The sequence below is a fragment of the Streptomyces clavuligerus genome, from assembly GCF_005519465.1.
GTDB lineage: Bacteria > Actinomycetota > Actinomycetes > Streptomycetales > Streptomycetaceae > Streptomyces > Streptomyces clavuligerus.
In genome coordinates, this window is sequence record NZ_CP027859.1 from 975,571 (window position 1) to 1,033,241 (window position 57,671).

At 71.1% G+C, this 57,671-nt stretch carries 49 protein-coding genes and 2 riboswitches (2 of these 51 only partly in view); of the genes, 29 read left to right on the plus strand and 20 right to left on the minus strand.

Translation table 11 applies throughout. The features are described from left to right. Positions 1–1,063, plus strand: the 3' portion of a protein-coding gene (locus tag CRV15_RS32505; RefSeq protein WP_009999371.1) for an LLM class flavin-dependent oxidoreductase. Its footprint begins 68 nt before the window's first position; only the last 1,063 of its 1,131 coding nucleotides appear in the window; its start codon lies off the left edge, out of view; it ends in the stop codon at positions 1,061–1,063. 130 nt (positions 1,064–1,193) lie between these two features. Here CRV15_RS32505 and CRV15_RS32510 read toward each other — a convergent pair whose 3' ends face one another. Then, complete coding sequence (locus tag CRV15_RS32510) at positions 1,194–2,060, minus strand: NmrA family NAD(P)-binding protein (RefSeq protein WP_003963364.1); 867 nt, start codon at positions 2,058–2,060, stop codon at positions 1,194–1,196. Positions 2,061–2,147: 87 nt separating this feature from the next. Here CRV15_RS32510 and CRV15_RS32515 point away from each other — a divergent pair, with 87 nt between their 5' ends. Then, positions 2,148–3,122, plus strand: a complete 975-nt coding sequence (locus CRV15_RS32515) for an AraC family transcriptional regulator (RefSeq protein WP_003952850.1) — start codon at positions 2,148–2,150, stop codon at positions 3,120–3,122. Here CRV15_RS32515 and CRV15_RS32520 read toward each other — a convergent pair. Beyond that, positions 3,116–3,454, minus strand: coding sequence for a hypothetical protein (locus tag CRV15_RS32520; RefSeq protein ID WP_003952851.1), 339 nt, complete (start codon positions 3,452–3,454; stop codon positions 3,116–3,118). The genes CRV15_RS32515 and CRV15_RS32520 overlap by 7 nt on opposite strands. 300 nt (positions 3,455–3,754) lie before the next feature. Here CRV15_RS32520 and CRV15_RS32525 point away from each other — a divergent pair, with 300 nt between their 5' ends. Beyond that, positions 3,755–4,243 (plus strand): DUF4265 domain-containing protein, encoded by a 489-nt coding sequence (locus CRV15_RS32525; RefSeq protein WP_003952852.1) that lies wholly within the window; start codon positions 3,755–3,757, stop codon positions 4,241–4,243. Between the two features lie 78 nt (positions 4,244–4,321). On the opposite strand, the gene CRV15_RS32530 is transcribed toward CRV15_RS32525, so the two are convergent. After that, complete coding sequence (locus CRV15_RS32530; protein WP_009999372.1) at positions 4,322–5,545, minus strand: cytochrome P450; 1,224 nt, start codon at positions 5,543–5,545, stop codon at positions 4,322–4,324. 650 nt (positions 5,546–6,195) lie between these two features. On the opposite strand from CRV15_RS32530, the gene CRV15_RS32540 reads away from it, so the two are divergent. From CRV15_RS32540 to CRV15_RS32555, 4 genes are all read left to right on the plus strand, one after another. Beyond that, entirely contained in the window at positions 6,196–7,653 is a 1,458-nt protein-coding gene (locus tag CRV15_RS32540; RefSeq protein ID WP_003952856.1) for a carotenoid oxygenase family protein, read from the plus strand. 781 nt (positions 7,654–8,434) lie between these two features. Further along, on the plus strand, positions 8,435–8,803 hold the full coding sequence (locus tag CRV15_RS32545) for a metalloregulator ArsR/SmtB family transcription factor (protein ID WP_003952857.1): 369 nt from the start codon (positions 8,435–8,437) through the stop codon (positions 8,801–8,803). Beyond that, complete coding sequence (locus CRV15_RS32550) at positions 8,800–9,318, plus strand: SRPBCC family protein (RefSeq protein WP_003952858.1); 519 nt, start codon at positions 8,800–8,802, stop codon at positions 9,316–9,318. Before CRV15_RS32545 ends, CRV15_RS32550 begins: the two co-directional genes overlap by 4 nt. Positions 9,319–9,358: 40 nt before the next feature. Further along, positions 9,359–9,517 (plus strand): hypothetical protein, encoded by a 159-nt coding sequence (locus CRV15_RS32555; protein WP_230864381.1) that lies wholly within the window; start codon positions 9,359–9,361, stop codon positions 9,515–9,517. Positions 9,518–9,748: 231 nt separating this feature from the next. Here CRV15_RS32555 and CRV15_RS32565 read toward each other — a convergent pair whose 3' ends face one another. Then, positions 9,749–11,149: a short-chain fatty acyl-CoA regulator family protein gene (locus tag CRV15_RS32565; RefSeq protein WP_003952860.1), complete on the minus strand. Its 1,401-nt coding sequence runs from the start codon at positions 11,147–11,149 to the stop codon at positions 9,749–9,751. A gap of 372 nt (positions 11,150–11,521) precedes the next feature. Here CRV15_RS32565 and aceA point away from each other — a divergent pair, with 372 nt between their 5' ends. From aceA to metF, 6 genes are all read left to right on the plus strand, one after another. Continuing rightward, on the plus strand, positions 11,522–12,838 hold the full coding sequence (gene aceA, locus CRV15_RS32570; RefSeq protein ID WP_009999377.1) for an isocitrate lyase: 1,317 nt from the start codon (positions 11,522–11,524) through the stop codon (positions 12,836–12,838). Between the two features lie 158 nt (positions 12,839–12,996). Next, complete coding sequence (gene aceB, locus CRV15_RS32575; protein ID WP_003963371.1) at positions 12,997–14,595, plus strand: malate synthase A; 1,599 nt, start codon at positions 12,997–12,999, stop codon at positions 14,593–14,595. Further along, positions 14,592–15,464, plus strand: a complete 873-nt coding sequence (locus CRV15_RS32580) for a 3-hydroxybutyryl-CoA dehydrogenase (RefSeq protein ID WP_003952862.1) — start codon at positions 14,592–14,594, stop codon at positions 15,462–15,464. The genes aceB and CRV15_RS32580 overlap by 4 nt, the downstream gene beginning before the upstream one ends. A gap of 134 nt (positions 15,465–15,598) precedes the next feature. Next, a riboswitch (cobalamin riboswitch) is annotated at positions 15,599–15,824 on the plus strand. A 168-nt stretch (positions 15,825–15,992) separates the two neighbouring features. Beyond that, positions 15,993–18,311 (plus strand): 5-methyltetrahydropteroyltriglutamate--homocysteine S-methyltransferase, encoded by a 2,319-nt coding sequence (metE, locus tag CRV15_RS32585; RefSeq protein WP_003952863.1) that lies wholly within the window; start codon positions 15,993–15,995, stop codon positions 18,309–18,311. Between the two features lie 98 nt (positions 18,312–18,409). Further along, a complete protein-coding gene (locus tag CRV15_RS32590; RefSeq protein ID WP_003952864.1) occupies positions 18,410–18,763 on the plus strand; it encodes a THUMP domain-containing protein in 354 nt (117 codons plus the stop codon). A 193-nt stretch (positions 18,764–18,956) separates the two neighbouring features. Next, positions 18,957–19,868: a methylenetetrahydrofolate reductase [NAD(P)H] gene (gene metF / locus CRV15_RS32595; RefSeq protein WP_003952865.1), complete on the plus strand. Its 912-nt coding sequence runs from the start codon at positions 18,957–18,959 to the stop codon at positions 19,866–19,868. 40 nt (positions 19,869–19,908) lie between these two features. Here the strand turns inward: metF and cobF are convergent, their stop codons facing one another. The 8 genes from cobF to CRV15_RS32635 all read right to left on the minus strand — a co-directional run bounded on the left by cobF (position 19,909) and on the right by CRV15_RS32635 (position 28,487). Continuing rightward, entirely contained in the window at positions 19,909–20,730 is an 822-nt protein-coding gene (gene cobF / locus CRV15_RS32600) for a precorrin-6A synthase (deacetylating) (RefSeq protein WP_003952866.1), read from the minus strand. A 200-nt stretch (positions 20,731–20,930) separates the two neighbouring features. Further along, entirely contained in the window at positions 20,931–21,272 is a 342-nt protein-coding gene (locus tag CRV15_RS32605; protein WP_003952867.1) for a hypothetical protein, read from the minus strand. Positions 21,273–21,355: 83 nt separating this feature from the next. Next, a complete protein-coding gene (locus tag CRV15_RS32610; RefSeq protein WP_003952868.1) occupies positions 21,356–22,147 on the minus strand; it encodes an enoyl-CoA hydratase in 792 nt (263 codons plus the stop codon). Continuing rightward, the gene (gene mmsB / locus CRV15_RS32615; RefSeq protein ID WP_003952869.1) at positions 22,144–23,058 is read right to left on the minus strand and encodes a 3-hydroxyisobutyrate dehydrogenase; all 915 of its coding nucleotides are present in this window, start codon (positions 23,056–23,058) and stop codon (positions 22,144–22,146) included. Before mmsB ends, CRV15_RS32610 begins: the two co-directional genes overlap by 4 nt. After that, positions 23,055–24,338 (minus strand): enoyl-CoA hydratase/isomerase family protein, encoded by a 1,284-nt coding sequence (locus tag CRV15_RS32620; RefSeq protein ID WP_003952870.1) that lies wholly within the window; start codon positions 24,336–24,338, stop codon positions 23,055–23,057. The genes mmsB and CRV15_RS32620 overlap by 4 nt, the downstream gene beginning before the upstream one ends. Then, positions 24,335–25,483: an acyl-CoA dehydrogenase family protein gene (locus tag CRV15_RS32625; RefSeq protein WP_003952871.1), complete on the minus strand. Its 1,149-nt coding sequence runs from the start codon at positions 25,481–25,483 to the stop codon at positions 24,335–24,337. The genes CRV15_RS32620 and CRV15_RS32625 overlap by 4 nt, the downstream gene beginning before the upstream one ends. A gap of 6 nt (positions 25,484–25,489) precedes the next feature. Further along, entirely contained in the window at positions 25,490–27,013 is a 1,524-nt protein-coding gene (locus CRV15_RS32630; RefSeq protein WP_003963374.1) for a CoA-acylating methylmalonate-semialdehyde dehydrogenase, read from the minus strand. 235 nt (positions 27,014–27,248) lie between these two features. Further along, positions 27,249–27,422: riboswitch (cobalamin riboswitch) on the minus strand. Between the two features lie 471 nt (positions 27,423–27,893). Further along, entirely contained in the window at positions 27,894–28,487 is a 594-nt protein-coding gene (locus CRV15_RS32635) for a TetR/AcrR family transcriptional regulator (RefSeq protein ID WP_003952874.1), read from the minus strand. Between the two features lie 97 nt (positions 28,488–28,584). On the opposite strand from CRV15_RS32635, the gene CRV15_RS32640 reads away from it, so the two are divergent. The 5 genes from CRV15_RS32640 to CRV15_RS32660 all read left to right on the plus strand — a co-directional run bounded on the left by CRV15_RS32640 (position 28,585) and on the right by CRV15_RS32660 (position 35,312). Then, positions 28,585–30,012 (plus strand): MFS transporter, encoded by a 1,428-nt coding sequence (locus CRV15_RS32640; RefSeq protein WP_003952875.1) that lies wholly within the window; start codon positions 28,585–28,587, stop codon positions 30,010–30,012. A 2-nt stretch (positions 30,013–30,014) separates the two neighbouring features. Then, positions 30,015–31,202 carry an FAD-dependent monooxygenase gene (locus CRV15_RS32645; RefSeq protein WP_003963376.1) on the plus strand — a complete coding sequence of 396 codons (1,188 nt, stop codon included), beginning with the start codon at positions 30,015–30,017 and terminating at the stop codon, positions 31,200–31,202. A 107-nt stretch (positions 31,203–31,309) separates the two neighbouring features. Then, positions 31,310–31,867, plus strand: a complete 558-nt coding sequence (locus tag CRV15_RS32650) for a toll/interleukin-1 receptor domain-containing protein (RefSeq protein WP_003952877.1) — start codon at positions 31,310–31,312, stop codon at positions 31,865–31,867. Then, positions 31,864–33,330 carry a TIR domain-containing protein gene (locus tag CRV15_RS32655; protein WP_003952878.1) on the plus strand — a complete coding sequence of 489 codons (1,467 nt, stop codon included), beginning with the start codon at positions 31,864–31,866 and terminating at the stop codon, positions 33,328–33,330. Before CRV15_RS32650 ends, CRV15_RS32655 begins: the two co-directional genes overlap by 4 nt. Positions 33,331–33,362: 32 nt before the next feature. Beyond that, positions 33,363–35,312, plus strand: a complete 1,950-nt coding sequence (locus CRV15_RS32660; protein WP_230864302.1) for an SPFH domain-containing protein — start codon at positions 33,363–33,365, stop codon at positions 35,310–35,312. A 50-nt stretch (positions 35,313–35,362) separates the two neighbouring features. On the opposite strand, the gene CRV15_RS32665 is transcribed toward CRV15_RS32660, so the two are convergent. Further along, positions 35,363–35,905 carry a DapH/DapD/GlmU-related protein gene (locus tag CRV15_RS32665; protein WP_003963378.1) on the minus strand — a complete coding sequence of 181 codons (543 nt, stop codon included), beginning with the start codon at positions 35,903–35,905 and terminating at the stop codon, positions 35,363–35,365. A 77-nt stretch (positions 35,906–35,982) separates the two neighbouring features. On the opposite strand from CRV15_RS32665, the gene CRV15_RS32670 reads away from it, so the two are divergent. The 3 genes from CRV15_RS32670 to CRV15_RS32680 all read left to right on the plus strand — a co-directional run bounded on the left by CRV15_RS32670 (position 35,983) and on the right by CRV15_RS32680 (position 38,596). Further along, the gene (locus CRV15_RS32670) at positions 35,983–36,642 is read left to right on the plus strand and encodes an MSMEG_1061 family FMN-dependent PPOX-type flavoprotein (protein WP_029183264.1); all 660 of its coding nucleotides are present in this window, start codon (positions 35,983–35,985) and stop codon (positions 36,640–36,642) included. Between the two features lie 237 nt (positions 36,643–36,879). Further along, entirely contained in the window at positions 36,880–37,830 is a 951-nt protein-coding gene (locus CRV15_RS32675) for an AraC family transcriptional regulator (protein ID WP_003952882.1), read from the plus strand. Between the two features lie 232 nt (positions 37,831–38,062). Next, positions 38,063–38,596: an RICIN domain-containing protein gene (locus CRV15_RS32680; protein WP_009999384.1), complete on the plus strand. Its 534-nt coding sequence runs from the start codon at positions 38,063–38,065 to the stop codon at positions 38,594–38,596. Between the two features lie 273 nt (positions 38,597–38,869). On the opposite strand, the gene CRV15_RS32685 is transcribed toward CRV15_RS32680, so the two are convergent. Continuing rightward, complete coding sequence (locus tag CRV15_RS32685) at positions 38,870–39,235, minus strand: hypothetical protein (protein WP_003952884.1); 366 nt, start codon at positions 39,233–39,235, stop codon at positions 38,870–38,872. 379 nt (positions 39,236–39,614) lie between these two features. After that, positions 39,615–40,523, minus strand: coding sequence for an alpha/beta hydrolase family protein (locus CRV15_RS32690; RefSeq protein WP_003952886.1), 909 nt, complete (start codon positions 40,521–40,523; stop codon positions 39,615–39,617). A 103-nt stretch (positions 40,524–40,626) separates the two neighbouring features. Between CRV15_RS32690 and CRV15_RS32695 the strand changes: the two genes are divergently transcribed. After that, positions 40,627–41,196 (plus strand): TetR/AcrR family transcriptional regulator, encoded by a 570-nt coding sequence (locus CRV15_RS32695; protein WP_003952887.1) that lies wholly within the window; start codon positions 40,627–40,629, stop codon positions 41,194–41,196. A gap of 672 nt (positions 41,197–41,868) precedes the next feature. Beyond that, positions 41,869–42,243 (plus strand): peptidase inhibitor family I36 protein, encoded by a 375-nt coding sequence (locus CRV15_RS32710; protein ID WP_009999386.1) that lies wholly within the window; start codon positions 41,869–41,871, stop codon positions 42,241–42,243. 15 nt (positions 42,244–42,258) lie between these two features. Here the strand turns inward: CRV15_RS32710 and CRV15_RS32715 are convergent, their stop codons facing one another. Then, positions 42,259–43,686, minus strand: a complete 1,428-nt coding sequence (locus CRV15_RS32715) for an MFS transporter (protein WP_003952891.1) — start codon at positions 43,684–43,686, stop codon at positions 42,259–42,261. A gap of 1,036 nt (positions 43,687–44,722) precedes the next feature. On the opposite strand from CRV15_RS32715, the gene CRV15_RS32720 reads away from it, so the two are divergent. Further along, positions 44,723–46,048: a chymotrypsin family serine protease gene (locus tag CRV15_RS32720; RefSeq protein WP_003963380.1), complete on the plus strand. Its 1,326-nt coding sequence runs from the start codon at positions 44,723–44,725 to the stop codon at positions 46,046–46,048. A 198-nt stretch (positions 46,049–46,246) separates the two neighbouring features. Next, a complete protein-coding gene (locus CRV15_RS32725; RefSeq protein ID WP_003963381.1) occupies positions 46,247–48,544 on the plus strand; it encodes an ATP-binding protein in 2,298 nt (765 codons plus the stop codon). Between the two features lie 41 nt (positions 48,545–48,585). Here CRV15_RS32725 and CRV15_RS32730 read toward each other — a convergent pair whose 3' ends face one another. Further along, complete coding sequence (locus tag CRV15_RS32730) at positions 48,586–49,197, minus strand: peptidase inhibitor family I36 protein (protein ID WP_003963382.1); 612 nt, start codon at positions 49,195–49,197, stop codon at positions 48,586–48,588. A gap of 566 nt (positions 49,198–49,763) precedes the next feature. Here CRV15_RS32730 and CRV15_RS32735 point away from each other — a divergent pair. After that, complete coding sequence (locus CRV15_RS32735) at positions 49,764–50,579, plus strand: DUF4253 domain-containing protein (protein ID WP_003952896.1); 816 nt, start codon at positions 49,764–49,766, stop codon at positions 50,577–50,579. 291 nt (positions 50,580–50,870) lie between these two features. Here CRV15_RS32735 and CRV15_RS32740 read toward each other — a convergent pair whose 3' ends face one another. Next, the gene (locus CRV15_RS32740) at positions 50,871–51,125 is read right to left on the minus strand and encodes a hypothetical protein (RefSeq protein ID WP_009999390.1); all 255 of its coding nucleotides are present in this window, start codon (positions 51,123–51,125) and stop codon (positions 50,871–50,873) included. 427 nt (positions 51,126–51,552) lie between these two features. Further along, entirely contained in the window at positions 51,553–52,413 is an 861-nt protein-coding gene (locus tag CRV15_RS32745) for a hypothetical protein (protein WP_003952899.1), read from the minus strand. A gap of 476 nt (positions 52,414–52,889) precedes the next feature. On the opposite strand from CRV15_RS32745, the gene CRV15_RS32750 reads away from it, so the two are divergent. Continuing rightward, positions 52,890–54,959, plus strand: coding sequence for a hypothetical protein (locus CRV15_RS32750; protein WP_009999392.1), 2,070 nt, complete (start codon positions 52,890–52,892; stop codon positions 54,957–54,959). Between the two features lie 20 nt (positions 54,960–54,979). Here the strand turns inward: CRV15_RS32750 and CRV15_RS32755 are convergent, their stop codons facing one another. Then, the gene (locus CRV15_RS32755; RefSeq protein WP_009999393.1) at positions 54,980–55,612 is read right to left on the minus strand and encodes an HAD family hydrolase; all 633 of its coding nucleotides are present in this window, start codon (positions 55,610–55,612) and stop codon (positions 54,980–54,982) included. A 707-nt stretch (positions 55,613–56,319) separates the two neighbouring features. On the opposite strand from CRV15_RS32755, the gene CRV15_RS32765 reads away from it, so the two are divergent. Beyond that, entirely contained in the window at positions 56,320–57,486 is a 1,167-nt protein-coding gene (locus tag CRV15_RS32765) for an MFS transporter (protein WP_230864301.1), read from the plus strand. Between the two features lie 100 nt (positions 57,487–57,586). Then, a protein-coding gene (locus CRV15_RS32770) for a glycosyltransferase family A protein (RefSeq protein ID WP_003952905.1) crosses the window boundary here: on the plus strand, positions 57,587–57,671 show its start. 995 nt of this gene lie beyond the right edge of the window; 85 of the gene's 1,080 nt are visible here — the first part of the coding sequence; the start codon lies at positions 57,587–57,589; its stop codon lies beyond the right edge, outside the window.

Here is a 57,671-nt window from a genome sequence, read left to right on the forward strand (position 1 = left end):
GCTGCGCGACACCATCGACCTCGCCCGGCAGACCGAGCGGTTCGGCTACGCCCGCTACTGGTTCGCCGAGCACCATCTCAACCCGGGCGTGGCCGGAGCCTCCCCCGCCGTCGTCCTGGCCCTGACCGCCTCCGCGACCTCCACCATCAGGATCGGCTCCGGCGCCGTGCAGCTCGGCCACCGCACCGCGCTGTCCACGGTCGAGGAGTTCGGACTGATCGACGCCCTGCACCCGGGACGGCTCGATCTGGGCCTCGGCCGCTCCGGCGGACGCCCCTCCGGTCGGACGGCGGCGCCCCGGCCGTCCGCCACCACCCCCGTCGTGGACGGACGCGCCCCCAACGGTCTGCGCATCCCGCCGCGCTTCTCCTTCGAACACCTCCTCGGCTCGCCCCGGTTCCGGCTCCAGCACACACTGCTGCACCAGCCGGGCGCCGGTACCCAGGACTACGGCGAGCAGGTCGACGACATCCTCGCGCTGCTGCGCGGCGACTACCGCTCCGCGGACGGGACCGAGGCGCACGCCGTCCCCGGCGAGGGCGCCGATGTGCAGATCTGGATACTCGGCAGCAGCGGCGGGCAGAGCGCCGACGTCGCGGGCCGCAACGGTCTCCGTTTCGCCGCCAACTACCACGTCAGCCCGGGGACCGTCCTGGAGGCCGCCGAGGGCTACCGCGCCGCCTTCCGGCCCTCCGCCCACCTCGACAAGCCCCATGTCAGCGTCTCGGCCGATGTCGTCGTCGCCGAGGACGACGCGACCGCCCGCGAACTGGCCACCGGCTACGGCCCCTGGGTCCGCAGCATCCGTACCGCCGAGGGCGCCATCCCCTTCCCCACCCCGGCGCAGGCCCGCGCCCTCACCTGGACCGACGCGGACCGGGCCCTGGTCGCGGACCGCGTCGACACCCAGTTCATCGGCTCCCCGGGACGCGTCGCCGACCAGTTGGAACAACTCCAGGAGGCCACCGCGGCCGACGAACTGATCATCACCACCATCACCCATGACCACGCCGACCGGGTGCGCTCCTACCGGCTCCTGGCACAGGAGTGGGAACGCCGATGAGCCCGCGGTCCGGTGCCGGTCGGCGGACCGGCCGGGCGCGCGTGACGGGCGCGCGGCGGGTGTGGACGACCGGAGCGGGCCCGGACCGGCGGTCACCGGCCGGGCCCGCCCGCACAGGACGCGTACGGGGTCAGGACCAGGCCCCGGCCGCCGCCGCACGGCGCGCGTAGGTGCCGAAGTCGATCGGTTCACGCCCCAGGACGCGCTGGACGCCGTCGCCGGGCTCGGCGTAGTGGCCCGAGCGCAGGCCCTCGAAGAGGAGGTCGAACTCGCCGACCGCTTCCTCGGGCAGCCCGGCGGAGCGCAGTTCCTCCCGGTACCGCTCCGGGGTCAGCTCGACGAACGTGATCGGACGCCCGGCCTCCCGTGCCATCGTCGCGACGGCCTCCTCGAAGGTGACCGGACGCGGCCCGGAGAGGTGGTACACCTCGCCCTGCCGGTCGCTGTCCCCGGTCAGCAGTGCCGCCGCGACCTCCGCGATGTCCTGGACGTCGATGAACGGGTCAGGGACACCGGCCGTCGGCAGGGCCAGGCGGCCGGCCCGGAGCTGGTTCCGCCAGATGGCGTCGTCGTCGAAGTTCTGGTTGAAGTTGTTGGGGCGGAGGATGGACCACTCCACACCGGAGGCCCGTACCGCCCGCTCGGCGGCGGTCATGCCCAGGAAGAGGGTCGGGGGCAACTCCTCGATCCCGCGCCCGGAGAGCACGACGAAACGGCGGACCCCCGCCCCGGTCGCCTGCTCGACGAAGTCCGCCACCGGGGACGGGTCATCGGGGGCGATCAGATAGACGGCCCCCGCGCCCTCCAGCGCGGGCCCCCAGGTGCTCCGCTCGAACCAGTCGAACACCGTCTCCCCCCTGCGGGACGCGGAGCGTACCCGCCGTCCTGCCTCCCGCAGGGTCCGGACCAGCGGACGCCCGGTCTTCCCCGTACCGCCCAGGACCAGAATCGCCTTGTCGTCAGTGCCTTGGGTGCTCACCGTGCTCTTGTTCGTCATGGCAGTCAGTCAACCGGGCCGGTGACCGTGGACCCATGGCCGGCCGTACGGGGAACATGTCCGATCGTCCTGCCGTTGGGAAGGAACATGGACCCGTTCGACGACCTGCTGCGCGGCATCCGCGCGGACGGCGCCGCCTTCAGCCGACAGGAGCTGTCACCGCCCTGGGCTCTGCGGTTCGCGGAGGCCGGCGAGACGGAGCTGACCCTCGCCACACCGCTCCGGGGCGAGGGCTGGATCTGCTCCGAGGAGGGCGGTGGGGAGCCCCGTCCGCTGCGGACCGGTGATGCCCTGATCGTCCGGGGGCCGCAGCCACGCCTCCTCGCCGACCGGCCCGCCGCGCGTTCCGGGGGTCCCGCGCCGCTGCCCGTCACCGGCCGGACGACGCTGTTCGTCGGCACCTACCGGGTGCGCGGCGCGGTGTCCCGGCAACTGTTCGGGGTACTGCCCCCGCTGATGGTGATGTCAGGCGACGGCTGCCCCGCCGTGCTCGACCTGCTGGACGCGCTGGCGGGCGGGGTCCCGCCGGAACGGCAGGTCGTCCAGGACCGCCTGCTGGACTGGCTGCTGGTGTGCACGCTCCGCGGCTGGTTCGACCAGCCGGACGGCCCGCCGACGGGCTGGCTCGGCGCACTGACGGACGACACCGTCGGCCCGGCCCTGCGCGCGATGCACGACGCACCCGAGCGCCCCTGGACACTCGCGGCCCTGGCCACCGCGTCGGGCGTGTCCCGCACCACGCTGGCCCAGCGCTTCACCCGGCTGGTGGGCCGCCCGCCGCTGACCTATCTGACCGACTGGCGGATGGCGCTCGCCGCCGACCTGCTGACCGAGTCCACCGCGACCCTCGCCGCCGTGGCCCGCCAGGTGGGCTACGCGGACGCCTTCGGTTTCAGCGCCGCGTTCAAACGGGTCCACGGAGTCAGCCCCAGCGCCTACCGCGACAACGGCGGGACGCGGACGGGGGCGCTGCGCGCGGAAACCGGGGGAGCCCCGGACCACGCAGGTCCGGGGCTCCTTCCGGCTGGTTCCGCCATCAGTGGGTCAACGCGTCATCAGTAGATGTTGACGTAACCCCAGATACCGCGGGTGGCATACGACCGGCAGTACCCCCGGGTCGCCGGGGTGGCGTCGACGTGCAGCTGAACACCGGCCAGGCACTGGGACATCGTCTGGTACGGCGACAGACAACGGTAGCCCGGGTCGGCCGCGGGGGCCCCGGACGGACAGGACAGGATCACCACATCGGATGCCTGAGCCGGTGCCTGCACCGACACGGCCTGAGCCTTCGCCTGAGCCGGGGCGGACGGGGCGGCCTGTGCCGTCCCCGTCATCAACCCGGCGGACAGGGCGGCTCCCAGCCCCAGACCCATCAGAGCGTGCCGAACGCGCATGACGTACTCCTTTCGGAGAAGTTCGAGCGGGCAGCGAACGGAGATCAACGTGCCACACGGCAGAAGCGCTGAACAGATACCCCCGGCGGGGATAACCCCCCGACCGGACCCGCTACCCGCGCGTACCCGCACGCTCGTCCCCGGGACAGGCGCGGCAGGGCGGCGGGCATCACCGGGTGATGGACCGGCGCCCGCCGGGCGCCGGGTGTGTGGGAACGGTGCCGACATCCGGCTGACCTGCGATGGCGCCGGTCGCGTTCCGGTCCGGCCCCGGGAAAGGATGTTAGGGGCGCCCGGCGGATGATGGCCTTCATGGAGGGTGCGGTCGAGCAGATCAAGGTCTGGTTCCGGTTCGTCCCTCGTGAAGGGTGGTTGCCGCAGGACACCGAGGGTCTGTGGGCGGTGAGGCTGAGCGACGGTACCGCTCGGGTGGAGAACGCCGCTTTCCTTCAGGACGGGGTGGCCGAGGGCGATGTGGTGCGGTACCGGACCGACTCCGACGGGCACCACTGGGCCGTCGGGCGGACCAGCTCCTCCGGCAACTGCACGATCCGTGTCGTGCCCGTCCCCACGGGCCCTCTCGGCAGCAGTGCTCAGCCGGTCCGGCAACGGCTTTCGGTGTTCGGACTCCGGGGTGAGGTCTTCAGCGAGGACTTCCCCATGGTGGCCTTCACCGTGCCCGCGGGCGCGGATTTCGCCGGAATCAAGGCTCTCCTGGCAGAGGGGCGGGCACAGGGCTGGTGGCACTACGAAGTCGGCTGCGGCACCGACGAGTGGTGGGCCGCTTGACCGGGGTCCTCGCCGGGCCCGGGGGACCGGTCGGCCCCCCAAGGAGGCCGACGGTGGGCTCGTTCGGCTACTGTCCTGTCACCAACGCGCCGGCAGCCCGTTGAGGCCGTGGACGGCCGCCGCTCCCCGGAACGGGAGCTCTTCCAGGGGCTGCGCGAGCCGGAGGTTCGGCAGTCTGCGGAAGAGGGTTTCCAGGGCGATCTCCATTTCGAGCCGGGCCAGCGGTGCCCCGAGGCAGAGATGCGGGCCGTGGCCGAAGGAGAGATGGCCCGTGGCACGGCCCTCTTCGCCGTCGAGGACCAGTTCGTCCGCGCGGTCGAAGGCCCGGCTGTCGCGGTTGGCGGTCGACAGGGCCACGAGGACTCCCTCCCCGGCGCGGACGGTGCAGCCGTCGACCTCGACGTCCGCCACGGCGGCCCGGCTGATGCCGTGCTGGCCCAGGGGGCTCACCTGGCGCAGTAACTCGTCGGCGGCTGTGGCATACCGCTCGGGCGCGCCGCCCCGGAGCGCTGCCGTTCGCTCAGGGTGCTCCAGCAGGACCGCCACCGACAGGGCGATCGCCGACGCCGTGGTGTCGTGACCGGCGACGAGCAGCAGCCGGCACATGGAGGCCACCTGGGCGAGCGTCAGATCGTCCCGGGCCGCGAGATGGCTGATGAGGCGGTCGTCGGGCTGCTCCCGCTTGGCCGCCGCCAGCTCGCTCAGATACGCGTGCAGATCGGCCCAGCACCGCGACGTCTCCTCCGGCGTGGCGTTCCACCGCGCCAGCCCCTCGGTGGTCCGCTCGAAGAACTCGTGCTCCTCGTAGGGGACGCCGAGGATGTCGCAGATCACCAGCGACGGCACCGGCAGGGCGAACTCGCTGTACAGGTCCGCCTGCCCGTGCGGTTCGATCCGGTCGATGCGCTCGTCGACGAGGGCCTGCACCGCCGGGCGCATGGCCCGGACCCGGCGGGCCGTGAACCAGCTCGTCAGCATTCTCCGCTGCCGGGTGTGCTCCGGGGCGTCCATCCGGACGAACGAGGGTTCTCCCTGGGCGAAGAAACGTTGTTGCGGATTGATCAGGGGGAAGCCGGGGGCGTTGATGTCCGCGCTGAACCGGGGGTCGGACAGGACCAGCCGGGCGGTGGAGTGCCGGGTGGCCAGCCACGCCTCGCTCCCGTCGTAGAGCGTGACCCGGGTGAGGGGGCCCTCCTCACGCGCGGCCTCGTACACCGGCGGCGGGGAGAAGGGGCAACTGCCCCGGGGCGCCGGAACGGGGATCGTGGAGCCGGACACATCGGAACCCAGGGGGCTCGACATGGAGGGACCTCGCCTTCTGCTCGCCTGCGGCAGGCGCGCCGCACGTCCCTGCCCGGCAGCGCCTGGTACGGAGACATCGCCCACGGGGGCGCCGGAACGGCGGCACGCCGCACGGCGACGGCCCGGCCGTTCCTCCGCGCGGCCCGGGGACGGGGCGGTCGGCACCGTTTCGCGACGGTGATCCCGGCGCCCGTCCCCTCCGGTCCGCGCGTATGTCCTACGTACACCTGTCTCACCTGACCGCACGGCTGTGATCACCGAGATGGTTCAACAATCATCGAATTCTGTCCCCCTCGGTCCGCCTCTTCCGCGCCGCGCCGGGGGCGCCCCACCGGCGCCACCGGGGAACCTCGGGCCGCAGTCGGCGCCGCCGGGGCGTCCCAGGTGAGCGTGAGCCCCGCGTACACATGGCGGCCGGCCTCGATGGCGAGCAGCAGGGCCGTGTCGCCGGGCCGGACACGGCCGGCCGTCCAGCCCGCGTCGAGGGCCAGAGGCACCGCGGGTGAACCCGTGGCGCCCCGTCGGCGAGGGGCAGTTCCGTACCGCCGCCGAACCCTCCCGCCCGCGCGGCGCCATCGCCGCCGCACACCGGGGCCGCTCCGCGTCCCCCGACCCGCTTGCGGCCCGGCCCGTCAGGGAAGGCACCGATGATGGGCAATGAATACGTTGAGGGCAACTACGCACCGGTCCGTACGGAGCACACCGTCACCGAGCTGAAGGCGACCGGTCGCATCCCGGAGTACCTGGACGGCAGGTATGTGCGCAACGGACCCAATCCGATAGCCGATGTCGACCCGGACGCCTACCACTGGTTCATGGGCGACGGCATGGTCCACGGTGTGCGTATCCGGGACGGCCGGGCCGAGTGGTACCGCAACCGCTGGGTGCGGACCTCACGCATGAGAATGGCCGCCGGAGAGATCTCCCGGCCACCGAACCACCGGGCGGGCGTCGAGCTGTACGGGGCGAACACCAATGTCATCCGCCACGCGGGCCACGATCTCGCCCTCGTCGAAGGCGGTATCGCCAGCTATGAGCTGGATCATGAGCTGGACACCATGGGCCCCTGGGACTTCGGCGGCACCCTGCCGGGCGGCTACACCGCGCACCCGAAGGCCGATCCGGTGACCGGCGAACTCCATGCCGTCACCCACTATTTCGGACAGGGGAACCGGGTACGGTACTCGGTCATCGGCACGGACGGGCGGGCCCGCAGGACCGTGGACATCCAAGTGCCGGGGATGCCGATGATGCACGACTTCTCGCTCACGGAGAAGTATGTGGTGCTCTATGACCTTCCGGTGACGTTCGACGCCCGGCAGGCCGCCCGTATCGCCGTCCCGCGTCCGCTGCGCCCGCTGCGTCCGGCCGCCGCGCTGGTGCTGTCCGCGCTGGTCGGCCGGGTCAGGGTGCCCGACCCGATCGCCGCGATGGTCGGGGCACGGATGCGGGCCAACGAGAACCTGCCGTTCCGGTGGAACCCGCGCCACCAGGCCCGTATCGGCCTCATGCCGAGAGAAGGGGGCTCCTCCGACGTCCGCTGGTTCGAGGTGGAACCCTGTTACGTCTTCCACACGCTCAATGCCCATGACGCCGGTGACACCGTCGTCCTGGACGTCGTGCGCCACCCGAGGATGTTCGTCAAAGACCTGCACGGGCCCAATGAGGGAACAGCCGCCCTCCACCGCTGGACGGTGCACCCGGCCGCGGGCAAGGTGGTCGAAGCACGGCTGGACGACCGGCCCCAGGAGTTCCCGCGCGTCGACGACCGGGTCGTGGGCCGACCGCACCGCTACGGCTATGCGATGGGCGCGCTGACCGGGGCGATCCCCACCGACGCGGTCCTCAAGCACGACCTGAGGGCCGGAACGGTCACCTCCCGCGCCCTGGGCCGGGGCAAGGAGGCGGGCGAGTTCGTCTTCGTACCGAGCCGGCCCGACGCGGCGGAGGACGAAGGCGTCCTCATGGGCTTCGTCTACGACGCGACCACCGGGCACAGCGATCTCGTCCTGCTCGACGCCGCCACCCTGGAGACCGTGGCGACCGTGGGGCTTCCCGTCCGGGTCCCGCACGGCTTCCACGGCAACTGGCTGGCGACCGGGTCCTGACCGCGCCTCCCGACAAGGCGGAATCCCGTGAAGACCATGTCCATGACGGAGGAGCTCCACACCCACGCCGTCGCCCACAACCGCCCGTGACACTCTTCCAGAGCCTCCACCTCAAAAAATAACGATTCCTCGCCCATGAGCTTCCTCACCAAAACCGGCGGAGCACTTTCAAGGGCGCCTGACGGGATCATCCCGGTTCAGGCGCCCTTTCCAGCTCCTGGTCCGTGAGGGGGGAGAGGCCGGAAGGGCACACGGCTCCGCGCGGGGTGGGGGACTGGCACCGGCAGCCGCGCCGCCGCGCTCGGATGACCACACCGGTGGGAACGCGGTCCAGCCGCATGGGGCCCACGCCGGTGGGGAGGACGCGATGTGGTGTTCGCGGTCATCTCCCGCGAGCGGAACACTGGAAGGGGGATACGGGCCCCCTTCCGCCCGGCGCGAGACTGCTCACCGAGGACTGCGCGGTCCGGGACGCGTTCGGAATCCCGCGTTCCTTCGGGCCGGATGCCGAGGTGGGCAGTACCGGGGAGGCGGTCTTCCCGGATGCGTCGACCGGGGCGGCCGACTCGATGTCGACGCCCTCCGGGAGGCGATGCCGACGGGGCGTGCCGTCCTGCGCGCCCAGAGCCGATCCGTCCCTTTCCGGTCATCGCAGCGCCGACCAGTCGGTCATGCGGGGCCCGTCAGGTCTGCCGCGGTGGGCAACGGCTCGGCGGCGGAGGGTACTTCGCCGAGCCGTTGCCACTGAACCATTCGTAACCCATGGGTTACACTTGCTGGCATGGATGAGGTCACCAACGCGATAGCGGACCCGGTACGCCGGGACATCCTCGTCATGCTGCGCGGGACGACGCTCACCGCGGGGGAGATCGCACGGCACTTCCCCATCAGCCGGCCGGCGATCAGCCGGCACCTGCGGGTGCTGCGCGAGAGCGGCTTGGTGCGGGACGAGCTCGCGGGTACTCGGCGGCTCTACCGCCTTGAACCGGCAGCCCTGGCGGAGCTCGCCGAGTGGATCGCCGTACTGCGTACCCCGGCCGGGTGGGGGCACCGCCTGGACGCGCTGGAGACCGAGGTCCGCCGCGCCGGCCGGGAGCGGGCCGGACACCGTACGACTCAGGACCGGGACCACACGGAGGACATCGCATGAATCCCACGCCCACCGGCCGGCTCACGCCCACCCCCGACGGCCACGACCTGATACTGACGCGTACCTTCCGGGCCCCGATCGACGACGTCTGGGCCAGCGTCACCGAGCCCGGGCGCACCGCACGATGGTTCGGTCCCTGGGAGGGCGACGCCGCGGTCGGGCGCACGATCAGGGTCCGGCCCGCCTTCGAGGAGAACGCGCCGTGGTCCGACGCGCGGATCGAGGCGTGCGAGCCGCCGCACCGGCTGGCCCTCTCCCTGCTCGACGGGGCGGGCGACTGGCATATCGAGCTACGCTTGTCCGTCTTGTCCGCCTTGGGCGGGGCGACGGAACTGCGGCTGATCCACCACCTCACGGACCCGAAGGGCGTCGGGGAGGTCGGACCGGGCTGGGAGTACTACCTCGACATGCTCCGTGCCTCCCGCGGCGAAGCCGGTGAGCCGCGTTTCGAGGACTACTACCCCGCCCAGCGCGACTACTTCGCGGCCCTTGCCGCCGAGGGTTCCGCCCGGTAGGCGATTCCGGCCGGTGCGACGCGATCACGAGGAGATGCGCGTGATCAAGAGCCCCGCCGCGAAGCGGATGGCCGCGGTGGCACAGGGCAGGTGTGTGTCCGCCCACCAAAGCGGCGGGCACCCGAAGGAGATCTCTCCGAGCATCGGCATCAACGCTCAGCAACAGATATCTGTAGGTCAGCGCGGCGCCAAACCATGATCGACGAGCGCAGTTCCAGCGTCGGGACATCGCTCATGGAACGCTGCACGGCGGAGGCTGGTCCCTGAGGTTCCTGAGGTCCCTGAGGTCCCTGAGGTCCCTGAGGTCCCTGAGGTCCCTGAGGAGGGCGCGTCACACCCGGGTCCTGGCCCGGAAACGCCAAGGATTCTCGTCTGCCGGCGGCACCGGGGCGACGGCGCTGCTGACCGGCGGCCATGGGCTTCCACGCCGTCACATCCGCTCCCCCTCCACCGGATAGGGGATGAAGGTGCTGCTGTTCTGGTCGATCAGGAGGGGATGTCCGACGGGCGGGGCCGCGCGCTGGGGACAGGCGAGTCGTTCGCAGGCGCGGCAGCCCATGCCGATGGGGGTGGGGGCGGAACCGGTGAGGTCGAGGCCGTCGGAGTAGACGACGCGGTGAGCGTGGCGGATCTCGCAGCCGAGTCCGATGGCGAAGGTCTTGCCGGGGTCGCCCCAGCCGCCGTGGTGGCGGGTGAGGGCACGGGCCGTCCAGAGGTAGCGCGAGCCGTCGGGCATCTCGGCGACCTGGACGTGGATGCGGCCGGGGGCGGTGAACGCCTCGTACACGTTCCACAGAGGGCAGGTGCCGCCGGTCCGGGAGAAGTGGAACGCGGTGGCCGACTGGCGTTTGGACATGTTGCCCGCGCGGTCGACGCGGACGAAGGAGAAGGGAACGCCGCGCAGCCGAGGGCGCTGAAGGGTGCTCAGGCGGTGGCAGATGGTCTCATGTCCGAGGCCGTAGTGGTCGGTGAGGCGTTCGATGTCGTAGCGCACCTCCTCGGCGGCCTTGTGGAAGGTGCGGTAGGGGAGGATCAGCGCCGCCGCGAAGTAGTTGGCGATGCCGATCCGGGCCAGGGCGTGGGCGGGTGAGCCCGCCGGGAAGTCCTCGACGGCCTGGCGGTCCAGTCCGTCGCCGTATTCGAGGAGGGCGAGCTGGGTCGCCATCCGGAACGCCTGCTGTCCGGGGCGCAGCCGGGAGGAGAGGTGCAGGGTCCGGCTGCCCTCGTCATAGCGGTGCAGGTGATCACCGGCCCCGGTGCTGACGCGGACGCGGTGACGAGCGGCGAGCCGGTCCGCGAGGACGCGCAGAACGTCACCGGGCCGGATGCCGATCTCCTGTGCCAGTTGCTCGGCCGCGATGTCGGTGTCGTGGAGGTAGTTGCCCCGGCGGTGGAAGAAGTCCCGGATCTCCTCATGGGGGGAACGGGCGGCCTCGGCGGTGTCCCGGCCGTCCGTGGCGTGGGCGAGCCGCTCGGAGAGCTGTTGGTCGCGGCGGCTGAGGTCGAGGAGTACGCGGGCGACGGCTGGCAGCCGTGCGGCGAGTTCGTTCAGATCGGCTGCCGATACCCGGGCCTCGGTGAGTTCGCCGGCCAGTGCCTCGCGGAGGTCCGCCACCAGGCGGGTCGTGTCGTGTGCGGAGAAGAAGCCGGGTTCCACTCCGAAGGCTTCGGTCAGCCGCAGCAGGACGGGGACGGTGAGCGGGCGGGTGTCGTGCTCCATCTGGTTCAGATAGCTGGGGGAGATGGCCAGCAGGCGTGCCATCTCGGCCTGGTTCATTCCGCGCTCCTCGCGCAGCCGCCGGAGTCGTGCTCCCGCGTAGGTCTTGCCCACCGCGTTCTCCTTCCCCGGCCGGGCTCGGTCGGAATCGGCGATCGGATGATCCCTCCCGCGGCCTTCGCAAGGTTGGCAGACAGCACGCGGAAGATTCGCACAGCTTGGCCATCATCCACGGTTGTTGGCACTCGGTGCCAGTGTCAGAGTCTGAGCACGGCCCGCCGCGCTCCCCGCGGCAACCGTCGGGAACCGGGCGCGATTCATGCCCTGACGTCGGTGATCCCGGTAGCGACGGTGCTGATGAAGCGCCCTTGCCCAGGTCGGAAGTACCGGGGTGGCGGCGGGCCGCATCCAAGAAGACGACACCGAGTGCCCTGCTCTTCCCGCCATGGCGAGATGGGCATCCCGGCAGTAACCGAGGACACGGTGATGGAAATGACAGAGACCGGGACAGAGACAGAGACGGCCGGGGCGCCGGCAGAGACGGCCGAGACGCTGGCGGAGCGCTGGGCCACCGAACCTCGCTGGCGGGACATCGAGCGGACCTATGGGGCCGAGGAAGTGATCCGGCTGTCCGGCAGTGTCCGGGAGGAGCACACCCTCGCCCGGCGCGGCGCCGACCGGCTCTGGCGCCAACTGCACGAACTGGACTACGTCCACGCACTCGGCGCCCTGACCGGCGGGCAGGCGGTCCAGCAGGTCAGAGCGGGGCTCCAGGCCATCTACCTCTCCGGCTGGCAGGTCGCGGCCGACGCCAACCAGGCCGGGCACACCTATCCCGACCAGAGCCTCTACCCGGCCAACTCGGTGCCCCAGGTCGTCCGCCGGATCAACAACGCCCTGCTGCGGGCGGACCAGATCGCCACCGCCGAGAACGCCGGGGACGGCACTGACTGGCTGGCGCCGATCGTCGCCGACGCGGAGGCCGGTTTCGGCGGCCCGCTGAACGCCTTCGAACTGACCAAGGCGATGATCGAGGCAGGCGCCGCCGGGATTCACTACGAGGACCAGCTCGCCTCGGAGAAGAAGTGCGGCCACCTCGGCGGCAAGGTCCTGGTGCCGACCGCGCAGCACATCCGCACCCTCAACGCCGCGCGGCTCGCCGCCGACATCGCCGATGTCCCCACGGTGATCATCGCCCGTACGGACGCGCTCGCGGCCTCCCTGATCACCAGCGACGTGGACGAGCGCGACGCCGAGTTCCTCACCGGGGAGCGGACGGCGGAGGGCTTCCACCGGGTGCGGAACGGCATGGCGCCGGTGATCGCGCGCGGACTCGCCTACGCCCCGTACGCCGATCTGCTGTGGATGGAGACCGGAACGCCGGACCTCGCCCAGGCCCGGGAGTTCGCCGAGGCGATCCACGCCCAGTACCCGGAGCAGCTGCTGGCCTACAACTGCTCCCCGTCCTTCAACTGGAGGGCCGCCCTGGACGACGACCGGATCGCCAAGTTCCAGCGAGAGCTGGGGGCGATGGGGTACCGGTTCCAGTTCATCACCCTCGCCGGGTTCCACTCCCTCAACCACGCCATGTTCGATCTCGCCCGCGGCTACGCGGAGCACGGCATGACCGCCTATGTCGACCTCCAGGAGCGGGAGTTCGCCGCCCAGGCCGACGGATTCACCGCGGTCCGGCACCAGCGCGAGGTCGGCACGGGGTACTTCGACCTGGTCTCCACGGCCGTGAACCCCGCGTCGTCCACGACCGCGCTCTCGGGCTCCACGGAGGAGGAGCAGTTCCACTAGCCACCCGCCGTGATCCGGGCCGCCCCTCGCCCGCCGCGGTCCGGACCCCGCTGCCCGCAGCGGCCCGGGACCACTGCCCCGGCGCGGTCCGGACCGCCACCCACCCACCGCGGTCCGGACCGCCCGCCGCCCCGCCGGGCGAATTCCAGGAGACAACGATGACCACCACTGCCCTGACCCACCCCGTCCATGTCCTCGCGGCGCCGGGCGACCGGCACGACGAGATCCTCACCCCCGCCGCCCTGGAGTTCGTCGGCCGCCTGGCCGATGCGTTCACAGAGCGCCGGGAGGACCTGCTCAGGGAACGCCGTCGACAGGCCCTGCGGCTGGTCGACGGTGCTCCGCTCGAATTCCCGATGGTGACCTCCGCCGTCCGCGCCGATCCCTCGTGGCGGGTGGCGCCGCCCGCCCCCGGGCTGGCCGACCGCCGGGTCGAGATCACCGGCCCGCCCGACCGCCGGATGACGGTCAACGCCCTCACCTCGGGCGCCCGCGTCTGGATGGCCGACTTCGAGGACGCCACCGCCCCGACCTGGAGCAATATCGTCGGCGGCCAGCTCAATCTCCTCGACGCCGTCGAACGGCGGATCGACTTCACCGCCGAGAACGGGAAGGAGTACCGGCTGCCCGCCGACGGACCGCTCGCCACGATCATGGTCCGCCCGCGCGGCTGGCATCTCGACGAGGAGCATCTGTCGTACCAGGACCGGCCGCTGCCCGCCGCGCTCGTCGACTTCGGTCTGTACGTCCACCACTGCGCCCAGCGGCAGATCGACGCGGGAGCCGGTCCGTACTTCTATCTGCCGAAGCTGGAGAGCCGCCACGAGGCCCGCCTCTGGAACGAGGTCTTCGTTCTCGCACAGGACCTCCTCGGCATTCCCCGGGGCACGATCCGGGCCACCGTCCTCATCGAGACGATCACCGCCGCCTTCGAGATGGAGGAGATCCTCTACGAGCTGCGCGAGCACAGCGCGGGGCTCAACGCCGGACGGTGGGACTATCTGTTCAGCCTGATCAAGAACTTCGGCCACCGTCCCGACTTCGTCCTGCCGGACCGGGCGAAGGTCACCATGACCGCCCCCTTCCTGCGGGCCTACACCGAACTGCTGGTCCAGAGCTGCCACCGGCGCGGAGCCCACGCCATCGGCGGCATGGCGGCCCAGGTCCCGGGCCGTGATCCGGCCGCGCGCGAGGCGGTGCTCGCCACCGTCCGGCTGGACAAGGAGCGTGAGGCGGAGGACGGATTCGACGGCTCCTGGGTCGCCCACCCCGGGCTCGTCCCGGTCTGCCGGGCCGTGTTCGACGGTGTGCTGGGCGAACGGCCTCATCAGATCGAGCGGTCCCGCGATGATGTGGAGGTCACGGCGGCCGACCTGCTGTCAGTGCGGCGGATCAGCGGACCGCCCACCCCGCAGGGGCTCCGCGTCAACGTCGCCGTGGCCCTGCGCTACTTCGCCGCCTGGCTGGACGGCCGGGGTGCCGTCGCGCTGAACGGGCTGATGGAGGACGCGGCCACCGCCGAGATCGCCCGGGTCCAGATCTGGCAGTGGCTGCGCCACGGCATGACCGACCGGGGGACGGTACGGGACCTGGTGGACGAGGAACTGTCGGCGCTCGGCGCCGCCTACCCGTGGGCGCCGCTGGACGAGGTGCGCGCCACGTTCGAACGTACCGCCCTCGCAGGCGAGTTGATTCCTTTCTTCACCCCGGACGCCTACAGCCGTCACCTTGTCCGCCGAGAGGGGCAGACTTCATGAGCACGGACATCCGACGCGTCGGCGTGGTCGGCGGCGGACAGATGGGCGCGGGCATCGCCGAGGTCTGCGCGCGGGCCGGACTCGACACCGTGGTCTGCGAGGCGGACGACATGGCCGCGCGGGCGGCGCGGAAGCGGGTGGCCGCCTCACTGGACCGGGCCGTGCGACGCGGCAAGCTGAACCAGGAGGTGGCCGAGGACGCCCTCGGCCACCTGGTCTTCACCAGCGGTCTGGAGCGGCTGGCCGACCGGCAGCTCGTCATCGAGGCGATCATCGAGAACCCCGAGGCGAAGAACGAGCTGTTCGCCGCGCTCGACAAGATCGTCACAGCTCCGTCGGCCATCCTGGCCAGCAACACCTCCGCCATCCCGATCATGAGCCTTGGGATGGCGACCGGCCGTGCCGACCGGGTCGTCGGGCTCCACTTCTTCAACCCGGTACCGGTGCTGCCGCTGGTGGAGGTCGTCACCTCCCTGCACACCGCCCCGGACACCGTCGCCACGGTGGAAGCCTTCGTCACCACCACACTGGGCAAGACGGTCATCCACGCACAGGATCGGGCCGGTTTCGTCGTCAACGCGCTGCTGATCCCCTACCTCCTGGCCGCCGTCCGAATGGCTGAATCCGGCCTTGCCACCGCTTCCGACATTGACACGGGCATGGAGCTGGGCTGCGCCCACCCCATGGGACCCCTGAAACTGGCCGACCTGATCGGCCTCGACACCGTGGCCTCGATCGCCGTCTCGCTCTACGACGAGTTCAAGGAGCCGCTCTACGCCCCTCCGCCGCTGCTCCAGCGGATGGTGGCCGCGGGGCTCCTGGGGCGCAAGACGGGGCGCGGATTCCATGTGTACGACGGGGCGCGGTGAGGTGGGACGCGAGCGGACGGGGAACGTGATCAGGGCGTACCCCGTCCACCGCCCGGCGACCCCTCCCGGCGGCGTGTCTCATCTCACCGTCCGGATTCTGGACAAGTTGCGGCACACCGGCAAACCGGGAGCTTAGAGTGACCGGTGCAGCTGGTTCGCCCCGTCCGCCAGACGGGTGCGTCGTAAGAGGGAACCCGGTGGGAATCCGGGACTGCCCCGCAGCGGTGAGCGGGAACGACCGCCGTCATACGCACTGGGTCCGGGAGGGCCTGGGAAGCGACGGCCAGTAGGTGTCCGCCGGAGAACGCTCCGGCGGGTGTGCCCGTGAGTCCGAAGACCTGCCCGTTGCCCGTACACGGACCCAGTGCCGGGTACGGATATCCGGTGACCTCGTGGGCGGGTCGGCGTTCATACCAGGCGGACGACCGCGCCTTGCCGCGCGAGGTCGTACCCGTCCGGTTCGTCACCCCTTCGCGTCCTCGTCCCGTCGCCGGGTTCTCAGGGATTCATCTCGCGAAGGAGATCTCCGTGACCACGAAGTCCGCAGCCGCGGCAGCACGGTCCACCGTGTACGGCTACCCCCGTCAGGGGCAGGGCCGGGAGCTGAAGAAGGCCATCGAGGGCTACTGGAAGGGCCGTGTCACCGCCGACGCCCTCACCGCCACCGCCGCCGAACTGCGCCGGAGCAACTGGCGGGAACTGGCCGACGCCGGGATCGACGAGGTCCCCACCGGCGACTTCTCGTACTACGACCATGTCCTCGACACCACCGTCCTGGTCGGCGCGATCCCCGAGCGGCACCGGGCGGCCGTCGCCGCCGACGCGCTCGACGGCTACTTCGCCATGGCCCGCGGCACCCAGGAGGTGGCGCCGCTGGAGATGACCAAGTGGTTCGACACCAACTACCACTACCTGGTCCCCGAGCTGGGTCCGGACACCGTCTTCACCGCGAACCCGGCCAAGCAGACCGCCGAGCTGACCGAGGCCCTGGAACTGGGACACACCCCCCGCCCGGTCCTCGTCGGACCCGTCACCTATCTGCTGCTCGCCAAGCCCGCCCCCGGAGTGGCGGCGGACTTCGACCCGCTGACCCTCCTGGACCGCCTCCTCCCCGTCTACGCGGAGATCCTCGCCGCGCTCAAGGCCGCCGGAGCGGAGTGGGTGCAGCTCGACGAACCCGCCCTCGTGCAGGACCGCACCCCGGCCGAGCTGAACGCCGCCGCCCGCGCCTACCGCGAGCTGGGCGCGCTCACCGACCGTCCGAAGCTGCTGGTCGCCTCCTACTTCGACCGCCTCGGCGAGGCGCTGTCCGTGCTGGCCAAGGCCCCCGTCGACGGTCTGGCGCTGGACTTCACCGAATCGGCCGCCGCCAACCTGGACGACCTCGCCGCCGTCGGCGGACTGCCCGGCAAGCGCCTGGTCGCCGGAGTCGTCAACGGCCGCAACATCTGGGTCAACAACCTGGAGAAGTCCCTGTCCACCCTGGGCACCCTCCTCGGGCTCGCCGACCGGGTCGACGTCGCCGCCTCCTCCTCGCTGCTGCACGTCCCCCTGGACGCCGCCCTGGAACGGGACATCGACCCGCAGATCCTGCGCTGGCTCGCCTTCGCCCGCCAGAAGACCACCGAGATCGTCACCCTCGCCAAGGGACTGGCCCAGGGCACCGCCGCCATCGAGGGCGAACTCTCCGCCAACCGCGCCGCCCTCGCCTCCCGCGCCACCTCCCCCATCACCCGCGACCCCGCCGTCCGCGCCCGCTCCGAAGCGGTCACCGACGCCGACGCCCGCCGCTCCCAGCCCTACGGGCAGCGCACCGTCGCCCAGCGCGAACGCCTGGGTCTGCCCTTCCTGCCGACGACCACCATCGGCTCCTTCCCGCAGACCGACGAACTGCGCGTCGCCCGCGCCGACCTGCGGGCCGGACGGATCGACACCGCCGGGTACGAGGACCGCATCCGCGCCGAGATCGCCGAGGTCATCTCGTTCCAGGAGAAGACCGGCGTCGACGTCCTCGTCCACGGCGAGCCCGAGCGCAACGACATGGTGCAGTACTTCGCCGAACAGCTCACCGGCTACCTCGCCCTGCGGCACGGCTGGGTCCAGTCCTACGGCACCCGCTATGTCCGCCCGCCGGTCCTCGCCGGGGACATCTCCCGCCCCGAGCCGATGACGGTCCGCTGGACCACCCACGCCCAGTCCCTCACCGACCGCCCGGTCAAGGGCATGCTGACCGGCCCGGTGACCATGCTCGCCTGGTCCTTCGTCCGCGACGACCAGCCGCTGGCCGACACCGCCCGGCAGGTCGCCCTCGCCCTCCGCGACGAGGTGAACGACCTGGAGGCCGCGGGCACCGCCGTCATCCAGGTCGACGAACCCGCCCTGCGGGAGACCCTGCCGCTGCGCGCCGCCGACCACGCCGACTACCTCGCCTGGGCCACCGAGGCGTTCCGCGTCACCACCGGCGGCGTGGCACCGGGCACCCAGATCCACACCCATATGTGCTACGCCGAGTTCGGCGACATCGTCCAGGCCATCGACGACCTCGACGCGGACGTCATCAGCCTGGAGGCGGCCCGCTCCCATATGCAGGTCGCCCACGAACTCGCCGCCCACGGCTACCCCCGTGAGGCCGGACCCGGTGTCTGGGACATCCACTCCCCGCGGGTGCCGAGCGCCGAGGAGGCCGCCCGCCTCCTGCGCACCGGCCTCAAGGCCATCCCCGCCGAACGGCTCTGGGTCAACCCCGACTGCGGCCTGAAGACCCGCGGCTGGGCCGAGACCCGGGCCTCCCTGGAAAACCTCGTCGCAGCCGCCCGCACCGTACGGGGTGAGCTGCCCGAAGCCTGATCCGGCACACCGCCGGGCCGGGGCACCCACCGGTGCCCCGGCCCGGTCCGACGGACCGCGCCCCATGAGGCCGCGGCTCCGACCGCCCTCGGGCCTGTGTGCCGCTCAAGCACGGAGAGATCTTCCTCAAGGGCCGCAACGGTCACCGGTTCACCGAACGGCTCCACGACAACCTCCGGGTGGCCCTGCGCGGTATCGGCGGATCGACCTGGACCAAGGTCGCGCGGAACGCCACCGTGCCGGGCGGACAGGTCCCGCAGGAGGCCCTGGTGGAGCGGGCCCGCCGGCTCATCGGCGGCAACTCCGTGGAACCGGCGGTCCGGGTGCCCAGCACCGTGGACGACATCTCCGCCGCCGCCGTCGAAACGCTGCGCCCGCCGACGGCCGGGGGCGGGCGCACCTCCGTGCCCGCTCCGGCCCGCGCCACCCCGGCAGCCACCGCCGGTGGCTGAACCCCGTCCCCGCCCATGACGCGGACCCCGTCCCCGTCCATGACGTGGCGACATCCCCGGCCGGGGAGACCGGGAAAGGGATTGCGACGGGCATTCATCAATCGGTTCTTTTCCTTTCGCACACCGGCAGGACATCCCGTATCAGCAGGTGGACGGCGGTCCTTCCGGCTTCGACATTCGATAACCTGAGTCAATGGCACTCGGAATCCCCAGCACAAGAAACGACCACGCACATTCCATCCGCGAACTGCTCAGTCGGGGAGGCCGTTCCTACTCGTTCGAGTTCATGCCGCCCCGCAGTGAATCGGCCGAAGTGGGACTCTGGGCGGCCATCCGCCGACTGGAGGCGCTGTCCCCGACGTTCGTCTCCGTCACCTACGGCGCGGGCGGCAGCACCCGCGGACGGACCGTCAACGTCACCGGGCGGATCGCCCAGGAGACCACCCTCACCCCCGTCGCCCACCTCACCGCGGTCGACCACAGCATCGCCGAACTGCGCAATATCCTCGGCCACTACGCCGACCAAGGGGTGCGCAACATCCTCGCGCTGCGGGGCGACCCGCCCGGCGACCCCCTCGGCCCGTGGACGCGGCACCCGGAGGGAGTCCGGTACGCGGCCGAACTGGTCGAGCTGATCAAGGAGTCGGGCACCTTCTGTGTCGGGGTGGCCGCCTTCCCCGAGATGCATCCCCGATCAGCCGACTGGGAGGCCGAAATCCGCCACTTCGTCGACAAGTGCCGGGCCGGGGCCGATTACGCCATCACTCAGATGTTCTTCGATGTCGACCAGTATCTGCGCTTCCGTGACCGGGTGACGGCCGCCGGATGCGAGACACCGATCATTCCTGAAATCATGCCCGTCACCACCATTCGATCGCTGGAACGCATTCCCACCCTCTCCACCGCCGCTTTCCCTGCGGATCTGGCCGAAAGAATGCTCGCGGCACAGAACGATCCGAAGGCGGTCAGGGCACTCGGCATCGAGCACGCCACCGCCATGTGCCGCCGCCTGATCGCGGAGGACGCACCCGGACTGCACTTCATGACCATGAACCGCTCCAAGGTGACCACCGAGATCTACCAGGATCTCGGGCTGCACCTCTGAGCCGGGGAACGACCCCGCCGTGCGCACGCGGGTGGTGACGTCAGGCGCCACCGCCGGGGCGGGGCGCTCCTGGCGGCGCCTCCCCCGGGGCCACGATCCGCAGCAGATAGGTGTCCATGATCCACCCGTGCCGGGCCCGCGCCGCCGACCGCGTCCGGCGAATCCGGTCCGACACCTCACGCAGCGGGCCCGCCACGAGGAGTTCGTCCGGGGTGCCCAGATAGGCGCCCCAGTAGATCCAGACATCCTCCCCGTCCACCCGGGTGAACGACTCGTCGGCGTCGAGCATGACGACGATGTCCCCGTCGTCGTTCTGCCCCACCTCGGACAGCCGCCGCGCGGGGGTGATGTGCACGGGACGGCCGACCTGGTTCAGCGGGATGCGGTGCCGGGCGGCCAGCGAGGAGACGCTGCTGATCCCCGGGACGACCTCGACCACGGCCGAGACCGTGCCGCGCGCCTCGATGTCCGCGAGGATGGCGAGCGTGCTGTCGTACAGCGTCGGATCGCCCCACACCAGGAAGGCACCGGTCTCCCCTTCGGCCATCTCCTCGCGCATCAGCCGCTCGAAGACGTCCGCCCGCCGGGTCCGCCAGTCCTGGACGGCCCCGGTGTAGTCGGAACGGTCCATCGGACGGCGGTCCCGGCTCGGGTCGTCGGCCTCCACCACCCGGTACGGGGCCCGCGCATGCTCCTCGATCATGCTGAGACGCAGGTCCGTCAGCGCGGACTTGTCCGGCCCCTTGCCGATGACGAAGAAGACGTCCACCCGGCGGATGGCCTTGATCGCGGCGAGCGTGAGATGGTCCGGATCGCCTGCTCCGATGCCGATGACGAGTATCGCGCGCTGTTCCGTGCTCATCGGGCCAGTCTCGCAGGGTCCGCTCCACGCCGGGGAGCCGACCCGGCCCGGACCGGCCGGACCGACCCGGCCCGGCCGGAGGGCCGTCGGCACCGGGCGGGGGGCCGTCGGCACCGGGGGGCGGCCGGCCGTCGACCAGGACCGGCGGACGTAGGTGCCGTACCCGGTGGCGGGCACGCGGCCGCCACGGAACGGCATGCTCAGACGGCCCCCTCCTGATGGTGGCGGATCAGGGAGGCCAGCGCGCCACGCAGGCACTCCTCGCCCTTCCGGTCCGTCGGCTCCGCCGGCCGGACGGTGGGGCAGAGCACCTGCTCCCCGTCCTGCCGTGGGCAGTCGCACACCGCCTCCTCGACGAGTGCTTCCAGCTCCCGCAGCAGCAGCCGGGACTTGCGTATCTCTTGGGAGAGCACCCGGATACGGGCGCTCTGGCCGCCGATCTGCCGCCGGTTCGCGAGGAGCTGCTCGTACCCCCGTACGGTGAGAGCCACCGCTTCGTGTCCCCCGACGGTGATGCGGTGCGGCTCGGGATGTCCGGCCACGGCGTGTGTTCCCCCTTCCCCGTGCGGTCGTGGGAAGAACGGACGGAGGCGGGGGATGGTTCCCCCGCCCCGCCTCGCGGTGGTCAGCGGTGGTGGAAGTCCGGTGGCCGTTTGTCGATGAAGGCGCTCATGCCCTCTTTCTGGTCGGCGGTGGCGAACACCGCGTGGAAGAGCCGCCGTTCGAAGCGGACTCCTTCGGCGAGGGTGGTCTCGAAGGCCCGGCCGACGGCTTCCTTGGCCATCATCGCCGTCGGCAGCGACATGGCGGCGACGGTCCCGGCGACCGCCAGTGCCTCGCCCAGGAGTTCGTCGGCGGGCACGACACGGGAGACGAGTCCGGCGCGTTCCGCTTCGGCGGCGTCCATGGTGCGTCCGGTCAGACACAGGTCCATCGCCTTGGCCTTGCCGATCGCCCGGGTCAGGCGCTGGGAGCCGCCGATGCCCGGGATGACGCCGAGCTTGATCTCCGGCTGGCCGAAGACGGCCGTGTCGGCGGCGATCAGGATGTCGCAGAGCATGGCGAGTTCACAGCCGCCGCCGAGGGCGTAGCCGGAGACGGCGGCGACGGTGGGGGTGCGGGCCTGGCCGAGGCGGTCCCAGGCCGTGAACCAGTCGGACAGATACATGTCGAGGTAGCCCTGCGGGTGCATCTCCTTGATGTCGGCGCCCGCCGCGAACGCCTTCGCGGAGCCCGTGATCACGATGCAGCCGCACCCCGGGTCGCGGTCGAGTGCTTCGACGGCGGCCACCACGTCCTCCATGACCTGGAGGTTGAGGGCGTTGAGGGCCTGGGGGCGGTTGAGGGTCAGGAGGGCGGCGCGGCCTTTGCGTTCGACGGTGATCGTCTCGTACGCCTCCGGGGAGGTGGTGGTCACGGCTGTCCTCCGTCGTGGTCTCTGCTGGTGGCGTGGTTTCTGATGGTGTGGACGATGCCGGAGAAGTCCTCCGTGGCACCGGAGTGCTCGGCGTAGGCGGCGTAGAGTTCGGCGGCGCGCAGCCCCAGTTCGGCGCGGACGCCGCCCGCCCGGGCCGCGTCGGCCGCCAGGCCCAGGTCCTTGGCCATCAGGGAGGCGGCGAAGCCCGGCCGGTAGTCGCGGTTGGCGGGGCTGGCGGGGACCGGTCCGGGGACGGGGCAGTTGACGGTGAGGGCCCAGCACTGCCCGGAGGCGGTGGAGGCCACGTCGTAGAGCGCCTGGTGGGAGAGGCCCAGACTCTCGCCGAGGACGAACGCCTCGCTCACGGCGATCATGGAGACGCCCAGGATCATGTTGTTGCAGATCTTGGCGGCCTGTCCGGCCCCGGCGCCGCCGCAGTGGACGGCCTTCTTCCCCATGGCCGCCAGCAGGGGCCTGGCCTCGGTGAACTCCGCCTCCCCGCCCCCGGCCATAAAGGTCAGGGTGGCGGCTTCGGCGCCGACGACTCCGCCCGACACCGGTGCGTCCAGGGCGCGCATCCCGGCTGTGACGGCGCGCCGATGGGCTTCCCTGGCGTCGGCGACGTCGATGGTGGAGCAGTCGACGAGGAGGGTGCCGGGGCGGGCGGCCGGAAGGATCTCCTCGTACAGGCCGAGGACATGGCGCCCTGCGGGGAGCATGGTGATCACCACGTCCGCGCCGGTGACGGCCTCGGTGGCGGAGCGCGCGGCCCGTACCCCGGTGGCGACGGCGGCGTCCAGGGCCGGGGCGAGCAGGTCGTATCCCCGGACCCGGTGGCCGGCCGTGACGAGGTTGGCGGCCATGGGGCCGCCCATGTGGCCCAGGCCAAGGAAGGCGACGGTCCGGTTCACCGCTCCACCTCCGCTGTGCCGCCGGGACCTGTGAGGCGGAGTTCACGGTCGCCGAGGGGTCGGAAGAACCGCTCGACGTCGGCGTCGGTGACCTCGGTGAGAACGGCCGGGGACCAGCGCGGGTTCCGGTCCTTGTCGACGACCTGGGCACGGATGCCCTCGACCAGGTCGGGGCCGGTCAGGGCCGCACAGGAGACGCGGTACTCCTGCTCCAGCACCCGTTCCAGCGGCCCGAGGCCCCGGGCGCGGCGCAGGGCGGCCAGGGTGACCTTGAGAGCGGTGGGGGACTTGGTGAGCAGGGTCTCGGCGGTCTCCTTCGCGGCCGGGGCGCCGTGGGTGAGGAGCCGTTGGACGATCTCCTCCACGGTGTCGGCGCCGTAGCACGCGTCGATCCACTCCCGTCGCCCGGACAGTTCCCCGGGGGGCGGTGGCTGGACATGCCGGGTGAGCGCTTCCCGTACGGGCCGGTGGGTGAGGTCGTGGACGAGGTCCGGGAGGGACTGGGACGGGACACAGTGGTCGGCGAGTCCGCACAGCAGGGCGTCACCGGCGCCGATCGCCTCGCCGGTGAGGGCGAGATGGGTGCCCAGCTCGCCGGGGGCGAGTGCCAGCAGATAGGTGCCGCCGACGTCCGGGACGAAGCCGATACCGGTCTCGGGCATCGCGATCCGGGACCGTTCGGTGACGATCCGTACGCTGCCGTGGGTGGAGACGCCGACGCCGCCGCCCATCACGATCCCGTCCATGACGGCGACATACGGTTTGGGGTAACGGGCGATCCGGGCGTTGAGGCGGTACTCGTCCCGCCAGAAGGCGGCCGAGGCGGTGCCGTCGCCGTCGCGGGCGTCGTCGTAGATGGCACGGATGTCGCCGCCCGCGCACAGGGCCCGGTCCCCGGCGCCGGTGATCACGACGGTTTCGACGGCCGGGTCGTGGGCCCAGTCGGCCAGCGCCCGGTCGATGCTCCGGACCATGTCATGGGTGAGGGCGTTGAGGGCCCGGGGACGGTTGAGGACGATGCGGGCGGCCCGTCCGGTGGTGCTGAGGAGGACGTGTTCCTCGGCGGCGTCAGCCGTCCGGTCGGCGGCGGTGGCGGTGGCGGTGGCGGTGGCGGTGGCGGTGGTGAGGCGGGCAGGGCCAGTGGGGTCGGTGGGGCCGACAGGGCTGGTGGGGTCGGCAGGTTCTGAGGGGTGGACGGGTCCAGTGGGGCGAACGGGGTCTGAGAGGTGGGCAGGTTCTGTGCGGCGGGCAGGGCCTGAGGGATGGGCGGGGCCGGTCATCCGAACGCCTCCGTCAGTCCACGGGCCACGATGACGCGCATGATCTCGTTCGTTCCTTCCAGAATCCGGTGGACCCTCAGGTCCCGGACGATCTTCTCGATGCCGTACTCGCTGAGGTAGCCGTAGCCGCCGTGGAGTTGGAGAGCGCGGTCGGCCACCGTGTAGCCGGTGTCGGTGGCGAACCGCTTCGCCATCGCGCAGAGGTACGGGGCCTGGGGGTCGCCCCGGTCGAGGGCCTGCGCCGCCTGCTGGACCAGGGCGCGGGCGGCGGCGAGTTCGGTCGCCATGTCGGCGAGCCGGAAGCGCAGCGCGTCGGCGTCGAGCAGACGGCGGCCGAACGCCTCCCGGTCGGCGAGGTGGGTGAGGCTGCGGTCCAGCGCGCTGCGGGCGCCGCCGAGGGAGCAGGCGGCGATGCCGAGACGGCCGCCGTTGAGGCCGTTCATGGCGATGCGGAAACCCTCGCCCTCCCGGCCGAGGAGCCGGTCGGCGGGCAGGCGTACGCCGTCGAGGACGACCTGCCGGGTGGGCTGGGCGTTCCAGCCCATCTTCCGCTCGTCGGGTCCGAAGCCGACACCGGGGTCGTCCTTCTCGACCAGGAACGCGGAGACTCCGGCGGCTCCCTCGCCGCCGGTACGGGCCATCACCACATACAGCTGGGAGGCGCCCGCGCCGGAGATGAACTGCTTGACGCCGCTGAGCACCCAGCCCTCCCCGTCGCGGACGGCGCGGGTGGCGAGGGCCGCCGCGTCCGATCCGGCGCCCGGTTCGGTCAGGCAGTAGCTGGCGAGGTCGTCCATGGAGCACAGCCGGGGCAGTCGGCGGTCGCGCTGGGCGGGGTCGCCGTAGTGGTCGATCATCCAGGCGACCATGTTGTGGATGGAGAGATAGCCCGCGATGGAGGGGCATCCGGTGGCCAGGGTCTCGAAGACGAGGACGCCGTCGGCGCGGCTGAGGCCGGAGCCGCCGGACTCCTCGCCGACATAGACGCCGCCGAGGCCGAGCCCCGCGGCCTTGCGGAGCACGTCGACGGGGAAGTGCTTGTCGCGGTCCCAGTCGAGGGCGTGGGGCGCCAGGTGGTCCTGGGCGAAGTCGAGGGTGGTCTCGACGAGGGCCTGCTGCTCCTCGGTGAGCAGTGTGGTGGTCATGGCGGGTCAGCCCATCGTGGGGATGGTGAAGCTGGCGCCCTCCTTGACCCCGGAGGGCCAGCGGGAGGTGACCGTCTTCGTCCGGGTGTAAAAACGGATGGCGTCCGGTCCGTGCTGGTTGAGATCGCCGAAGCCGGAGCGCTTCCAGCCGCCGAAGGTGTGGTAGGCGACCGGGACCGGGATGGGCACGTTGACGCCGACCATGCCGGTGTCGACACGGCGGGTGAAGTCCCGGGCGGTGTCCCCGTCCCGGGTGAAGATGGCCACGCCGTTGCCGTAGAGGTGTTCGCTGGGCAGCCGCAGGGCCTCCTCGTAGTCGGCGGCGCGGACCACGCACAGGACCGGCCCGAAGATCTCCTCACGGTGGATGGCCATGGCGGGGGTGACCCGGTCGAAGAGAGTCGCACCGGCGAAGAAGCCGTTCTCATGGCCGGGCAGGACGAAGTCCCGCCCGTCGACCACGAGCTCCGCGCCCTCCTCGACCCCGAGGTCCACATAGCGGCGGACCCGTTCGACGGCGTCCGGGCCGACCAGCGGGCCGAAGTCCGCCTCCGGGTCGTCGCTGCGGCCGATCCGCAGCGCGGAGACGCGTTCCTTGAGACGGGCGACGAGCGCGTCGGCGGTCTCCTCGCCCACGGGGACGGCGACGGAGACCGCCATGCAGCGTTCCCCCGCCGAGCCGTATCCGGCGCCGATCAGGGCGTCCACGGCCTGGTCGAGGTCGGCGTCCGCCATGACGACCATGTGGTTCTTGGCGCCGCCGAAGCACTGGGCGCGCTTGCCGTGGGCGGCGGCGGTGGCGTAGACGTGCGCGGCGACGGGGGTGGAGCCCACGAAGCCGAGGGCGGCGACGCGGGGGTCCTCGACGAGGGTGTCCACGGCCTGTCGGTCGCCGTTGACGACATTGAGCACCCCGGGCGGCAGCCCGGCCTCAAGGAAGAGTTCGGCGAGCCGCAGCGGGACGGACGGATCGCGTTCGGAGGGCTTGAGGATGAAGGCGTTCCCGCAGGCGAGGGCCGGTGCGGCCTTCCAGAGGGGGATCATCGCGGGGAAGTTGAACGGGGTGATGCCCGCGACGACGCCGAGCGGGGAGCGCAGGGAGTGGACGTCGATGCCGCCGCCCGCGTTGTCGGTGAACTCCCCCTTGAGGAGATGCGGGATACCGGCGGCGAACTCCACGACCTCCAGTCCGCGCTGGATGTCGCCGTGCGCGTCGGCGATCGTCTTGCCGTGCTCGGAGGAGAGCAGCCGGGCCAGGGTGTCCTTCTCCTCCTCGACCAGCCGGAGGAAGCGGAGGAGGACCCGGGCCCGGCGCTGCGGGTTCCAGCCGCCCCACTCGCGCTGTGCGCGGACCGCGTCGGCGATGGCCGCCCTGGTCTCGTCCCGGCCGGCGAGGGGTACCCGCGCCTGGACCTCCCCGGTGTTGGGGTCGTACACGTCGGCATGCTCCCCGGAGGTGCCCGGGACGGCCTTGCCGCCGATGAAGTGGGTCAGTTCGCGCACGGTGGCGCGGTCGGACGCTCGGACCATGTCTGCCTGCTCTCGTCAGGTGATCCGGATGGCGCGCCGTCCGGCGGGCACGCGGACACGGTGGTGTCCGCGTGCGGGGGGCGGCGCGAGAGCGCGTATGGCGGGGAGCCGTCAGGCGGCGGACCGTCGGCAGCGGGCCGCCGGGAGACGCACCGGTGTACGGACGTCCGGAGCGGGGCTGCCGGGATCGTGGAGGCGCGGCGGTGCCATGCGTGTCAGCTCCATCCTCGTGGACAACACGGAACATCCCGCGGCCGGTATCCTGACTCCCGGATCAGCGCGCGCCGTCCGCCTTCCCGACGTCCAACTCGTCAGTGGCGTAACGCTCGACGGCATACTCCCCGGTCACAGTGGCGGGACCGTGCCGGAATCACACCGGCTTCCCTGCACCGCGGGCCTTGCTCGCGACTATATAGTTGGACGTCCTAGTAAATCCAGTGTGCGATCCGTCCGGCCGTCGTTCTTTCCGTCGCCGTCGCCGTCGCCGTCGCCGTCGCCGTCGCCGTCGCCGTCGCCGTCGCCGTCGCCGTCGCCGTCGCCGCGGCGTGGATCTCGGCGCGGCCCGCCGGGCGGAACGGCGGCGGTCTGGCACGGCCCGCGCGTTCCGGGCCTGCGTGACTTCTGTCTGGCGGGCGGCTGGGCTGTCCGCAGGGTCCCGCCGTGCGGGGCTGCCCGGGCGGCGGGCCCGGCTCCCGGGCAGCGGCGGCCTCGCCCCGGTCGCCGGCAGGGGAGAGTGCGTCGCCCGGTACATCTGCCGTGAGGACGGCGAGGGATGCACGACCACGCTGGGCGGCACCCGCCCGCCGCCGACCCTCATCACCGTTCCTGTGGGCCCTCGCCCACCTCGCGCCAACCGCGTGGAAGGCTGATCCGCTGCCCCTCAGTCAGATGACCGGTCCCCGTCGGCGGGGCGGACCAGCGGGAGGAAGATCGTGTCGACGATCTCCTCGATCACCTCGGGGGCGACCGGACGCAGCGTCATCATCGTCTCGCCCCGCAGCAGGTCGAAGGGGAGCGCGGCGATCCGCGGTGTGAGCCTGGACGGGTCGATCTCGCCGCGCGCGATGGCGCGCTCCATGATCTCATCGCGTCCGGAGCGGCGTCCGGCGATGATCATTTCGCGCAGTTCGGTGAAGCTGGTCTCGGTCTCGGCGAAGTATCCGGCGAGCAGCAGGCTGAGCTGGGCGAGGACCGGGCCCTGCCGCTCGCTGGCCCCGGTGAGCGTGGCGATCAGGTCGCCGCGCAGGGACCCGGTGTCGGCCGGGACGGTCAACTGGGTGACGTTGCGGCGGACGACGGCCGCCTCCACCAGCTTCCGCTTGTCCGCCCAGCGCCGGTAGAGCACCGGTTTGCTGGTGCCCGCGCGCCGGGCGACGGAGTCGGTGGTGAGGTTCGTGTAGCCCCGCTCGTTCAGCTCGTCCCAGGCCGCGTCGAGGATCGCCGCCTCAAGCGCTTCGCCGCGCCGTCGTCCCACAACTCTCCTTGGAGCCTTTGACGTTTCTTGTCGGGGCACTCTACTGTCGAGATAAGAAACCTGCACGTATCTTATAGATCGAGGGGGCGTCGTCGTCATGCAGTCCTCAACACGGCAGAGCGGGACCGGAAGCACGGACGCCAGAGCGAACGGGCGGCTCATCGGCCTGGTGACCGTCCTGGTCCTGGTGAACTTCGTGGTCGACTCGGCCATCACCGCGCCCCTCGTCGTCCTCCCGGAGATGCTCGACCACTTCGGCACCGACCAGGCGGCATGGCTCAACGCCACCGCCATGCTGGCGGGCGTCATGTGGGCGCCCCTGCTCGGCAGGAGCGCCGACATCCACGGCAGGCGCAAGGTGCTCGTACTCACCCTGCTGCTGAGCTGCGCGGGCGCCCTGGTCTGCGCCGTGGCCCCCGGGCTCTGGCTGTTCGTGCCGGGGCGCATGCTCCAGGGCGCCTCCCTCGCCGCGATCTTCCTCTCCGTCGCCATCGTGCGCGGGGCCTGCGCGCCCCGTACCGCGATGATCGCCGTCGGCGTCGTGACCTCCGGCTCCGCGGTGCTCAACATCGCGTCCCGCTTCCTGATCGAGGAACTGGCCTCGGAGTTCGGCTTCCAGGTGCTGTTCCTCGTCTCGGCCGCCGTCGCGGTCGCGATGGCCGGGTGCGTGCACAAGGTCGTTCCCGAGTCCCCGGCCGGAGCACCGGGCAGGATCGACTTCGGCGGCGCCCTCCTCCTCGGCGCGGGACTCGGCGGGGTCCTCGGCTATGTCAGCCTCGGCTCCGACTTCGGCTGGCTCGCCGTCGGCCCGCTGGCCCTCCTCGCCGTCGGCGTCACGGCCTCGGCCCGGTGGTTCCTGGTGTCGAGCCGAAAACCCGACCCCCTGATCGACGTCAAGGACCTCCACGGCCCCCTGGCGCTCCTGCTCCTCGTCGTCTTCCTCGCCGCCGGCTCGTACCAGAGCATGCTCCAGCTCATCCCCCTCATCGGCGATGTCTCCTCGGACCAGGGGCTCGGCTACGGCCTCGCCGACCGGGGATCGACGGCCCTGCTCCTCGCCGCGCCCGGACTCGGCGTCACCCTCGGCGGCCCGGCCGCCGGCTGGCTCGCCGCCCGCGTCGGACCGGCCCCGACCCTGGCCGGGGCGGTGACCCTCGGCACGGTGGTCACCCTCGGGATGTTCCTCGGGGTCTCCCGCCTTCCCGCCGCGCTCTGCTGCGCCTTCCTGCTGGGGGTCACCGTGGGAGCGCTCGGCACCTCCGGGTTCAACATGGCGGGCGGCCTCGCACCCCCCGAACGCCAGGGCATCGTCTCCAGCCTGGTCATGGTGATGGTCTCGATCGGTTCCGTCGCCCTGAACTTCGTGGGCGCCGCCGTCCTCGCCTCGACCGCCGTCGTCATCGACGGCGAGACGGTCAACTCCGCCACCGGGGTCCTCAGCTGTATCGCCATCGCGTCCGGCGCCTTCACCCTCGCCGCCGTGCTGGCCGCCCTGCTCGCACGCACCACCTGGATGAAGGATTGAGGATGGACAGGAGAACAGCACCCATGGGTACGGTCCTGATTTCCGGCGCGGGTATCGCCGGGCCCGCCGTCGCGTTCTGGCTGAACCGGTATGGATTCGCGGTGACGGTGGTGGAGAAGGCCAGCACCGTGCGGGACGGCGGATATCCGGTCGACGTACGGGGCACCGCCGTGGAGGTGGCCCGCCGGACGGGAATCCTGCCGGCCCTCCGGGAGGCCCATATCGAGACCCGTCGGCTGACCTTCCTCCACGCCGACGGCCGCGAGGTCGCGGCCGTCCATCCACAGGCCGTGGCCGGTGGCGTCGAGGGACACGACGTCGAACTGCCGCGCGGGCGTCTCATGGAGATCCTGTACGGGACCGTCCGCGACGACGTGGAGTTCAGGTACGGCGACTCCATCGACACCCTCACCGAGGACGGGCACGGTGTCGACGTCGTCTTCCGCAGCGGCGCCCAACGCCGCTTCGACCTGGTCGTGGGCGCGGACGGGCTGCACTCGCACACCCGGAGGCTCGTCTTCGGCCCCGAGCGGCGGTTCCACCGCTATCTCGGCCACTGCTTCACCGTCTTCACCCTGCCCAACACCTGGGGGTTCTCCCACGAGGGACTCATCTGGAACACCCCGGGACGGGCCGCCGCGCTCTACGCAGTCGAGGACAGCGACCAGTTGTACGCCTTCCTCACCTTCGCCCACCCCGACCCGCCGGAGCGCCTCCGCGACCCCCGTGACCTCGTGGCCACCACCTTCGCCCACGACGGCTGGAACATCCCCGCCATGGTCGCCGCCCTGCGCCGCGCGGACGACCCTTTCTTCGACACCGTGAGCCAGATCCATATGCCCCGCTGGTCCCGGGGCCGCGTCGCGCTCGTCGGCGACGCCGCCCACGCCCCGTCGTTCCTGACCGGCCAGGGCACCAGCCTCGCCCTGGTCGGCGCTTTCATGCTCGCCCGTTCCCTGGCCGAGCACCGCGACCACGCCAGGGCCTTCGCCACCTATGAACGCGCCATCCGCTCATTTGTCGAACTGAACCAGGCCGAGGTCGGCGCGGGCGCCGCCGCGCTCTTTCCCACCACCGCCGAAGCCCTGGAACAACGCAACGACCGACTTCGCGGCCTCACCACCCTGCCCCCGGCAGCCGCGCGCCCGGCCCACACCGCCCTCACCCTGCCGGGGTCGCCGCCCGCGTGAGGGGGGGGCTGGGGTCGGGGGCGGGTGGCGCCGGTCCGTGGGCGGACGCGCCGGACGAAGGTGTCGTTCGACGGACTTCGAAGAAGCCGCCTGGCTACCATGTGCCCATGGGACTTGACGGGTGGGAGCTGGCAATCGCAGCCCTCGGTACCGCCGCTGCCGTCCTCACGACCGGTTTCGAGGTCCGGGCCCGGCTCAGCCGCAGACGACGTCCCGCGCCGCCGCGGCCTTCCCTGGAGCCCGGGGAGAGCTATGACGTGTTCATCTCCTACACCGAGGCGGACGCGGAGGTCGCGGAGACGCTGGCCTCCAGACTGCGGGCCGAACAGTTGAGGGTGTTCCTGGCCCGCTGGATCGGCCCCGGCCTGGTGGAGAGCCTGGAGAAGGAAGAAGCCCTGCTGGCCTCGGCCAATGGCCTTCTGGTCTTCAGCGGCGCGACCATGGCCGACGCGGCGATCCGGGACGAGTACGCCGCGTTGCTCCAGCGCGTCCACTCCGGTGGGCGGCGGTTCGTCCCCGTCCTGGTGGAGGACGTGGAGCTGCCACCGTTCGCGCGCATCCGCAGGCCGGTCGATCTCCGCGCCCCCGGCACCGCCGGGTACGACGAGGGGCTGACCGCCCTGGTACGAGCGGTACGCCCGCGCGCCGGGGGTACCGCCTCGTGACCGAAGTCTTCGTCTCCTACGCCCACGAGGACGAGGAGTGGGCGCGAGGACTGGCACACGAACTCTCCCGCCATGGGCTCAGAGTCTTCTTCGACGCGTGGGACGTCCTCCCCGGCGACGTGATCGTCCATCGGACGGACGCCGCCATCAGCGCCGCCGCGAGCGCCCTCGTGGTCATCAGCCCGGCCTCGGCCCGCTCGCCCCGTGCCCTGGAGGAGTACGCGGCCCTCGCCACCGCCGCGGCGGAGCGGAACCTGAGGTTCATTCCCGTGCTGATCGGCGAGGCCGTACTTCCGCCGTTCGCTGCCAACCGGGTCTGGCGGGACTTCCGCGGTGTCGACGGGACGGCGTACGACGACAAGATCGCGGAGCTGGCCTCCGTCCTCCTGGACGAGGCCGCGCAGGTCGGTCCGGCCGGTCCGGTCCGCCGGTCCGGTCCGGCCGGTGCCACCGGCCCGGCGCCGGAGAACCTCGCGGCGGTGCTGCCGACGCCACCCCGCCCGGTGACCGAGCCGGCCCGGCCCTCCCTCGTCGTCTGCTACGTATCGGCCGACGCGGGCTATGCGCTGGCCCTGGTCGACCAGTTGCGGACGGCCGGGCTTTCCGTATGGTCGGCCGACGACCTACGGGCGGGGGACCCTCAGTTCTGGATGGTCCGGCAACAACTGGCCTTCGCGACCGCCGTCATCGTCCTGATGTCACCGCAGTCCCAGGACTCCGACGACATCACCCGCATGATTCTGGAGGGGATGCTGCACCAACGCCCCTTCTTCCCGCTTCTGTTGGACGGGCGACGCAACTACCACCTGGCACACACCTGGTACGTCGACGCACGGGACGGCCGACTGCTGAACCCGTCCGAACTCGATCTGCTGCGCGACCTGGAGGCGGCGAGGGGCGGTGGCGTGCTGCCGGACGAACCGCCTCTGGCGTTCCCGGCACCGCGCACACGACCGTCCGTGGCCGCGGTACGGGTTCCGGCGGCGGTCTCGCTCAAACGCCTCGACACCTACCTTTCCGAGGGGGAACTCGCCCACGCCGACCTGCACACCACGGCGATCCTCCTGGAGGCCGCGGACCGGCTCGACGAGGGATGGTTCGGCACGCGGCACGTACGCGCGCTCTCCGCCGAAGTCCTCGCCGGTGTCGACGCGCTGTGGTCGGACCACTCACGCGGCAGGCAAGGTCTGCGTGCGCAGGCGGAACTGGCCCCGGTGAGCCGGGCACGCCACACCGACTTCCTCGCGCTCTCGGTGGCCTGCGGCTGGCGCGACTCCGTCGAGAGCCCCGTCCCACGACGTTATCGCCGGTTGACGGAACGGGCGGGGCACGGACCCCGCAGAGGGTTCTACCCAACCCTGCGCAACCCGCAGGACGAGCCTTTCCACGACTGGTACGACCGATGGAGCGCCACCGTGCTGGCAACACATCTCCACGCCCGCAGGGGAGGCGCCGTCCCGTGAAACTGATGATCTATGCGTCTGCACTCACCATCATGTTCTTGTTCAAATGGTGGTGGGCCTTCCCGATCATCAATGGCTACGGCCTCATCGTGCTCATGCAATATCTCAGCGACCGCAAGCACGAACGCAGCGTGAGTGGTTCGGCGAAATGGAGGGACAAGCCGATGGTGATGATTCTGGCTGCCGGGTACACGACCCTGTCCGTGGCCAGCGGCACCTTTGCCGTCCTTGTGATCGCGGCCGCTGTCGTCGGCTGGCTCGGATTCCGGAATGTTCCCTCCGACCGGGTGGGCATCGTCCGCCGACGATACGGCCGCACCCACTCGGAGTTCCGGAACATCACGCCGCACAGAACGCGTGGAGTCCTCGCCGGTGTCCTGCGGCCCGGCCGCTCCCGCTGGGTGTTCCCCGCCCTGAACGAGGTCCGGTTCGCCCCCCGCACCCAGGTGGCGGAGGGCAGCGTCGGCCTGGTCACGGCGAGGGAGGGGAAGACGCGGCCCAAGGGGCGGGCGCTGGGCCGTTCCGTGGAGTGCGACAACTTCCAGGACGGTGACGCGTTCCTGCTGAACGGCGGCGAACAGGGCGTGCAGGTCGACACCCTGCCCCCCGGCCAGTTCTACATCAACACGGCGTTGTTCGAGGTCGAGCAGGTGCAGCGGGTCCATGTGCCCGTCGACACCATTGGACTGGTGACATCGAAGGCGGGCGGGCTCCGGCCCGCGGACCACACCTTCGGCAAACATGTGCCGTGTGACGACTTCCAGGACGGCGCCGCGTTCCTCGCCGGTGGCGGGGAGCAGGGGCGGCAGTTGGCCATCCTCCAAGGAGGGGCGTACTACGACATCAACCCGGCACTGTTCGATGTCACCACCGTCCTCACCGGCAACGAGGGCCAGGGCGGGCTGACGGACCAGCATCTGTACGAGTTCCAGATCCCGAACGGCTTCACGGGCGTGGTGATCGCACTTGCCGGGGCGATTCCGGAGCAGCCCGATCAGCCACGTCCGACAGTGGACGGTCACCAGCAATTCACGCTCCCCTGGGAGTTCCTTCGCAACGGCGGTCAGCGCGGTGTGCAGTCGGAAACCCTGCCGGAGGGCACGGTCTGCGCGCTCAACCCGTACTTCGTGCGGGTCGTGCTGGTCCCCATGCGTCTGCTCACCCTGGAGTGGGACGACAAGACTCCGGCGCAGTCCAGCAACTACGACGCCCATCTGGACCGGATCACGGTGACCGTTCAGGGACACCGGCTGTCCGTCAATATGCAGCAGACCTTGCAGATCCCACCCGAATCCGCTCCCCTGCTGGTCACCAGGAACGGCAGTGGCCAGACGTCAGGAATCGGCGGACTGGACCCGGACCCGCTTCCCGTCCAACGGTTCGTGGAGCGGGTGCTGGGCGCGAGTGTCGTCTCCTACTTCAACGAGATCGCCGCCGCGGCGACCGTCAAGGAATTCCTGGAGGCGTACGCCGAGACCCGTATGGAGCTGGCCACCCAGGTGCAGACCGCGCTGAAGAACTGGGGAGTGGAGGCCAGGACCACCACCCTGGGCGAATTCCAGGCCGAGGACCCCTCGCTCAACGAGGTCATGAAACAACCGGCCCACGAACAGATGCGAGGCGAATTGCTGAAGGCCCAACGGGCGAACGCGGAAATCGAGGACGCGATCGACGCGGTCCGTGTGGAGGCGGAGCGCCGGAGGATTTCCATGGAACTCGAAACCCGCATCAAGCTGTTCGGGCTGAACCACGTCGTCGTCATCGAAATGCTCAAGGAGATCACCAAGGCCCCCGTCCCCCAGTTCATCAGTGGCGGTGACCTCTCGTCCTTCCTCGAAACACAGCCGGTCGCAAGGCTGGAAGGGCTCCTGGACAAGATGCAGGGCTTCGCCGCGAACGTCGACACCGACGAGTCGTCGCAGCTCCGGCTCCCGCCGCAGGCCGACACGGGCGAGGGGGCGGACCGGAGGTACGAGACATAGGACGGTGCCGCACCCGCCCGGATACTGGTTCGACGAGGAGGAAGGGGCCGTCACCACGTTCGGTGCACGGTTGCCTTGCTGCCGGTCACCAGGCTTGCCGGTGGAACGTCATCGGCCACGACCGCGCCCGCGGCGACCACCGCGTCACGGCCGATGCTGACGCCGGGCAGGATGGTGGCACCGGCGCCGATCCACACGTTCTCCGCCACGTCGATGGGCGCGCCGGTCAGATACAGCCGCCGCTCCTCGGGATCGACCGGGTGGCCGATGGTGATGAACGTGACCTTCGGTCCGATCATCACACGCTCGCCGAGCCGGATACCGGCATAGTCCAGGAATGTGCAGTTCTGGTTGATGAAGACGCGCTCGGCGAGGTCGAGGTTGAGTCCGTGGTCGGTGTAGAAGGGCGGATAGATGGTGACTCTCGGCGGCAGTGGCTTGCCGAGGATCTGCTCAAACAGTTCCGCCTTGCCCGTTTCGTCCTCGAAGGGCAGGACGTTCAGGCGGGAGGTCAGCTCGGTGACCCGCAGAACCCTCTCGGCCATGGCGTGGAACTCGGCACTGTGGATGCGCATAAGACGGTCACTGGACATGTCGTGATCCTTTCTGCGAACCGGTGACGGGACAAGACTCACCCCAGTCGTCGGGTCGGCCGACTAGGGTCGGCAGCATGACGACACCCCTTGCCGGCAGTGCTTTCGACTCGCTCAGCCTCGACGCCGTAGCTGATCAGGACGCGTTGCGCCGGGTCTACGAGCTGCCCGGGGACACGGCCATACGCAAGCAGATGACCGAACTCACCGATCAGACCAGACGGTTGATCGGATGCTCCTCGCTGGTCCTGGTCGCCAGCGCGGACGCCGAGGGCAACTGCGACGTTTCCCCACGCGGCGGACCCGCCGGGTTCGTCTCCGTCCTGGACGCACGGACGGTGGCGATACCGGACGCAACCGGTAACAAGCGTCTGGACACCCTGCAAAACATCATCGCCACCGGACGGGCCGGGCTGCTGTTCGTCATACCGGGGCGCACCACGACGCTCAGGGTGAACGGCCGGGCCTGTGTCTCCACCCGCCCGGAGCTGCTGGCGCAACTGACCGCCGTGGGCAAGCCGCCTGCCAGCGCGCTGGTACTGGGGATCGAGGAGGTCTACCCGCACTGCCCCAAGTCGCTCCTGCGCAGCGGGGCCTGGAAGCCGGAGCAGTGGCTGCCGACGGACGCCCAGCCGACCTCGGCCGAGGTGACACTGGCCCAGCTGCGGATGCCGGAGCTGACGATCACCGACATCGAGCAGTCGGAGGCGGATTCGCTGAAGTACCGGTATGAGTAACGGGCTGACCTGCGCTGACTGAACCCACCAGCCCGTCGAGTGCCCAAGGCGGCACGCCGCGGGACCACCGTACTCCGGTGCCGGGGATTGCGGGCGCGGACCCGGCGGCGCTGACATGATCGGCCGTATGAAGGTACCCGTGACCGGAGCGACAGGAACCATCGGCGGCGCGGCGGCCGACGCGCTGACGGCCGCCTCCCAGCAGGTCGCCCGGACCTTCCGGCCGCAGGCCGTGTCATGTGGGTGAGGCTGTCGACCGACGAGGTCGCGGTGGAGGACCGGGTGGACTGGTACCACGACGTGGTGTCCCGGACGGTGGCCCCCCATCGCCTCGTGATACCCGACGGCCCACGCTTCCGGGCGCGGGCCGGTGTGCTGCCGCTGGGGCGGATCGAGCTGTCCCGGCACATCCACTCCGCGCACCACGCGCTGCGCACTCCGCGGCTGATCCGGCAGAGCGACCCCGAGCACTATGTCCTGGCGCTGATCAGCCGGGGGGCGAAGGGGATCTCCCAGCGCCGCAACGACACCGTGGCCGGGAGCGGGGACCTGATCTTCTTCGACACCTCCCACCCGTACACCGCGGGAACCCCCTCCGACGACGATCCGATCATGACCCTTCTGCACATCCCCCGGGAGCTGCTGGGCCTCCCCGTGGACCGGCTGGACGCCGCGCTGGGCAGCCGCTTCACCGCCCGTCAGGGCATCGGGGCGATCTTCCGCCGGTTCACGGACTCCCTCGACGAGCACGGCGCCGAGTGCGGTCCGCAGGAGTTACGAATCCTGGAACGGACCGCGCTGGACCTCGCCTCAGGCGTACTGGCCCAGCAGCTCGACGCCTGGGACTCCCTGCCCACCGAGAGCAGGGAACAACTTCTGCTCGCGCGGATCGACGCCTTCATCGACCGGCACCTCGCCGACCCGGATCTGACCCCCCGTACCATCGCCGCGTATCACCACATCTCCCTCAGCACCCTCTACAGCCTCTTCCGCACCCGCGAGGAGACCGTCGCGGCCACCATCCGCCGTCGCCGTCTGGAACACTGCCGCGCCGACCTCGCCCGTGGCGACCGCCCGATCCAGACGATCGCCACCCGCTGGGGCTTCAGCGGCGCGGCCGTCTTCAGCCGGGCCTTCCGCGACGCGTACGGCGCATCACCGCGTGAATTCCGCACCCCCACCGACTGATCCCGGCCCCGGCCCCCGCGACCTGCCCGAATCCGCAGGGAACGCACAGCAGGCCCGCACTCCTCGTCAAGACGCCGGCCAGCCGCGCTTCTAACGTGTGATGTGTGGGGCGGCCGCACCGCTCGTACCCGGAGACCTGCGTCCTCCTGGGCCCGCCGGCCCGCGTACTCGCCGTATCCGGCCGTCCCCGCGAAACCCACACGCGAACAGACCCACCAGAGGAGGTTTTCTGATGCGACGACCTGGCAGGATTCTCGCGACCGCCATCGGCGCCACCGGTCTGCTGATGTCCGCACTGGCTTCCCCCGCCCTCGCCGCCCCCGCGCCGGGCGCGGGAAGCCCGCGTGCCGAGACCAATGCCGCCTTCTACATGATCGGCAACGAGAAGACGGGCCGGTGCCTGGCCCTGCGCGGAAGCGGAGCCGAGCTGGGTTCCGCCGCGATCCAGGCGACGTGCAACAGCGCCGCGGCCGACCAGTTCTGGGCGTTCACCACCGCCGGACGCCTGGTCAACTACAGGACCGGTACCTGCCTCGCGGTGCGCGGCGGGAGCACGGAGGGCGGGGCCGTGGTGATCCACGCCAAGTGCGACCCCCCGGGCAGTGACCAGCACTGGAATTGGGGGGACGGCGTCAACACCCAGATCCGCAATATCAACAGCGGGCGCTGCCTGGCCCTGCGGGGAGGTGGCGCGGAGAACGGTGTGGACGCGATCCAGGCCACCTGCTCGGCGCACGGAGCCGACCAGTTCTGGACCATCCTGTAGACCGGCGGCCCGGGAGCGCGTACGGACCGTTCCCCCCCCCACGGGTCCGTACGCTCCCGGGCACGTCGGTCAGCCCCTTCGGCATCTGCTCCGGTGCCGCCTCGGCCGCGCTGTACACGGAGAACCCGTGCGACGGCGAGCCGGCCGTCGGGGGCGCTGATGTTCGTGGCGCGCTGCCTGCCGCCGGATGCCGGCCCTGCGGGCGCGGACGGTGATGCCCCGCGTCCTGCGCCCGGCCTCGCCGGTGGGGCGACGCCGGGCACAGGGCGGCGTTCAGGATGTGCTGAGCTTGATGGAGTTGTACGGGGTGAGGTTGATGTCCTCGTAGAGGAACGCGCCCATCGAGGCGGTGCAGTTCCTGCCCGCCCGGTCGGTGCACAGGCGCACGACGGCGCCGCCGGTCTGGTTGTTGAACACACGGTGGACGCCGAACTCGTCGTACAGCTGGTGCACACCGTAGGTGTAGTAGTCGTGCTCCGGCCGACTGTTGTTCCAACTGGCGTCCGGGTAGATACACACGTAGCCGGAGCGGCAACCGGCGTAGTCGACCGCCGCGTGGGCGGGCGAGGAAGCCAGGCCGAGGGTTGCCACGGACGCCGTGACAGCCAATAACGCGCTGACCTTGCGGATGGATCTCACAGGTGCCTCCAGTCAGGAAAAACGAATTCCGTCGGCGAAGGGAGTTCATGCGCGGTCCTCCTGCGCCCCGCCCTTCGCGATGTGAGATTGTCACGCCCGTTCTGCGGCGGCGACACGATGAAGTCGCTGCTTAAATGCTCTGCTCGTACGCAGGGGTTTTGGAAGCAGTTCCCGACAGGTGCCCGGCGGTGCGCTCCTTCATCCGCCGGGAACGCATCCTGTGCAGCCGGCCGATCACCCCGCCCGCAATCCAGAACGAGGGAGCTGTCCATCCGGCGACCACTCCTCCCTTGGCGCATGACATTGACCGCGCTTCAGCAAAGCGATCGGCACGTGTACCGCTGACCGGTGCGGGGCACCCCCGGCTGCCGGGCTGGGCTCACTTGCTGGTGATGCTCCACGCGCCGTCGCCGTCCTCGGCGGTGCTGCCGAGAGCGGTCCACTCGGTGTCGTCGAGGCCGAGGGTCGCGCGGAGGTAGGCGGAGATCGCGTCGGCGACAAGGGCGACGCGGGCGGGGTTCTCGTCGGTGGTCTCGGCGACCCTCTCGCCGGCGATGCCGCCCATGGTGTGCTCGGCCCCGGCGATGGTGAGCAGGCTCTTGGGGGCCGGGCTGAGGCAGTAGGCGTCGGTGAACCACTCCGGCCCCCGGGTGGAGAGCCGCGATTGGTCCTTGCCGCCCGCGATGACCAGGGCCGGAGTGGTCATGGTGGAGAAGTCCGGCTTCATGAAGGGGAGTTTCCCGGCGGCGAACGGGGTGAGGGAGTCGCTGGTTCCGGCCGCGGCGATCAGCGCGCCGGCCGACACCGCGGAGTGGGAGAGGTCCTCGCCGGGCACGCCGTCGGCGTCGAGTACGCGGGCACCGAGGACGGCGCCCGCGGTCTGGGCGCCCCAGGAGTGGCCGACCACGGCGATGCGCTCACGGTCGGCGCGGGTCCCCAGGTCGGCCTGGGCCAGGATGTCGCCGAGGTTGTCGAGGATCGCGTGGAGGTCGGCTGTCCGAACGCGCCAGATGGTGGCGAAGCGCGGATCGTCCCAGCCGATGGCGTTGCGGCGGGAGTCCAGGTGGGTGGGCTGCACCACGACGAATCCGGCGGCGGCCCACCGGTCGACGAGGGGCTCGTACCCGTCCAGGGACCATGCGTTGCCGTGGGAGAAGACGATCACGGGCAGGTCCCGGCCCGACCGAGGGGCGGTGACCCTCACCCGCAGGTCGATGCCGCGGCCAGGTGCGGGAACGGGGATGGGCTTGACCGAGACGGTCTGGTGGCCGAGGGCGCGCGAAGACATGGGAGACCTGTGCTTTCTCTGCCGATCGGCTCTGCCATACTTTGGCGGAGCGACGTTCCGCCAATTTAGCGGAACGCTGTTCCGCGAGTAAAGGGGGCCATCCGTGCGGGAGTCGGTCGGGGTACGCCAGGCACAGGCGCAGCGCACCCGCAGTGGCGTGCTGGAGGCTGCCGCGGCGGTCTTCGTCGAGCAGGGCGTCCAGGCGCCTGTCCGTGACATCGCCGAACGCGCAGGTGTTGGGGTCGGCACCGTCTACCGGAACTTCCCGACCCGCGCGGACCTCGTCACCGCCGTCTATCGGCACCAGATCGACGCCTGCGCCGCTCTCGCGCCCCGGCTCCTTGAGGAGTCCGCCTCGTCGTTCACGGCGCTGACCCTGTGGGCGGACGCGTTCGTCGACTTCCTCGTGACCAAGCACGGTCTCGGCGCGGCGCTGGGGTCCGGAGATCCGGGGCTGGAAAACCTTCACACCCTCATGCTCGACACCCTGGTCCCGGCCTGCGCGACGCTGCTGGACGCCTGCGCCGCCGACGGCGAACTCCGCTCCGGTGCCACCGCCTACACGCTCATGCGCGCCATCGGAAACCTCTGCATCACCGGCCCCGACTACGATCAGGCCGACGCCAGGCGCATGGTCGCCCTCCTCCTCACCGGATGCCGCAGCACCGCCTGACAACAGGCCCGGCGCCGGTGCCGCCCGCGCCCGCCACACCGGTTCCCGTCCACTGCGCCACGTCACGGCGTGGACCTTGACGGAGCGGCGGACGTTCTCCAGCCGGGCATGGTGGGAAGACCGGCCCGGACCACCTGGTCGACGCAGGGGTACTCGACGCCGCCGATGTCGATCCGGCGTTCCCTCGGATCTGGTTCGTGGCCGTCGGGAACAGGGACGCTGAGCGGGAGCGCAGGCACCGACACGGCGAAAGGCCCCGGACACCGTAGGACAACCGTCCGTGCGGCACGGGCCGATGAACGTACCGGGGGGCCGGGGCGAGGCCGTCGGCGCATCCGGCGATCGCCCCGTCCGGGTCCGGCCCAGCGCATCCGGCCCCGGGCGGGGGACGGGCGAAGGGCGGCCCGCCCACCCTCGGGCCGAGCCCGCCCACCCCGCCGAGGAGGCTGCCGCCGACCGGATCAGCCACTGTCGATCCGGCTACGCCGACCCGGTCGTCCGTGTCCGGTGCGACTGGTTCACCCGACGGCTGTGGTGATCGTCACGCGGCCGGCCGGGGCCGCGGCCCGTGGGAATGGGCGTGGTGGGCGGGGACCGCCGTGGCTGACGGCCGGTGTCCCGCCCGCCACGCTCGACACCCCTTATCCGTCTCCGTTCTCACTGGAGGTATCCGTGCGTCGTCTCACGGTCCTGGCCGCGGCCCTGTCCATCGCCACACCGATCGCCCCGGCGGCTGCCGCGCCCGACCCCGCGCCCAGGGCCATCGTGAGCTTCCCCGGCTCCGACTGTCCGACCCAGAGTCTCTGTCTTTACCGTGACGCCAACTACACCGGCGGTGGAATCGCCCTCCAGGGCGGTAACTCGATCTCGAATCTGGGCGACTACGGCTTCAACGACGTGATGTCGTCCTGGTCCAACGACACCTTCCGGTACTGCATGTGGTTCCCGCACATCGGCATGACGGGAGAGGGCCACCGCATGAACAACACCTACCGGATCAACCTCCCGGCGAACGAGAACGACACCGCCTCCTCCGTCCGCTGCTGAACCCGGCGCGGCCCGCTACGGCAGCCGAGGGCCTTCCGCCCCCGCCGCCGACCGGCCACGGGGCCGGCTCTCTGCCTGGGTGGGCGGAGTCGGGAGGCGCCGCTCCCGGGCCCGGGTCCATGCCACGAGGATCAGACAGGCGGCCAGACAGGCCAGGGCGGTGATCTGAAGGGCGGTAGCGGCGGCCTCCGATGTCGCCGCGCCATGGTGCTGCTCGGTGACGGCGCCGGTCAGGGCGACGCCGAGGCCGGCCGCGACCGTGATGACCGTCTTGGTGACGCCGGAGGCCTCCCCGGCCCGCTCCGGTCTGATCACCGCCTGGGTGGCGATAAGGGTCAGGGAGTTCGCTGTCCCGAGGGCCAGGCCCGCCGCCATGGCCGCGACGAGATATGCGGTGAGCGATGAAGCCCAACTGAGCAGGGCCAGGGCGGCGGCCCCCGCGCTGAGACACAGGGCCATCACCCGTACCGCGCCCGACGTCGTCACCCGCCCGGCGAGGGGGCCGGCGACGGCCATGGCCAGTGCCGGTGCGAGGAAGGCGATGCCCGCCGTGACCACCGGCAGCTCCCATCGGCCCTGGAGGGTCAGGGGGACAACGAACAGCAGCATGACGGTCGCGGTGTTGACCACCGCACCGGCGAGCGTCAGTGCCACATACGGGCCGTTGCGGAAGAGGGTCAGCTCGACCAGTGGACTTGACGTCACCCGCTCCTGGTGGATGAACCAGATCAGCAGCCCCGCCACCAAGGCCAGCCCGGCCAGTGCGGTGGACCACTGCCCGTACTGGCCCCGGTCGATGGCGAAGGCCAAGGCCGCGAGCGCGGCCGTCGCGGTGAACAGCCCGGTCCAGTCGACCCGGCGGTGGGTGGCGGTGTCATAGCTCTCCGCCGTACGGGAGGCCCAGACCGCGCCCAGCGCGGCGAGCGGGATGTTGAGCCAGAACACCGCCCGCCAGGAGACCGCATCGGTCAGGGCCCCGCCGATGAACGGACCGCAGGCGGTGGCGATCCCGCCGATGCCCAGGGCCCGGCCGGTGGCCCGGCCGCGCAGCTCAGGGGGGTAGACATTGGTCAGCAGGGAAAGGCCTACCGGCATGATCATCGCGGCCCCCGCCCCTTGGGCCACCCGCGCGCCGATCAGCGTGGGAAGGTTCGGGGCGAGCGCGCAGACCAGGGAGGAGACCCCGAGCAGGACGAGCCCCCAGACCAGCAGCCGCCGCCGTCCGAACAGATCCCCCAGGCGTCCGGCGCCCAGCATCAGCGTCCCCGTGGACAGCAGATAGGCGCTGATCACCCACTGGAGCCCAGCGCCCTCGACGCCCAGGTCACGGCCGATCTCCGGCAGGGCCAGATTGAGCGCGAACGCGTCCAACTGGATGCAGAAGACCCCCACGGACATGGCCAGTAGGGCGCTGCGCCGGACGGTGCGGCTCGGTGTCTCCATAGGGCCCCTGACCTCCTTCCAGTGCTGCGGCGGCAGCGTCGTCGGTACAGCGCCGCACGGTCGTGCGGCGGTTGGGGTGGTGGATCGGGAGAGATGCCGTTGAGGGGGAGGGCGCAGCCGGAAGGCGCCACCGTGACGGTGAACGCTGCTGCTCGGAGAGGGGGTGTGAGGAAGGCTCGGGAGCACGAGAGGGCGGAGCCGAGGGAGACGCCCAAGTCCGCAGGAACCGCCGTGGGAGGGCGCGTCAGCAGGGAACGGCGACGCGGGCTCACCAACAGCGAGCGGTTGGCCAGCAACTTTAGCTGACGTCACCCGGTCTGCCAACTCACCCCGCCGGGGCACGGACCGAAGCGGGCACCGGCCTATGATGTTCGGCCAACATCACATACGTGATCGACCATCAGCTCTCCACGCTTGCCATCACCGCTTCGAAGGGCGGTCCTGGCCTGGGGCATTCGCGGCGCGGATGAGAAAGATGCAGGTGAACGGTGCTGTCGTGGCGTGACGGCACCATGGTGCTGTCAGGGTCAGCCGTCGTGTCGACGGCGATCCGCCCGGTGACCCGTTCGCGTCCCACTTCCACCAGGACCGCCTCGGCGCCCCCTCGACCGCCACCGCGGCCACCCCGGTGAGGCGGCTCGCTGGGCCGCGCCCTTACCCGGCCCCTGCCTGGCACCGCGGACAGGGCCTGCGGTTCATCGGCCGTGCAGGACAGACCGCCGTGGCGGAGCACCTCTGGCACCGGTCCGCCGGATCGCGGGCGGCCTGTGCCTCACGCGCCGCGTGGACGGCGGACGCTGCCCTCCCCGGGCTGGGCGCGCCCGGGACCGCAACCGCGTCACAGTCCGGGCTCCCGCCGCCGCCTGCAACCCGCGAAGGAGGCGCACCGGTCCGGCAGAAGTACGGCGCGCTCTCCTTCTGCTGGTCGGTTCTTCCTGGTCAGAGCGATGACCTGGTGTTGAACTCAAGCACGGCGGTTTCTCGTCAGGAGGAATCCGCCTTCAGCGTGCCGTCCTCCCACAGGAAGTGGATCTTCATGCCCATACCGTTCTCGCGTCGCCCGGTGCTGTCACTGGGCGCCCTCGCTCTCGCCGGGCTGACCATCACCGGTCTCACCGCCGTTCCTTCCCACGCGGCCCGGCCCGCCACGGCCGGAGTCGAAAGTTCCGGGGCTGCGTTCCTGGTGAAGCACCAGCGGGTCGGCGTGGTGGCCGACGCCCTGGTCGCGGCCTCGCGGACGCTGCCGCGGCAGGGCGGGTACGCCGGACTGATCACCGCCCCGGAGAGGTCGAGCATCACGCTCTACTGGAAGGGCGGCGTCCCGGCTCAGGTGCGTCAGGCGATGAGGAGCGACCGGCGGGTGAAGGTGAGGGTGGCGACGGCCCCGTACACGGAGCACCAGCTCAAGACCGCTCGGGACCGGGTCGTCAGGCAGTGGGGGGCGCTCCCCGGGCTGACCTCGATCGGGCCCAGCCCGGACGGCAAGGGCCTGCTGGTCGGTGTGGCCGCGGAAGGCGGCAAGCCCGTTGCTGCGCGGAAGGCCACAGCCTTCTCCCGCGGCGTCTCGGGGATCACCGGCGGGGTCGCGGTCGTCAAGGTGGAGAGCGCGTCGCCCGAGGCGTCGGTGGGGAAGGCGTCAGTGGGAGCGCGCGCTGTCGGAAGAAATGGCCAGCAGGCGTACGGTGGCGCCAGATGGATGTTCACGAAGGACGGTCAGCAGTATGTCTGTTCGACCGCATTCGGTGTGCGCTATCCGGGAACGGCGGTGCAGCTGACGACCAGTGCGGCGCACTGCGGCAGCCAGTGGGGCAAGGCATACAGTCCGGAGTACCCCTCCAGCCGGCCCTTCGCCTGGATCGACACCGCCACCCATGACCGCGACGCGAGCATCCTGTACCCCGAACAGAACGGCGCGAACCGCTTCTTCCAGCCCCGCATATGGTGGGGCCCCTGGGTGGGAAGTCCTTCGGGTCAGAAGACCCTGCCGGTCAGGGGACTCAACGGCAACCATGTCGGGCAGCGTGTCTGCTCGTCCGGAGCGTCGTCGGGCACTATCTGCGACCTGAGGATCGAGGCGACCGAGAAGACCATCTGGCTCAGCGGCTCTCAGCCCGTCTACCGGACCGTCCAGGTCAGCAAGCCCGCCGGGCAGGCGGTCTGGGGGCCGGGCGACAGCGGCGGGCCCGTTGCCCAGAACAACGGTGACCATGTCTGGGCCAACGGAATCGTCTCCGCATCGGACAAGGGCAACCACCCTGCCGCATGCCAGGGCGACACCAGCCGTGCCTGCGCCAGCAAGGGCTGGTACGCGGCCCTCAACACCTACCTCGACGAGCAGGGCCTCGAACTGCTCACCCAGTAGGCTCCCGAGCGGCCCGGCACCGGGCCGTGGCCCGCCCCGCTCCCCACGCGCGAAGGGTCCGCCGGGCCCATGCCCGTCCCCGCACCGGTCCATGGTCGTCATCAGCCACAATGACCAGCACAAACACGGTACTTGAAACGTGTACCGGACCGATACGCCCCCTCTTTGGGGGTGCGGACAGCAGGGGGAAGCCCGGACATGACCCGCTCGACACCCGGAGAGTTCGGACAGCGCCTGCGGGCCCTGCGCCTCGGCGCCGGACTGAGTCAGGAGCAGCTCGCCCACAGCGCGGGACTGAGCGTCCGGGCGCTGGCGAACATGGAACGAGGTCGGACCACAGGGCCGCAGCGACAGAGCGTCCAGGCCCTGGCCCGGGCGCTGGGACTGAACGCCGACCGGACCCGGTCGCTGGAGGACGCGGCCGTGCCCGGGCGACAGCGGGTCCGCCCGGCGGCCGGTCCGGCGCCTTCGGGCACTCTCTCGCTGCCCCGGGACGCCGGAGACTTCACCGCCCGCGCCGCCGCTCTCACCACCCTGGAGCACCTGGCCGACAGCGCGGAGACCGGCGGCCCGTCCGTGGCCGTCGTCGCGGGCGCCCCCGGCCTGGGGAAGACGGCGTTCGCCGTGCACGCCGCACACCGCCTCGCCCCCCGCTTCCCCGACGGGCAGTACTGCCTCGATCTGCGTGCCATGGACACCGAACCCGTCCGGCCGGACGAGGCGCTGCTCCGGCTGCTGGCCGCCTTCGGGGTCGCCGGTCAGGCCGTGCCCCGGAGCCTGGAGGACCGGGCCGGGCTGTTACGTTCCCTCACCGCGACCCGCCGCCTGCTCCTCGTACTCGACAACGCCGCCCACGAGAACCAGATACGGCCCCTCCTCCCCGGCTCCGGCACCTCCCTCACCATCATCACCAGCCGCAAGAGTCTCACCGGCCTTGAAGCCGTCCACCGCGTCGACCTGCCCCTGCTGCGCCGCGAGGAAGCGGTCGCACTCCTCACCCGTATCGTCGGCCCGGAGCGGGTCGCCCGCGAGGCCCAGGCCGCACGCGACCTCGCCGACCGGTGCGGACGCCTGCCACTGGCCCTCCGGATCGCCGGACAACGCCTCGCCGCCCGACCACACGAGACCCTCGGCAAACTCGCCGCCCTCCTCAGCCACGAGGAGTGCCGACTCGACCTGCTCCAGACCGGAGACCTGAGAGTGCGGGCCGCCTTCACGCTCTCCTACCAGCAGCTCGACGACGCCTCCCGCCTCCTCCTCCGGCGCTGCGCCCTCGCGGCGGGCCCCGATGTCAGCCCCGAGACCGCCGCCCTCCTCGCCGACATCCCGCTCCGCGACGCCCGGCTCCGTCTGGAGGAACTCTGCGACCGCGGGCTGCTCCAGACCGACCCTGCGGCCGAGCGCTACGGCTTCCACGACCTCCTCGGACTCTTCGCCGCCGAACGGATGACGGCCGAGGACGATCCACCGGCCCGGGACGCGGCGCTGGACCGGCTCTCCCGCTGGATGCTGGCCCGGGCCACCGCCACGGCCCTCCACTTCGACGCCGAACGGCATGACGCCCCGACCGGTGACCCCGACCCCGCGACCGCCCCGGCCGGTCGCGACCAGGCCCGCGCCTGGCTGGAGGCCGAACGGAACCAGTGGCTCGCCGCCCTTCACCACGCCCACGCCGCAGGTCGACACCGGCAGGTCCTCGACACCGCGCTGGCGATGCACTGGTTCTCCGACCTCACCCAGCACTGGCGCCAGTGGGTCGACGTCTTCGGAATCGGCGTCGACGCCGCCCGCGCCCTCGGCAGCCCGCACGAAGAGGCCACCCACCTGAACTACCTGGCCTGGGCCCACAACAGATGCGCCCACAACCCCCTCGCCGCCCTCGAAGCCGCCGACGCCGCGCTCTCTGTCGCCCGCGCCTGCGACGACCCGCTCCAGACCGGCTGGGCCCTCGGATGCGGCGCCGGCGCGCTGCGCCGCCTGGGACGGATCGACGAGGCCATCGCCCGGCTCGACGAATCCGCCGACTGCCATCGCGACAATCTCACCCTCCAGGGCAGGCTCGCCCTGCTGACCACCCTCAACACCCTCGGTGAGGCGCTGCGCGGACACGGCCGGGCCGACCAGGCCACCGCGGTGCACCGGCGCAGCCTGGAGATCTGCGAGGAAGGCGTCCTGCACCAGGTGGCACCCCACCTCCGCGCCATCTACCGGGCCGTCACCCTGCAACACCTCGGCAACGACCACGCCGCCCTCGGCCGCTGGCAGGAGGCCGAGGCACCCCTGCGGCAGGCCCTGGCGGTCTTCGAGTCACTCGACATGCCGGGGTGGGCCGGACCCGCCCAGCTCGAACTCGGATGCGTCCTGCGCCGTCTCGACCACCCCGATGAAGCACGCGCGGCACTGGCTGCTGCCCTGCGCACCCTCACCGCCCACCACCACCCCCGCCAGGCCGAGGCCGCCACCGAACTCCACACCCTCGACCACGCCCGCCACTGACGCCCGCCCCGCTCCCGGCGGGGCGGGCGTCAGCCGCCGTTCTACGTCAGGACCATGGAGCTGGCCTGGTCGTTCATCGCGTCGCCGACATAGGGAGTGCTGGAGGTGTACATCTGGCGCGCGCCCTGGTAGTGGGGGTCCGAGTGCAGCTCGATGTGGCAGTTGCCCGCGGGAATCACGGAGGTGATCTTATTGTTCCAGAAGCTTCCGAGGTCGCCGTAGGTCGCGTCCCAGGCCCCGTCGTTCCGGCACCGGGAGGGGATCGTCAGTGTCCAGGACCAGCCACCGTAGTTGAAGTCCTCGTAGACGAAGCCGCCCACCACCTGGCTCGCGGCGCGGGGGCTGGTCCGTGAGGTGTTCGCCTTGGCCGCGGCCTTGGCGGAATTCCCGGCGGGCGCGTCCAGCTCGGCCAGGAACCGCTTGTCCTCGGCCGCCTTCGCCGGGGTCGCGGGAGCGTCGGTGATCCGCCCGCCGGTGGCCGCGGCGATGCTCTCCCGGAAGGTGTCGTAGCAGGTGATCCTCTCTGTGGCGAGATCGACGACACAGTGGCCGACGGGCTTGGCCTGGGAGGCCGCCGCGGCCGGGCTGGGAACCAGAAGGACGCTCGCGCACGCGGCGGCCACGAGCCCGGCCGCACTTGTTCCGACTCTCATGTTCTTCCTTGTCTCCAACGGGGTGAAAGGCCCGACCGGTCCATGCCGACAGCGCTGTTCACCCGATGATCTTTGCGGGAAAAGCGGAGGCACCCTTCGACCGGACTCCGCCGGGGGCCCTTCCCGCACTCCCGTTGCCGAGCCCTCCGGGGCCTCATGTCCATTCCAGCGCTGAGCCGGGGCCGTCACCAGGAACAACGACCGGCACAAGTACGGTGCTCGTTACTTGTGCCGGGACGGCGCACCCCACACGTCTGCCGACGCCGTGTCATCGCTGGGGTTGGCATCCGCACAGGTGTGACGACTCCGGACGGCTCCGCCGAAACCATGGTCGAGCTGCCCGTCAGGGTGCGCTTCCGCAGGAGAACGCATATGTCGTCTCGCGGCGACGGCTCGACCTGCCGGGCCCCTCCTCGTCCCAGGAGTCCGGCTCACGACCGCAGGCGGCGCATGGGTGGCGGATGGAACGGCCGAGAGCCGGAGCGTGGTGCGTGGGGTCCGCGCGGTACCAGGTCGCGCACGGTGGACGGGAGCCGTTGTCAGACCTCGGCGGTAGCGTCGTTGCCGTGGATTCCGAACTGCTGCCCGAACTGCTGCGGTCCGTCGGCACAGCGCTGCCGCCCGGCCGAATGATCACGCCGGACGAGGGCACCGGCGTCGAGCCGCGCCTGTGGCTGAGCGAAGGACCGGCGCCCGCCGGGCTCTGGGCGCGGGTGCTGGGCGCCCGTGCCGGGCTCTGGCCGCTGCTGCTGATACCGGTGGACGGCGACGGTGACTGCCGCCCCTGGGCCACGGGCGAGCTGTACCCGCAGGGCATGTCCGCTCCGGGCGACCACGACCCGTACGCGCTGCTGGCCCGCTGGTGGCAGAGACACACCGCCCCCGACAAGGACGACGACCCCTCCTCCCGCGCCGCCCGGCTCGCCGTCACGGCACCGTTCGGTGAGACCTGGCCCGGCCCGGCGCCCGCGCGCGCCGATGTGGCGGGCGCCGACAGGACGGCCGTCGAGTGGTCCGACTTCCTCGCCTCCCTGCACCCCGAGGCCCGGCTGGGTCTGGTGGCGGCCGAATGCGGCGCCGACACCCTCGCCGCACTCGGCTGGCAGGGCCCGGTGAACCACGAGGGCGACACCGCCACATGCGCCGCCGTCGTCCGCAGCTGGGAGGAGCGCTTCGGCGCCCGTGTCGTCGCCATCGGCTTCGACACACTGCACCTGAGCGTCGCCGCGCCGCCCACCAGCCATGCCGAGGCGCTGGCCGTCGCCGCCGAACACTTCGCGTTCTGCCCCGACAACATAGAGCAGGGCGCCGGGCCGCCCTCGCTGAACGCCTACGCCGAACGGCTCGTCGACACGGAGTACTGGACCTTCTGGTGGGACTGACACATGGCCGGTTCTCTGGACGCCGCCGCCCCGTCCAGCCCAGCCAACGGCCGCTTCCCGCTCGGCCAGGAAACCGGAGAGTGGCAGTCCGCCCGCGCTGTGGAGACCCGTCGCCGTACCGCCTCCACCAGGACCGCGATGTCATTTCCTGGCGCTGGACCGCTTCGGAAGGGCCTTATTCCGGCATCTCGCACGGAGCGGTTGCGCTCCTCGGCCAGGACCGCACTGGGGGCACATCGCGGCCAGGGGCCCCATGCCAGGCCCTGGGCGGGAGGGTGACGATCCGTCCGGTCAGGCGGGGTTGGACGGCCACGGGGCGCCAGGCACCTTGCAGTCGTAGCCGCGGCCGACCCGCACCGGGACGTGCGGATGCGCGGCCTTGAAAGTGTCGACGATGCCCTGTGCCGCCGCGGCGGCTGCTCTGTCCGTCAGCTCCGGGTCGGGTTCGAGCGGGAGCGAGAACGACAGCGCCGATTCCACCGAGCCGTCCTCGGCGTACTGCGAGATGTAGTAGTTCACCTTGTGGGCGCCCTGAGGTATCGACATGTCCCCGTTGTCCTTCCTGAGGCTGGTGCCTCGCACGGGGTCCGCGGGAGGCAGGACGATCCTGGTCGGCGGGCCGCGCCCGAGGCAAGGTCATCACGGGATGCGGCCGCTTCCCGGGCCGGGCGGCGGTGTCTTCGGCGGCGGCCTCGGGGTGCGAGGAGCGCCGCGCCGCTTCCGTGCCCCTCCGTCGACCACCCGTCTCCGGCAGGTCCTCGCGGCGGTGCCGATGGCGTGCCTTCGCGTCGGGCCGGACCGGTCACTCCCAGAGGCCGGCCAGGCTCGATGAATCCCCGGGTCGCGCAGCGTCCGCCCCGCCCGCGTGGGGCGGATGTCTGAGCGGAGCGGTCGAGTCCGCACCGAGGGGGGGCAGCCTCGTGCGCAGGGTCCGAGCCTCTGCCAGGGGTCCCGGCCAGGCGTCCCGGTCGGCTCATACCCCGCCGCCGCAGCCGCCACCGCCGCACGAGCTGGCCGCGCCCACACCGCCGTCGGCGTCGCGGGCCCAGCCGGAGGAAGGGGCGGGGTCCGCACCGGCGGCCCGCTCCGGTCTGTGGACGCGGACCCGCGCCCGGGTGACGCAGCGCTCGCACCGCGCCTCGAACTCGGGCCACTGAACCTGTCGCGTCTTGTCGTTCGTCATCACGAGCCAGACGGCCGCGGGCACATGCACGGCCAGGGCGATCAGGAACCAGATCCCGTCCGCGCCCGGCTGGCGGGTATAGAACCCGATGCCGTGGATCAGGACGGCGAGCAGGCCGAACACCGCCGCCCGCGCTTCCGTCTCACCGGGCACGCCGCGCGTCCGACATGCGGGGAGGCTGCGCCGTGCCGCCTGCTGCAACTGGGCCGTGAAGGCCGGGAAATGGGGGGACACCCTCACCTCCTCCACGGAACCGCTTCCTCCGGCGTCGTGAACGGCCGTCTGGAGCGCCGCCAGCAGGGGATGCGACTCCGGTCGTCTCTTCCGTACCGACCGGCTTTCCTGCACCGACCGGCTTTCCTGCACCGACCGGCCTTCCCGTACCGACCGGCGCTGGCTGCGGGAGGGGCGGTTTCCGCGGGACAGCAGCAGAAGCCCGGCCTGGGTCGCCGCCTGTTCTCCTTCGAGGTGGTACATGGCGAGAACGGGCTGGGCGGCACCGGTTTCGAAGAAGCGTCCGATGATCCTCCGGTCACGCCGGAGCCGGAGCCGGAGGCGGATCAGCGAGTACGCCATGAACGCCGCGAAAGCGCCGGTCCAGACGACCGCGAAGGCCCAGAAGGTCGGTAAGCCGCTCAGGAAGCCTGCCATCGGTTCTCCCCCGTCGAATCCGTCCGGTCGTCAGCGCCGGCCGGGAAGCGTGTCCCCCCTGGCTTCCAGGGTGGCAGGAAAGGCCACTGCCGCAACAGGTGCCCGACAGCTCCCGAGGCCGCCGGACCGGGGTGTGACCCCTGCCGGAATGCGCCTCACCGACAGAGACCACCAGGCACCCGACCACCGCTCACACACCCAACCACCGCTCACCCGACCACCGGGTCACACACCCGACCACCAGGCACCCGACCGCCGCTCACACACCGACCACCGCTCACGCACCCGACCGCCGGACGGGCGACCGCCAGGCACACCACCACCCCTCACCCGAGCACCGCGCGCCCCGACCGCCGGGAACGCGTCGAGAGGCCCACCACCGCACGGAGAAGACGGGATGTCAGACCCCTGTGGCAGGGTGGTGTCCTGGACGGAAACCCCGTCCGGGACACCCCGGCAACCTCAGGGAGCAGCAGGTGAACAGCCCCGACACCGCCCCGCCCGGGCACCGTGCGGCACGGCGGCGCCCGGACCTCGCCACGATCACGGCCTGGTGGCGGGGGCTCGGTGGCGACGGGTTCCTCGTCCTGCCGCCGCCGAAGCGGGGCCGCTACACCCAGTCCGACGGTCACGAGGACGCCGCCGAACTCCTCGCGGCGCGGGGCAGCACCGGCCCCGCCTCCTTCGCGTACTGGCACTGGCAGTCCCACGAGCGCGCCTTCGACCGATCCGGCGCCCTGACCGGCGAACTGCTGCTGCACTGGGGCGGCGACCACGCCGCCGTCGCCGCCGGGCTCGGCGAGGGACCGACCGGTTTCCGGGTCGTCGACGGCGGGCCGCGGAGCGCCTTCCGGCTGGACCGGGTCACCCACCGGGACGACGCGGGCCTGCCCGACCCCATGGACCCCGACGGCGTACGCCAGTTCCTCGACGCGCTCGACGAGCCGGTGGACCGCCGTACCTCCACCCCCCGGTACCGGGCGCTCTCCCCGGTCGAGGCCGAATGGCTCCACGACCGGCTGCGCGACCCCCTGGACCTCTCCGCCGCGACCCGGTTCGCCATCCCGCTGGAGCGGCGGGACGGGCTCACACCCGACGAGACCGAGCGGCTGCTGCGGGCGTGGCGGGTCGGGTACGAGGGGCGGCTCGCGGAATGGGACGCCTGGGGGGAGCTGCTTCACGCGCTGCTGCGCCACGGCCACGAGGAGGCGTGGGAGATCGTCGCCGCGCTCGGCTCCCGGGTGTCCGGCGTCCTGCGCGAGGTGCCGTCCGAGCGGGGCCTGGCCGTCGTGCGCGGGTTCGCGCTCGCCGGAGACCGGGGCGCGGTCCCCGCCTGGCTGGCACTGCACCGCTCGGTCCACGAGCCCGACGCGGTACGGGCCGCGGCCTCCCTCGCCGCGGAACTCGCCGCGCCCGGTGTCCCGGAGACCGCGCTGCGCGAGCTGTACCACGCGTTGATCGGCGCTGTCACGGCCGACTGGAGCCGTCGGACGGGGGCGGACCACCACACGGAGCGGCAGTGGGCGGCCCTCGCGGCGATCCGTTTCGGCACCGACGACCGGCTGCCGCGCTCCCTGCGTGTCCTCGCGGCGTACGCGGCCCGCGACCACGCGGACCTCGTACGGGAGGAGGCGCTCCGGCCCGGCCGTTCCGTGTTCGTCGGCACCGGCACCGCCGAGGTACTGGCCGCGGTGGACCGCTACGAGGCCGCCCGGGACGGCCTCCTGTCCGGCACCGGACCCGATCTCACCGCGTACGAAGGCACGCTGGGCGACGTCTGGCACCGGTACCGGACGCTCACCGACGCCGATGTGCGCTGGCTGCGGGAGCGGGTGAGCGACCCGGCCACCGGTCTGCAAGGACTCGGTTTCTGCCTCGAACTCCTGCTCTCCCACGGTCTGGCCACGGACTCCGACGTCGAGGCGCTGCTGCCGCGCCGGCTGAAGGACCTCACCAAGAAGTACCGGACCACGTACACCGAGTGGCGCCATCCGCTCGTCACCCTGACCTGTCTCGCCCTGGACCTGGACCATCCGGCCGCGGGGAAGCTGGTCTCCTGGTGGAACGGAGCCCGCCCCGCCTGGAAGGACGAGCTGCGGCTCCTCACCCACCTCGGCGCCCCCGACGAGGCCAAGGCCGCCGAGCTGTGGGACTTCGTCGTCTCACCCGCCCACGACGTGGGTCAGTTGATGACCTGGGTACTGGTCCGGGCCCGTCTCGACGGGGAACACCCGCTGCTCGTCGCCGACCGGCTGATCGGTACCCCGGGCATCCGCGAGCACGACCTGTGCCAGGTGCTGATCGGTGTGGCCGACCCCGGACAACCGCTGTGGCACTACGCCGTCGACCCCCGCAGCCGGGGCTGGTGGCAGCGCGCCGTGGAGGTCGCCGAACACCCCGGCCTCTCCCCGGCGGCCCGCGCGATGGGCCTGCGCACCGCCCGCGGGCACTGCCTGCTCCATCACCCGGATCAACTGTGCCCCGCTCCGACCGAGGCCGAACGCGCGGCGGCCCTGTCCTGGATCGCCCGGCACGCCGAAGGCTGAGGGCCTTCCCCCCCCCGGGGTCACTCACCAGCGAGTGCGGGCAGCAGGCGCAACACCTGCTGAGGGGAGTCGAGCACGGTGTCGGCCGGTTCCTCGGGGTCGTACATATGGCCCCATGCCGCTGCGGCACTGTGGCTGCCCGCGGCGCGTGCCGCCCGGAGGTCGAGCGCGGAGTCGCCGACGAGGACCAACTGCCCTGCGGCGACGCCGAGTCGTTCGGCGGCCATCAGCATGCCATCGGCGGCGGGCTTGGGCCGTTCCACGCAGTCCCCGCCGATGAGGAGGTCCACCGACAGCCCCGCCGAACGCAGCAGGAGTTCGGCCGCGCGTGTGCTGGCGCCCGTGAAGACAGCGACTGGCAGGTCCCGTTGCCTCAGAGCGTGGAGGGTCTGCGGCACCCCTGGGTACGGGGCGACCCGCACACCGTCCAGCGCCTGGTAGTACGCCTCGCATTCGTCCGCCGAGAGGGTGCGACCCACCAGGAACGACAGGATGACCTCCGGGGTTCCTCGCCAGTAGGCCGCCACGACCTCGTCGAACTCCACCCGTCGGCCTGCCAGTTGCTCTGTGGCTTGGACGAACGCCTGCGGCACGGCGTGGCTGGAGTCCAGCAGCGTGCCGTCCATGTCCCATACAACAGTGGTCGGATCCATGCGCTCATTGTGGCGCCGATGGCGCGTACCGCACCGACAGCGCGGTCTGAACCAATGGCTCTTTTGGATCACTGTGAGGTCGGGACGTCCCAAGGCTTGGTCAGTAGGGTGCATAACATTTATGAGTATGCACCCATTTAGATGCATGTATGGGTTGGCTTAGATGCCAGTGGTTTGAGTCATTGCGCAGGTGCCTGTTGCGTATTCGATTGGTATAGACATACATTTTTTAAATGGTTCTAGCGGGGTTTTCTCGATGTTGACACCTGTCCAGTAAATGATCTACGGCATGTCGGTCGGCCTGTGCGGTTCCCCGGTCACCCGACCGCGGTGAGGTTGTGAAGGCGGGCGATACCGAGCATGGCGTGGTGGAATCCGGCGCCCTGTCGGCGGCGGCCTTCGCGCCGGACGGCTCCCGCGCCCCTCTGGTCCAACCGCTCAGTGATCAACCCGGTGTGAGCGGGCTGTCCAGGGTGCTCCGATGCCGTGATCCCATCTGCCGCGAAAAGATCATCTCACCCATGACCAGCAGTTGCCCATGACCAAGCAGCTGCCGGGCAAGCCTTGGGTTCCCACACGCACAAGCAAGAGTTGAAGCCGCAGAGACTCATTGACGATGGGGGGACGTCATCAGCGCGCGCGCAGACAGCTCGAAATGCTTATCGGCCAGGAGCAGAAAATTTGCAGTGGGTGCGATGGAGCGCCCTTTGCTGTACTCTGTCGCGCTCGACACGGCAGGCGCAGGATTATTCCTGCCGCTGTCCCTGCTGTTCTTCCTCAACGTCCACCACATGTCCGCCGCCACCGCAGGCGCGGCCGTCTCCGCCGGTTCGATCCTGTCCTTTCTCGTCATTCCTGCTGCTGGACGTCTCGTGCAAGTCATGGGGCCGAAGCGTTGTCTTCTGATCAGCAATCTGATGACTGCCGCAGGGTATTCTTCCTACTTCTTGGCCTCGTCCGGCACACGTGTGTTCTGTGCGTCGTTCATCGTCATGGCGGCGGACAGGCTGTACGGCGCAGCATGGCCGGGAGCAGTGGCGCGTGTTGCCTCGAAGGAGCAGCTCCCCCAGTGGTTCTCCTTTGTCAACTTCCTGAAGACGACATGCCTCGGGCTGGGGGCCGTCGCGTCCACCGGACTCTTGGCCCTGGCCGGACCGGCAGGTCTCAAGGTCGCGCTGATGGGAAACTGTCTGAGTTCTCTCGCCGCCGCGTTCTTCGTTCTGCGAACTCGAATACCGCCCGGTGGCACCGGCGTACAGCCGGGTGCCACAGATTCCCGTGCGACTCTGATGTCCACTCTCAAGAACAGCGCATTCATGGCCCTGGTGAGCTCCCAGACCCTTCTGTCGCTTGCCTGGCTGATACCGACGGTCGCATTTCCGATCTACTTGGTCGATGTGCTGCACCATGCTGCATTCTGGCCGGCTGCGGTAATCGCCGTACGCTACGCCGTAATTTCCGCCATTCAGATTCCGCTCGGCAACCGGGTGGCCGGCTGGAGCCGCAGCAGAGTGCTCGTTCTGGCGATCGCCGCGGCGGAAACCGCAATCTTGACAACCATGTTCATCTCATCGGCGCCGGCCGTGGCTCAAGGCTGGATGGCGGTGCTCGCCACCGTGTTGCTCGCCGTCGCGGAGGCGGCTTCGAAACCCACGGCCGCCGCAGCCGCGGTGGCCCTCGCCCCGGACCGGGACGAGGGGCCGTACATGGCCGTCTTCCAGCTCACATGGGCCGTCTCCTACGCGGTAGGACCGGCTCTCATCGGCTGGGGCATGGGGCACGCGCTGCTCCTGTGGTGCGTACTGGGCGGCTGTGTCCTCATCTCCGGTCTTGTGCAGGTGCTTTCCCCGGAGCGTCGCCGGTTCGCCCGGTGACGGCCCTTGTCCCGCCGGTGGATTCCGCCGAATCGCCTGCGCAGTCGTCAATCGTCCGGTGAAATCATCCCGATGAAATCGTCCGGTGAAAGGCACAGCTGTGTACTTGGATCTCGAAGAGCTTGTTGCGGGAGCGTTCGTAGCCGGTAAAGATATGAATTCCAGGGAATATTGCCCGCCCTACT

Bases quoted from the DNA above. Each gene is read 5' to 3' on its own strand.
- CRV15_RS32510 (WP_003963364.1), bottom strand. From the start codon at position 2,060: ATGACGAACAAGAGCACGGTGAGCACCCAAGGCACTGACGACAAGGCG.
- CRV15_RS32515 (WP_003952850.1), top strand. From the start codon at position 2,148: ATGGACCCGTTCGACGACCTGCTGCGCGGCATCCGCGCGGACGGCGCC.
- CRV15_RS32520 (WP_003952851.1), bottom strand. From the start codon at position 3,454: ATGCGCGTTCGGCACGCTCTGATGGGTCTGGGGCTGGGAGCCGCCCTG.
- CRV15_RS32525 (WP_003952852.1), top strand. From the start codon at position 3,755: ATGATGGCCTTCATGGAGGGTGCGGTCGAGCAGATCAAGGTCTGGTTC.
- CRV15_RS32530 (WP_009999372.1), bottom strand. From the start codon at position 5,545: ATGTCGAGCCCCCTGGGTTCCGATGTGTCCGGCTCCACGATCCCCGTT.
- CRV15_RS32540 (WP_003952856.1), top strand. From the start codon at position 6,196: ATGGGCAATGAATACGTTGAGGGCAACTACGCACCGGTCCGTACGGAG.
- CRV15_RS32545 (WP_003952857.1), top strand. From the start codon at position 8,435: ATGGATGAGGTCACCAACGCGATAGCGGACCCGGTACGCCGGGACATC.
- CRV15_RS32550 (WP_003952858.1), top strand. From the start codon at position 8,800: ATGAATCCCACGCCCACCGGCCGGCTCACGCCCACCCCCGACGGCCAC.
- aceA (WP_009999377.1), top strand. From the start codon at position 11,522: ATGGAAATGACAGAGACCGGGACAGAGACAGAGACGGCCGGGGCGCCG.
- aceB (WP_003963371.1), top strand. From the start codon at position 12,997: ATGACCACCACTGCCCTGACCCACCCCGTCCATGTCCTCGCGGCGCCG.
- CRV15_RS32580 (WP_003952862.1), top strand. From the start codon at position 14,592: ATGAGCACGGACATCCGACGCGTCGGCGTGGTCGGCGGCGGACAGATG.
- metF (WP_003952865.1), top strand. From the start codon at position 18,957: ATGGCACTCGGAATCCCCAGCACAAGAAACGACCACGCACATTCCATC.
- cobF (WP_003952866.1), bottom strand. From the start codon at position 20,730: ATGAGCACGGAACAGCGCGCGATACTCGTCATCGGCATCGGAGCAGGC.
- CRV15_RS32620 (WP_003952870.1), bottom strand. From the start codon at position 24,338: ATGACCGGCCCCGCCCATCCCTCAGGCCCTGCCCGCCGCACAGAACCT.
- CRV15_RS32625 (WP_003952871.1), bottom strand. From the start codon at position 25,483: ATGACCACCACACTGCTCACCGAGGAGCAGCAGGCCCTCGTCGAGACC.
- CRV15_RS32630 (WP_003963374.1), bottom strand. From the start codon at position 27,013: ATGGTCCGAGCGTCCGACCGCGCCACCGTGCGCGAACTGACCCACTTC.
- CRV15_RS32640 (WP_003952875.1), top strand. From the start codon at position 28,585: ATGCAGTCCTCAACACGGCAGAGCGGGACCGGAAGCACGGACGCCAGA.
- CRV15_RS32645 (WP_003963376.1), top strand. From the start codon at position 30,015: ATGGACAGGAGAACAGCACCCATGGGTACGGTCCTGATTTCCGGCGCG.
- CRV15_RS32650 (WP_003952877.1), top strand. From the start codon at position 31,310: ATGGGACTTGACGGGTGGGAGCTGGCAATCGCAGCCCTCGGTACCGCC.
- CRV15_RS32660 (WP_230864302.1), top strand. From the start codon at position 33,363: ATGTTCTTGTTCAAATGGTGGTGGGCCTTCCCGATCATCAATGGCTAC.
- CRV15_RS32665 (WP_003963378.1), bottom strand. From the start codon at position 35,905: ATGTCCAGTGACCGTCTTATGCGCATCCACAGTGCCGAGTTCCACGCC.
- CRV15_RS32670 (WP_029183264.1), top strand. From the start codon at position 35,983: ATGACGACACCCCTTGCCGGCAGTGCTTTCGACTCGCTCAGCCTCGAC.
- CRV15_RS32675 (WP_003952882.1), top strand. From the start codon at position 36,880: ATGTGGGTGAGGCTGTCGACCGACGAGGTCGCGGTGGAGGACCGGGTG.
- CRV15_RS32680 (WP_009999384.1), top strand. From the start codon at position 38,063: ATGCGACGACCTGGCAGGATTCTCGCGACCGCCATCGGCGCCACCGGT.
- CRV15_RS32690 (WP_003952886.1), bottom strand. From the start codon at position 40,523: ATGTCTTCGCGCGCCCTCGGCCACCAGACCGTCTCGGTCAAGCCCATC.
- CRV15_RS32715 (WP_003952891.1), bottom strand. From the start codon at position 43,686: ATGGAGACACCGAGCCGCACCGTCCGGCGCAGCGCCCTACTGGCCATG.
- CRV15_RS32720 (WP_003963380.1), top strand. From the start codon at position 44,723: ATGCCCATACCGTTCTCGCGTCGCCCGGTGCTGTCACTGGGCGCCCTC.
- CRV15_RS32725 (WP_003963381.1), top strand. From the start codon at position 46,247: ATGACCCGCTCGACACCCGGAGAGTTCGGACAGCGCCTGCGGGCCCTG.
- CRV15_RS32730 (WP_003963382.1), bottom strand. From the start codon at position 49,197: ATGAGAGTCGGAACAAGTGCGGCCGGGCTCGTGGCCGCCGCGTGCGCG.
- CRV15_RS32740 (WP_009999390.1), bottom strand. From the start codon at position 51,125: ATGTCGATACCTCAGGGCGCCCACAAGGTGAACTACTACATCTCGCAG.
- CRV15_RS32745 (WP_003952899.1), bottom strand. From the start codon at position 52,413: ATGGCAGGCTTCCTGAGCGGCTTACCGACCTTCTGGGCCTTCGCGGTC.
- CRV15_RS32755 (WP_009999393.1), bottom strand. From the start codon at position 55,612: ATGGATCCGACCACTGTTGTATGGGACATGGACGGCACGCTGCTGGAC.